The sequence below is a fragment of the Chloroflexota bacterium genome, from assembly GCA_016197225.1.
Taxonomy (GTDB): domain Bacteria; phylum Chloroflexota; class Anaerolineae; order Anaerolineales; family VGOW01; genus VGOW01.
Map to the genome: position 1 here is coordinate 57,672 of JACPWC010000126.1, position 52,827 is coordinate 110,498.

Here is a 52,827-nt window from a genome sequence, read left to right on the forward strand (position 1 = left end):
AGGCTTTCGGCGATCCACTGCACCGCCGAGCCGGTGACAAAGATGCCGCCGTCGAAGGCGTAGGCCGTCTGGTCGCCGAAGCGCCAGGCGACGGTGGTGAGCAGGCCGTTGTTCGAGAGGCGCATCTCGCCGCCGATGTTCATGAGCAGGAAACTGCCGGTGCCAAAGGTGCATTTCATCTCGCCGGGCTTGAAGCATGCTTGGCCGAACAACGCCGCCTGCTGGTCAACAAGCAGAGCGTGCAATGGCAAAGGTTTGCCGACGCCAAAATCAAGATCGCCTGCGTGCCCCGCCGAGGGGACTACTTTGGGCAAGATGGATCGGTTAGCGCCGAAGAGCGAAAGCAGATCGTCATCCCAGTCAAAACGATTGGCGTCGAACAACAGGGTGCGTGAGGCGGTGGAGGGATCGGTGAGGTGCAATTTGCCGCCGCTGAGATTCCAAATCACCCAGGTCTCGGTGGTGCCAAAGCGGGCGCGGCCACTTTGCACAGCGTCGCGCAAGGCCGGGTCTTGTTCCAGGGCATAACGCAATTTGGGCGCAGAAAAATAACTGTCGAGGAGCAGGCCGGTCTTGCGGCGCAGGGCGTTGTGATCAACCTGACTGGCGATGGCTTCGCATACCGAGACGCCGCGCTTGTCCTGCCAGACGATGGCCGGGGTGAGGGGCTGGCCGGTGTCGGCGTCCCAGACGACGAATGTTTCGCCCTGGTTGTCAAAGCCGACGGCGGCAATTTCGTATTTTTCAATCAGTGGCGCGACGGCTTCGCGCACCGTCCTCACAATATCGTCCGGCTCTTGTTCCACCCAGCCCGGTTGCGGGAAGCGGGCGGGCAATTGCACCGAGTTCTTGGCGACGAGGCGGCCAGTGTCAGAAGCGACGAGGACGGCGGTGGTTTGGGTGGTGCCCTGGTCAATGCCGAGAAGGTGGGGCATGGAATAAAAAGAGGATTGGAGAATCAGAGAATTGGTTGACGCCAATCCTCAATTCTCCAATCCTCTAATTGCTCACAAAGCGCGCGACAGACGGAGGGCAATCAGTCAGCCGCGCTATCTTTATACTTGGCTTCAATATCCGAGATCATCTTCTGGCGTTGCTCGATCTTATCGCCCATCGGCACACCCTCAAAGCGGTTGCGTTCAAGGGCATACCACAAAATGACCATGACTACGATCATGCCAACTGTGAGATAGAACACCTTCTCGTTAGGCGGGAAGAAACCGGTAATGGCCAGCACAATGCCGCCCAACACGGCAATCACCGCATTGGGTTTAGACCATGCTCCAAGGTTGAAAGGCCCTTTCTCTTTCCAGGTTTTGCCTTCGGCAAGGAAGCCGGCCGCGATTGGCATCACGTATGATAGATAGAGGAACACGGCGCAACCTGTAGCCAATACAAAGAAGGCGTTGCCGTAGAGTGTGGAAACCCAAGCTAATACGATGCTGGTCCAAATCGCATAGGTGGGTGTGCGATATTGCGTGCTCACATGTGAGAGGACATTTGAGAAGGGCAGGCCGCCGTCGCGGGCAAAGGCAAACATCATGCGGGAGCAAGAGGTCAGGCCGGCCAAAGCACACAGGTAGTTGGAAACCGTCAAGCCAATGCTAAGGATAATCCGTAGCCAACCCGGCATTTTAGAGGCGTCATACAAGTAGAACCATGAATTGCCGCCTGTGGCCGCGCCCTCAGCTATGTTAGGCATCACCAGCACGAATGTGGAAACCATTACAAATCCAAAGATCCATGACCACAAAACAGCTGACCACATACCCTTTGGCACGTTGACCTGCGCGTCGCGCGTCTCCTCTGAGGTATGCGCCGACGCATCAAAGCCGGTGATGGTATATAACACAAACAGCAAGCCGAGCAGGAAGGCAAAGACACTTGCTTCTGTGCGCACCGGGAAATAAGAGCCGCCGGCTGGGCCTGTGTAGTTTGTGAATGCGAAGAGGCGTGAGAAATCCAACGACACAGGTGAGTAAATCAGCAGGGTGCCCGTCAACAGGATGGCGACCACAAAGATCAGGTAACCGCTGAAATCCGTCAATATGGTAGTGAGTTTGATGCCATAGTGATTTAACAGCGCCTGTGAAATCAGTATGCCGGCGATAAAAATCGTCTGCCACATGTCAATGACAAAGCCGGGAGTGATAGTAAGCACCCAACTCGAAAAATCCAGGTTGGGAAACATCGGCGTCAAAATCAACGGTTTAAGGAACAGAGCATAGACGCCCCAGTCAACCGACGAAACCACAAAGATTAAGCCTAACAGGTTGAACCACGCCGTTGCCCATCCCCATGCTTTTCCGCCCAGAATGGACCCCCAATGATATAGGCCGCCGGCGGTTGGGTAAGCGGAGGCAATTTGCCCCATCCCGAAGGCGACAATCATGGCAACGGCGCCTCCGAAGAGCCAGCCTATAGAAACGGAAAAACCGCCGCCGGCGCTCAAGGCAGCAGGAAAGGCTGTGATGCCGCCCGCCAGAATACAGATGATCGAGAAGGAAATCGCGAAATTCGAGAACAGGCTCATCCGGCGAGCCAGTTCCTGGGCATAGCCCATCTTATGCAAATGTTTCTTATCGTCCTCAAGGTGTGTTTGACCCGACATGTAACAATTCTCCTCTCAAGATTAGTAATTTGGTTTACACGCAATCGCGTGAGCTACCCAGCCCCCAAAAAAACAGCGCCGTTCGGCCCGCCAAAGAGCGGGGAACAGGCGCTGTGTCAGGTGGCGGCCTTTGTCCCGGCGCAAGGCGCCGAAGAGGCCGCAAAACATACCCGGCACCAGAATGGCCGGGAACCAATAAAAGATAAATGTCCCATTATTGCCATTAATAACCCCACGCTTGGGGAATAGTGACGGCAGAAGAAAACAAGGCCCTAATGATAGAAAATCAACGTCTTCACGCTCAACGGCACTACCCGCCCGTCCATCATCGGCGCACCCACGTCAATGTAGTCGCCCTCCTGCAGGCCCACCTGGTCAATCACCAGCAGGGGCCGGTCGGGGGCCATGGCCTTCACCGTCTGGCCCAGCGCCTGGGCGTAATCGTGCTCAATAATAGCCACCAGCGGGCGGCCTTCAGGCAGAGTCCGGGCGAACTCGGCCAGGCCGGTGGCAAGCTGGAGAAGCAGGGAATAATTTAGCGATTGATCCAGTTCGAGGGCGACGGCAAAATTGTCCGTAGCCGGATTCACGTCCCAGCGGCGAACGGCGTCGGCAATGGAGGCCGCCATTTGTAGGGGCGGCATCCCGGTGTTCATCACCGGCCTGATCACCGGCAGGTTCTTCATCGGCAAAATCTCGCGCTCGGCCCAGATCGTCGAACCGGACAGGGTGACGGTTTGCGAACTTGCGCCCAGCACGGTAGCCCTCAGCGTCTCTGCCGGTTTGACCGTCTCGTACGTTTTGATCACCGGGTGCTCGCGCAGCGACTCGGCCAACAGCGGCCCCACGTCGTCGTGGAGGGTGGCGTCGTCAACCGAGCGAATCGAAATCGGGCTGTAAAAGTAATGGCCGATGCCGCCCGACAGCATGAGCACCGTGCCTTTGCCGGAGACGGGCGCGGGCGGGGTGAGATACAGCTTTTGGGCCAGAGGCGACCCCGTTCCTTCGATCAGCTCGACAGTGAGATCGGCCATGCGGTCGGTGAAGCGTTTCAAGTCGGCCAGCGACGGCGCACTCCCCGTGACCAATCTCAAACCACAGTCTTCCAGAATGTGCTTTGCCGGTTCGGCGATGTGCCGCACCCGGCCCGTGCTGTGCTCAACTTCCAGGATGCGCCCGCCGTAGTTCATGGCCGCCGCCGCCACCAGCGCCCCGGCGTTGAACAGGGCCGAGTTGGCGCTCCCGCCGCCAATATCAATGCTGATTACTTTGCAGAAGTGTCGTTTGGAATAATCGGTTGCGCCCGCGCCGCGCCCGGCGATAAGCGACTCCAGATGCGGCCCGGCCACTGTCACCACAAACTCGCCGGCCAGCCCGCCCAGCCCGCGCAAAATTTCGTCGGCGTTCTTCTTCTTGGCCGTCTCGCCGGTGATGATGACGGCGCCGGTTTCGATCTGTTTTGGGTCAACGCCTGCCGCCGCATACTCGCGCTTCACCAGGTCGGTCAGGCGGACTACATCAATCGTCTCGCGGTCGGCCAGTGGAGTAAAAGTAATTGGGGATTGGTAGATGACGGATTTGTCGGTGATGCCGATGCGTGGAATCTGGCCGGGGCGCGAGGTGTCGGCGAGGATGAGGCGCGAGAAGACGAGTTGCGTCGTCGTCGTGCCAACGTCAATGCCAACGCTGAGGACGGAACGGGAGTCGGGCATGGTTCAGAGATTGGAGATTAGAGAATTGGAGATTGGAGGCAATCTCCAATTCTCTAATCTCTGTTTTTCAGCGCCTGAAGCGCCGCTTCAACTCCGGCGCGCGAGACGACGTAGTAGGCAATGGGCGCTTTCTGGCGCACTTCGGAGATGCCGGGCGCAGGCTCGGCGGCCTGTTGAACCCAGCCCTGGTCGTCGGGTGACTTGAGCAAGTCCAGCGCCAGTTTTTCCAGTTCAGCCAGCGGCAGTTCCACCAGTTTCTTCACCGCCGTTTCGGTCGGCGAATCGGCAGAGGCGGCTGAGGGGATGGGCGCGGCGGCTGAAACCGTAGTGGAAGTCTCCTTCCGGGCTTTGGCCCTGGCGATCAAATCCACGTATCCCACCCCGCCCAGTTCAAGCACAAAAAGGCCCAGGTTAATCCGCGCCACTTCCGGCGGCACCTGCGGATCAATCAACTCTTGCAAGTCTTTGAGGCGCGCCTCTTCCGCTTCCGCAGCCAGGTTGGTGCGAGTTTTGAGGGTGTAAAGAGCCAACTGATACAGTTCCTGAATCGTCGGATACTGCTCGATCAGCCGGTTGGCGACGACCTGGCGAAAGGTGAAAATCTCCTTGTCAATCTCCTGCCGGCAAAAGTTTTGAAACTGGTCATACAGCCAGCCGAGGTTCAGGGCAATGTCGGAGCCGCCTTCGCCGCCAAACTGCTTGACCAGCGTGAACTTGGTGCGAATTAACGCCGGGAAGCCCACGCCGACGCTGATCGCCAGGAGAAACGGATCGGTGTCGGGCATGTAGGCCCGGACGGCGACGTAGGCCAGCGCCGCCACCGCCGTGTTGAGCAGGATCAAATACATGCCCCAGCGCGCAATAATGGCCTCCCGCCACAAATCCTTGTACGACGCTAACTCGGTCACGCCTACGCCCGCGCCCAGAACGGCGGCGCTGGCCAGAGGCCACAAGAGCGCCAACAGCGCCCGGCCCTGCTCCTGAATCAGAAGCACGAGCGCCACCGGTTGCGGATCCAACCGCTCCAGCGGAAAGGCGAAAAAAATCGCCGCCGTTCCGAGGAGGATTCCCCAGAACGCCGACGCAAAACTGAATCGAAACGGCTGACGAAGGTTACGGACTTCCATCATCACTCACTCACTTTTAGGTGACTGTCACTGGCTCCGAGCGCCCAGAATCTTGCGGTCTTACAGCCAGTGACAGTCACCTTATCACTGCTACTTGCGCTTAATTTGCTTGAACTGGCTCATCGTCCGTTGGGCATTGGCCAGCACCAGCGCCCCATCCACGCTGTCTGGGTCGTCGCGGATGACCACGTAACCCCACTCGGCCATCTGGTTGAGCATGCTCCACGTCTCCTTGGGCGAAAGCCCCGTCTCTGCCGAGAGGCGGCTGGGGCTGGCGGCGCCGGCCTTTTCGATCCAGGCCAGCATCTTCTTTTGGGCATCGTTGAGTTCTTTAGGTTCCATCTGGCTTGCCTCTCCCTTCATTGACGATTATATAGCAAAACAGCTATCGCAAACTGCGGGAGAGCCAGCATTCTTTTCCAGCGCCAGGGCTGGCGAATGAGGCGGTGCAGCCACTCCAGCCCAAGCTTCTGCATCCAGCGCGGCGCGCGCTCGGCCACGCCGGCGACGAAGTCGAATGCCCCGCCCACGCCCATCATCACCGGCACGCGCAAGCGGTCGCGGTTGCGGGCGATCCACTTGTCTTGCGCCGGAGCGCCGTAAGCCACCAACAACACGTCGGGCCGCGCGGCGCGGATGCGGGCGGTAATGGCTTCCTCTTCTTTTGAATCAGGCGACCCGGCCCACGTTCCGGCGACGATCAAGTTGGGATGACGTGATTTGAGAATGGATGCAGTTTGATCGGCCACGCCCTCCGCCGCTCCCAACAAAAACAGCCGCCACCCATGTTTGGCCGCCTCTGTTGCAATGGCCGGAACCAGGTCCGACCCGGCCACCCGCTCGCGCAGAGGCTCGCCCAACACTTTAGACGCCCACAGCAGTCCAACGCCGTCCGGCAAACACAAATCGGCGTCGCGCAAAATCGTCATGAACTCCGAGTCAGCCCGGGCCGCCATCACGAACTCCGGGTTGGCCGTGCAAAGCTGGTGCGGCTGGCGGCTAGTGACGAAGTCAGCAATGAGACTCAGCGTCTCGGCTTGAGTAACGTTGTGAACGGGAACGGAGAGGATGTTTACGGTCGCTGGCATAATTTGGTCAACGGACGCTTCGCGAGCGGATTGAACGGAACAACAAAAAAACAATCTGTTGAATACGTTCAATCCGTTGACCCTTTCCCTGATTCTTCAATTACCTTCAACGTCTGCTCTGCCGCGCGCTTCCACGAGAAGCGGGCCAGGTTGCGGAAGCCGTTCATCGTCATCGTCCGGCGCAACTCAGAGTCGGCCACAACTTGGCGGATGGCTTCGGCCAGAGCTTGAGTGTCGCGGGCCGGGATGATAAGGGCGGCATCCCCGGCCACTTCGGGCAGTGAGCCGCCGTCGGAGCAGATGACGGGCGTGCCGCAGGCCATCGCTTCCAGCACGGTGAAACCGAAGCCTTCATATAAAGAAGGCGCAACGTAGGCCGTGGCCGACGAGTACAAGGCGGCCAACTCGTCGTCGGCCACGTAATCCAAAAACATCACGCCTCTGGCCTTGCCCTTCTCGTAAATTGAATCGGCCAGCCAACCGCGCCGCCCGGCCAGCACCAGAGCGATTTGCGAAGGGTCGTAAGCGTCAATCAACCGCTCCAGATTCTTGCGCGGTTGGATCGTGCCAACGTGAAGCAGAAAGTTTTGGGTGAGGTTGTATTTTTCGAGGACAGGACTGCGACGCGAAGGATGACGAACAGGCTTGAGCGAGTCGTCGTAGCCGGGGTAGACGACGGCGATTTTTTCGGGCGGGGTGTAATAGTGTTCGACGAGGTCGCGTTTGGTAGCTTCGCTGTCGGCGATTAAGGCCGAGGCGTAGCGGGCGCTGAAGCGCGTTGACCAGTCGAGGTAGAGCCGCTGGCCGGGCGGGTGAGCGTCGGGGAAGCGCAGGTAGCCCAGGTCGTGAACGGTGACGACCGACGGGCAGGGATGGTAGAGAGGCAGAACATGGGCCGGGATGAAGAGGCGGTTTGGCCTGGATCGGCGCAGTTCATTGGAGAGGCCGAGGTGAGTCCACAGGCGTCGTTGATGGATGATTACGTTAGTGACTCGATGGTTGGGCAGTTCGCGCCAGCGGGTTAGGTGGTTGGGCGGCGGCTCGTCACGAAAATAGAGCCGCCACTCGTGGGGCGAGTCCAGGTTGAGCAGGGCGCGAGTGATGGCCAGCGAGTAGGCTTCGGTGCCGGTGCGGCGGGCGGCCGTCGCCCGGCTGGCGTCAACGCCGATGATCATTTAGACGTTACTGCGGCGCGACAAACTGTTCACCAGCACCAGCAGGCCGGCCAGGATGAGAGCCACCGGCCAGTATTGCACGGCCTGACGCACCAGGGCCGAGTCGAACAGCCCCAGAACCGGGGCCAGAAAGACAAAACCGACCACCAGAGCGATGACAGCCGGGACGAGCAGGCCGCGCCGCGACGGGTCAACGATCCATTGAACAAGGAAAGCAACGCCGCCGATGAGAACGAACACAGGCCAGTATTGCTCCATTTGCCCCCAGCCGAGATAGCCGAGGGTGAAGGCGAAAAAGAAAGCGCCGGCCAGCGTGGCGGCCACGCCCATAAACACCTGCCCCGAGTCTTGCCTGCCGCCGGCGAAGTATCGTACCAGGAGGTTCAGGCCAAAGAGGAACGGAATGGCCGGCCAGAGCGCAGTCAGGTCGGGCAGTTGGACGCCAAGATTCTGCGCCAACAGCCACCCGCCAAGCGCCACCAGAATGAGGCCGACGAGAATTGGGGAGCGAGTTTTATACATGGAGACCCTCCGTTGAGATGATAGATCGCAATGATGACTATTCTTCCAAGACCGCAACAATGGCCTCGATGGAGATTGGCCCGACGCGCAAAATTTCCGGCGGCTCAACTGTGCAATCCAATACGGTTGAAGGCATGCCGCCCGGACACGGGCCGCCGTCAATCAACAACTCAATCCGGCCATTGAGGTCGGCCAGCACAGCGGGCGCGTGCAAGTGGCTGTTCATGCCAGAGAGGTTGGCGCTGGTGACGGCCAGCGGACCGGCGAGCGTGAGCAGAGCACGGGCAACCGCATGGTTGGGCAGGCGCACGCCGATCGTTGGATAGGCCGAGACGATTTCCGGCACGGTTGATAATTTGGGGACGACGATGGTGAGCGCGCCCGGCCAGAAGGCTTCAGCCAGTTTTTTTGCGGAGGGTGTGACCCTGGCCGCCACTTTGCTCACATCCCCGGTTTGGCCGACGAGGACGGGGATAGCCTTTTCTGGCGGTCGCCCTTTCGCCTCGTAGAGCCGAGCCACCGCGTCGGCGTCGAACACAATCGCCCCAATACCGTACACAGTGTCGGTCGGGAAGGCCACGACACCGCCGCGTTTCAAAACTTCGAGGGCGTGAGGCAGGGTGTCGGGAGAGTCGGCGGAGAGAACTTCGGTCTTCATGCCAGTGATCAGTGAACAGTGATCAGTCAGACTGATCACTGCTCACTGATGACTTATCTTCAAGATACTTCTCCAACGCCACCGCCGCTCCATCTTCACTCAACGGCGGCGCGACCCAGTCGGCGGCGGCGCGGGCGGCGGGGCTACAGTTGCCCATCGCCACGCCCACACCCGCCCACTTCAACATCTCGGCGTCGTTGTCGTTGTCGCCCACCGCCAGCACTTCTTCACGAGAAATGTTCAGATGCGCCGCCAGCCATTCGAGGCCGGTCGCCTTGCTCATGCCGCGCGGCAGGCCCTCGACCAGAATCGGGTGCGAGGGTACGACGGTGATCGCGGCCAGCGTCTTGTCGAAGCTGGCTCTGAGTTCGGCGGCCAGGGCGTCGCGCTCGGCGGTGTCGTGCAAAGAGAGGATAAACTTATGTGGCGTTTCTGGCAAGTCGGTGAGGAAATTGTCCACCCGCTTCCAGTTGGACACTTTGAGCAAGTTGAACAGCGCTTCAGGATGGTTGGACTCGCGGGGCAGGTAGATCATGTCCGGGCTTTCGAACTGCAAGTTCCAGCCGCGCTCTTCGGCCAGCCGGACGATGATAGGCACTACGGCGGGGTCGAGCCGGGTTTCGTGCAAAACCTTGTGGGCGCGGTAGTCGTAGACGATGCCGCCCTGAAAGCAGATGAGGGGCGCGGTGAGGCCGAGTTCGGCGGCGAACTGGTCGGTGGGCGAAGGGCCGCGCCCGGTGGCCAGGGTGACGACCACGCCCTGCGCCTGAGCGCGGGCAATGGCGGCTTTGACGCGCGGGCCAAGTGTGAGATCGTGGCCGACGAGCGTGCCGTCGAGGTCGAAGGCGGCGAGACGAATCACGAAATTCACAATTCTCAATTAGAGATTGGAGACAGTATACAACAGCTACGGTTGCCACTGAGGCGAGAGGTTGTCTCCGGCGTTAATGGTCAACTGGGCGTGTTGATATGTGTCGTAAACGTTGACGATGTAAATGTTGGCTTGGTCGTCTGCTTTTGAGTTGTAGGCCAGCCACTGGCCGTCGGGCGACAAGCTGAGCGCACTGCCTTCCATCATTTCCGCGTCAAGCAACACTTCTCTGCGGTCCGATCCATCATCGTTCACCACGTAGACTTTCAGTTTGGGGGCGTTGAAATTGCTGGCAACGTAAAGCATGAAATCGCCTGTTGGCAGCCAGAGGATAGCTGTAGGATAACTGCTCGTAAAACTGATCAGAGATTGCCCGCCCGTGCCGTCCGGGTTAACGATCGCCAGCCTGTCTCCCGCATAACAAGTTAACTTGCTGTCTGGCGACCAGGTGTAGTTGTAGCAAGAGTTGCTCGTGAAACGGTTCAAGCTGAACGGCGTTTCCTCGGGCCGGCCCAGGTAGAGTTGTGACTCTTGCAAAGGGCCGGCCATTATTAAAGCAACGTAGTTGCCGTCGGGCGACCAACTCGGTTGCCACACATAAGTATCCTTGTTCTGATAAAGGGTTGTGGCGCCGGAGCCATTGGCCCGAATCAGATCAAGCGAGCCGGGGCGGGGTTGCTGGCCAACCTGCCAGACTCTGCCTCTCAGCGCCAGAATCCGTTCCCCATCCGGCGACCACGACAAAGGATAGCTGTAAGCTGTGTTCGTGCCTTTAGTCTTCGTGAGTTGCTTTAAGTTTGAGCCATCGGCGTTCATCGCGTAAATTTCCAGCCAGCCGGTGCGGGTGGAGAAGAAGGCAAGGCGCGAGCCGTCGGGCGACCAGAGCGGCGCGTAATCCTCAGCCGGGTTATCAGTCAGATTAATGGGGAAGGCGTTACCTGCATCCACAACGTAGATTTCAGAGTTGCCATCTCGATTAGACTCGAAAGCAATGAGGCCGGCGGGCTGGGTGATGGCGGGAGTTGTTGGCGTTGGAGACGGGATAGTGGTTTCAGCAGGATGATCGCTAGTGGCGGTGAGGGTGGGCGCAGGTTTGGCGGTCTTGACCGGGAGTGGCGTTGCTGTCGGTTGCAGTGTTGGCGCTGGGTCTCGCCCCTTGAACGCGCCGCCGATGTACATGACGAAGACGACCAGCCCGCCGAGGAGGACGACTTCGATGAGGGTAAATACTTTCTGACTCATGGCATTTGCTTTGGCCTCGGTTGCCATTGCGGCGAGAAGTTATAACTGGTGTCGCTGGTTAACTGGCGATATTGGCTGGGCTCATAAATGTTGACTATGTAAATATCGGCGAGATCGCCTTTCACCAGGCTATAAGCGATCCACTGCCCATCCGGCGACCAGCTTGGGATGATATTGAAGGCTGTTTCTGATTCGCGGACATCAATGATTTTTAGATTCTCTGAGCCATTGGCGTTAATGGCAAAGAGTCTTCGAGTGGGGTTCTGATCACTCTGTGGAATGAACATGGTGGCGAGAAAGAGAAGGTGTTGCCCGTCGGGTGACCAAGCGACGCCCTCAACAAAGCCGTCGCCGGACAAGCCGGTTGGCCTTGTCTTGGCTTCTGACCCGTCAGGATTCATAGTAACACTCTCTCGATCTCCGAAGCAGGTAATTTTGCTGTCCGGCGACCAAATATATTTGTCGCATGGGTTGCCCTGGAAATAGTTCAAGCCGAAAGGCGCCTCTCCGACCTCTCCAACGTGGACTCTTAGCGCCGAAGAGGAAGAATCACTTCCGGTGACGGCAATGTATTTGCCATCAGGCGACCAGCTTGCCTGCAAAATATAAAACTCGGTACTGCTGTACAGGGTCTTGACGCCGGAACCGTCAGACCGAATCAGGTCTAGCGAACTCAACACATATCGCTGGCCGGGCCGGGCCTCGTGTCTCACGATCACAATCTGCCTGCCATCCGGCGACCAGGAAACAAAAGGATAGTAGCCAGTCTTCGTGTCCTGGGTGTCTTGGGTGTGGGTGAGTTGGATAACCTCAGCGCCGTCGGCGTTCATCACGTAGATTTCCGGCTCGCCGCTTCGATCAGAGGTGAAGGCCAGGCGCGAACCGTCAGGCGACCAGGCAATCAATCCATCAGACTCCGGGTTATTCGTCAGGTTGGTTTGAATACCTGTCTCGACATCCACCACGTAAATCTCAGGGTTGCCGTCCCGGAAAGAGTCGAAAGCGATGAGGCCGATGGGTTGAGTGAGGGCGGGCGGTGCGGGCGTGACAGAAGGAACAGGAGTGATGTTGAGTGTTGCGGTTGGCGCGAGTTGGGTAGGGGCGGGTTGTGGCGTCGGCACCGCGTCCGGCGCTTTGAACGCGCCGCCGATGTACATGACGAAGACGACCAGCCCGCCGAGCACAACGACTTCGATGAAGGTGAAGAGTTTCTGATTCATAACTGTAGGAGCAAGTTAGCGCTTGCCCCTACAGGATTATACAGCGGCGAATCATTGTCGAGCGGCGCGAGCGGAGCGAGTCAAGGGGCGCTCCGCTTAGGGTGCTTGCCAGGGTTTAGGAGAGTCAGGCCGCGACGGCCTGGGAATGAGTCACGGGTTGAGGGTTGGTGGCGGCGATGAACCCGGCGAACATGATCGCCGCGCCGAGCAGTTCGCTCACATACAGCCAGTCGCCCAGTCCAAACTTGATGAACACTCCAGCCATCGCCGGCATCAGCGCCCCGGCGGCGATCAACGCGTTGCCGATCACGCGATGAGGCAGGACGCGCTTGCGGGCGAAGAGATAGGCCGACCAGGCCGCGCCGCCGATGAGGCCGATGGAGCCGTAGATATTCAAGATGACGGTGAGGAACCGGGTGAGGCCGTCTCTGGTCATCAACTCTTTGTACTGCGCCGAGACCGGAACGTGCGGGTTGAACGCCGCGCCGTCCACATGCGAGCCAAAGACGCTGATGATGGCGAAGATGGAGACAGCGGTGAGCAGGGCGGTGAGCATGTCGGCCACGCCGCGCCGCCGAACCAGCAGATGCACCGTGCCCTGCCCCAGCCAGGCGGCAGTGAGCATGGCTCCGCTGAGATACCAGACGCGCAGGGCAACCTCGCTCCAGCCGAGCGCGAGGTACGACTCGGTGAACGTGCCCGCCGCATACAAAATCAGGCCGACGCCCCACAACAACAGGTGGATGCCACGACGTTGAGCGTAGCGTTGAAACACGGCCGCGGCGAACACAAGCGTGACGAGGGTTGAGAGGAAGGGAAGGTATTTGAGGATGGTCATGTTCAGCTCTGTTGCCTCAAACGTCAAACGCAACACGTAAATAATTTACGGCTTACGTTTTACGTTCGGTTTCATGGGCCTCGACGAGGGCTACCAGAATTTCGTTGGTGAAGTGAGATGTCAATTGGTGAAGCTCGGCCAGCGATTGCGGCGGACGATTGCCGGCGGCTTCGACCATTTGCAGAACACTTTCAGTGAGAAAGGCGCGAAAGTATAGAAAGGCGCGCACACTTTCAGCAAGTGAAAGCTTGCCGGCTTTGCCCAGGCGGTAATAATCGGCGCCCATTTGCCGGGCTTCAATTAGAAGCGGCTCACGCTCGCCGTTTTGGGCGCCGGCAAGATACCGTCTCAGAAGGTCAAGCAGTTTATGGCTGGCTTCTCGATGCGCCGCCCGCGCCGTCTCAGATAGTTTTGCATACCAGGGCAGTTGGCTTAAGTGGCCGTCGCTCATTTCCATCCGCGCCCGGCCCAGGGCCGACTGGATGACGAGCGACGCGCCGGGCGGCGGCCCCTTGCGCTGATGGACGGCCCATTGCTCCAGGTCGGGCCGTCGAAAACGGCGGTGCCCCCCGCTCGTCCTCTGCGACGGCAGTTCGCCCTTGTCGGCCCAGGTGCGCACACTGGACGGGTGAACGCCCAGCAGATGCGCCGCCTCGGATAGATTCAACCATTCGCGGTCAGGAATATCGGCCATAAAGTTGGGTGAATCTTATCGCCGTGTGAGATTTTGTCAATTTACAAATGTCATATAAGGTGGAGTATACTCGTCAGGGGCTTTACGACAGCCAAACTGTCCAGGTAAACAGATGGCAACTATTTCTAGACAGGAAATTATAGAGGCGCTTTCACAGTATGGCAGTAACAATTGAGCAAATTGCTCAGGCCGCGCTTGATGGCGAGAGCCTTCTCCTCAGAAGTTTGACTCAAGATTTTCTCCAACAGAAACTCCGTTTGAGCGAGTATCCATTGCCTAAAACCGAAGACCGGCGCTTGCTAGCGGCGGCGGCGGCGCTCATTGAATTGTTTGCTATGCGCCTGCAACAAAATCCGCCGGATTGGACTAAGGATGTTGAGCCTCTGCCTGAACCTGTCTTCTTGGTCAAAGCCGCAACGACGATGAAACGGTTGCGTGCTCTTTGCGAAACTCAATCGCCAGAACCGCTCCGCAAACGCGGCTTCTATGCGCCGCCAAATTTCCTGGAATTTGCTTGAGCCTATGGCAAACTCAGCCGATCAACTTCTACCCACTGTTCCACAATGAGATCACTATTTTGATGTGGCAGATGCAATTATCAACAAAGCCCATTCCAAACAAATGCATAGCAAAACCAGAGGTGCAAGTGATGCTGACGGGATTATGAGATTCGTTGCCGCCTCCCTCTTTTGCCGATCTTCGATTTGCTCGACAGTTTTCCACAACCATTTGATATGCACGGGAACGTTTCTTGGAGATTCGTGCCTGTGCGGATTGAAAACACTCCGGTAGTCGCGCCACGCCCTCAAATATGTACTAGCTGACGCAAGACAGGTTATCGGCAACATTAATGTTGCAGCGGCCAAAAACTGATGCAATGCCGTCACAACATCTTTCGTTTCGAGTAACACGATAACTAACATTGCTAATGACAAGCCGCCGCCAAATAAAATCATAAGTTTGGTAAAGCCGAGCCACGTTTTGTGTTCCTCAGAATTTCTGTCCATTGGTCGCTCTCTGATCACAACAAACTCAACGGATCCACTTCCACCCGCCAATCCTTCAGCGCCAGCCCAGCCACCAGCGGCGCAGGGTTCGGGCCGCGCAAAACGATCTGCCAGCGATATTCGCCGGCGATGCGGTCGAAGAAGCACGGAGCCGGGCCGATCAGGGCTGTGCTTTGCGCCTCGGCGCGCTTCATTTGCGCGCGAACGATGGCGGCGACTCGTTGGGCCTCGGTTTCGGCGCGGTCAGGTTTGGGGTGACGGTAGGTGAGGCGCACGAGGCGGCCAAACGGGGGATAGCCGTGTTCACGGCGATAGGCCGTCTCTTTTTCATAGAAGCCGGCGAAGTCATGGGCGGCGGCGGCCTGCACCGCGTAATGCTCCGGTTGATACGATTGAATGATGACGCGCCCGCCCAGCATCGAGCGCCCGGCCCGCCCGGCCACCTGAGTCAGAACTTGAAAGACACGCTCGGCGGCGCGGTAGTCGGGCAGGTTGAGGCCCACATCGGCAGAGACGACGCCCACCAGAGTCACCAGCGGCAAGTCGAGTCCTTTGGCGATCATTTGCGTGCCGATCAACACCTCGGCCTGGTGTTCGCGGAAGTGATGCAGGATGATCTCGTGCGCGCCGCGAGTCTTGGTCGTGTCGCGATCCCAGCGGAGCGCGCGCACTTCGGGAAACAACGCCCGCAGTTCGGCCTCCACCCGCTCAGTGCCCGCGCCAAAATATTTCACCCGCTTGCTCTTGCAGTTCGGGCAGGCGTTGGGCTGGCGACGGGTCACGCCGCAGTGATGGCACTGCAACTGCGCCTCGTCGCCGTGAAAGGTGAGCGGCATGCCGCACTTCGAGCAAACGAGCGCCTGGCCGCAGTCACGGCAAAACACATACGTGGCCGAGCCGCGCCGGTTGAGAAACAGAATCGCCTGCTCGCCGCGCTCCAGTGTCTCGAGCAAGGCCGCCTCCAGCGCCCGACTGAAGATTGAACGATTTCCCGCCCGAAGTTCCTGCCGCATATCTACCAGAGTCGTTTGCGGCAGATCAATGTATTGCGCCACGTCGTTGTCAGTCGAAATGGGCCGGTAATGCGACTCCAGGTTGAGCCGACTCTGTTGGGCGGCGATGTACTCGCCATGCGCCATGATTCGTTGCGGCAGTTCAAGTAGACGATAGTCGCCGCGTTGCGCTTTAGCAAAAGAGACGATGTCGGGCGTGGCCGAGCCGAGAATGCAAATCGCGCCCAGGCGGCGCGCATATTCAACAGCGGCGTCGCGGGCGTGGTAGCTGGGCGTGATCGGCGGGTCTTGCTGATAGGCTTCGTCGTGCTCTTCGTCCAACACAATCAGGCCGATGTTTGGCAGGGGCGCAAACAGGGCCGAGCGCGGGCCGATGATGACCTCAATCGCGCCTGCCCGCGCCCGCCGCCAGGTGTCGTAACGCTCGCCCTCGGTGAGGCCGGAGTGGATGACGCCGACTCTGCCGGGGAAGCGCGAGGCGAATCGTTGAACGGTTTGTGGCGTGAGGGCGATTTCCGGGACAAGGATGATGGCCTGACGGCCTCCTTCTAAGGTTGAGCCGACAGCCCGAAGATAAATTTCGGTCTTGCCCGACCCGGTGATGCCGTGAAGCAGAAACGGAGGTTGCGAGACGGACGCCCCGGCGGAGGTCAAGGCAAAGGCGGCCTCCACTGCCTCCCACGCTTCTTCTTGATCAGCAGTGAGAGCCGGTGGCTCGGTCGGCACAAAAATCTTGTCGGCCAGAGGGTCGCGCAACAATTCTTCTTCGCCCAAGTCAATCAGATCGCGCTCGGCCAACTCTTTGAGAGTGGCAAGTGTTGTGTCCGTTTCGGCATAAACCCAACTGACCGACACCGGCTTGTTTTGTTTGGCAAGATAGTCGAGCACGGCGGCGCGCTTGCTGGGCTTGCGCAGGCTGTCGGTTTGTTTGGCGAGTTGCGCGCCCGTGAGCTTGAGAACGATGCGCGGCGGGTTGACCGAGTAGCGAAGCATGTCCTGCTGGTCGAGCGCCTTGATCACTTCGAGCGGAATGGTCGGCAGTTCGGCCAGCGGCACGGCACGGCCTTCACACAAAGCTCGAAGCGCAGAGGCGGCCTCGGGTTGATGGGCTTCGTGTTTGGCGATCCATTTTTGCATCACCTCAACCGGATAAGTCGGGGCGATGACGGGTTCGGGTTGGGTGATCTCGATCCAGCCGCGCTCGACGAGCAGTCCCAGGTCGGCTTCGGTGGATTGAGTCACGCGCAGAAAATCCGGCAGGGCGGGCTGGCCAGGCCAGAGGCTGAAGAGGTAGTCGAGTAGGTCGGCGTGGCGCGGGCTGTGGCGGAGGCGAAACTTGGCGCTGGCGACTTCGGCGGGCGGGACGAGGAGGCGGGCGGTGCGAATGTTTTTGGGCCGCACCGAGGGCGGCTGAAGCACGGGCCGCTTTTTGATCGCGCCGCGCTTGACGAGCGTGGTTGCGGCGGCCCGCCAGTTTCGTTTGGGCAGGGCGCGGTCGAGTTGCTTGCCACGCAGTGGGCCGCGCCCCTCGAGCAGTTGCAGGATGCGAAATTGGGCGTCGGTCTCGGCGTCGAATTTTACGTCGGCCAGTTCGTATTCAGTGTCGCCCTGCTTGGCCAGGCCGGGCGGGAGCATGAGAGCCAGGCAGTCGGCCAGCGGCGCAAGATAGTGGCGGCTGAGGTAGTAGCCGAGGTCGAGTTGGTGGCGGGTGAGGACGGGTTGCTCGTCGAGCAGGGCCTCGACCGGCTTGAAGTCGCTCACGCCCTGCGGCGCATCTTCGTCGAGAGTGACGACGATGCCCTGCACGCGCTGTTGCCCAAACGACACTTCCACCAGATGCCCGGCGGCGAGTTTGTCCGCCAACTCATCCGGAATGCTGTAGTGAAAGGTGGAGCTTAGAGGGAGACCGAGGGGGAGGACTTCGGCGAACATGCGAGTAGAGGTAGCGCTGAATTCACGGCAAGAACTCATCTAAATCATAGTTGCCGCTGTTGAACTCGACCAATTTTGCCCATTCAACGGCGCCTGTTGAGTCGCAGAAACGGTCAATGAATTGTTTCGTAAACAGGTTTATCACCCGGCTTCGTTCGCCAATGAAGTTTTCGTTATGCTCTTTTGCCCGGTAACCTATTGGCTCTATGATGTCCGTGTACAAGTCCTTGTTCTCGCTAATCAGATACCAGAAGTTCTGACCGACAACTTTCAAGTAGCCCCGGATGTAACTTGTCTTGGTCTTACCATAGCAGATACCCAAGACGGGCTGAACATTCGCGCTGCGCTTCAACTGCTTGACTCTGGCAACCGCTTTTTTCAAATCCTGTTCAAGTTTGGTCTGCTGTGAACTGTTGCCCCAATTGGGGCCTGACTTGATCGAGACAACGTAGTGAACTTTTGGCCTTCGCCCCATTTTTAGAACGTGACTTTGCCGTTGGGTAGGATGCGCGTCTCTCAGCAATGTTAGGCAACCGAATTTGCTGATCGGCCGTGCGCTTTTTCGCCAATTCGATGTACTCTTTGCTAATGTCGATACCAACAAAGTTTCTGCCGTGCTGAATGGCCGCGAGCGCCGTTGTTCCAGAACCCATGAAAGGGTCTAATACGACATCCCCCGATTTGGTGAAGAGCTTGATAAACCAGGCGGGCAACTCCACCGGGAAGGCGGCGCTGTGATTACGATTCGAGCATTCGGTCGCCAGGTGAATAACGTTGGTCGGGTAAACCATACTGCGGCCAAGCCAGTTAGACACATTCTTGCCAAAGCCGCTCCCAACTTTCGACTCATCCCGACTCTTATCGGTTTCGCTCAGGTTGGTTAAACGGTCTTTTGCCCAATCGCCAACCGGTACCATCACCGCTTCCTGGTGCATATGAAATTTCTTGTCTTTATTGAACTGAATGAGCCGTTCCCAATTGTCTCTAAAGCGGTTAGGCCATTTGCCTGGGTATGAGTTCTTTTTATGCCACATGAACTCTTCAGTCCAAAGCCATCCTTGCTCACGCATCTTCATAATCAGCTCAAGCACGTAGGTATGCCTCTCGCCACCTACAACACGCTCTTTGATGTTCAGGATGAAAGTCCCAGCAGGCTTTAGTACGCGCATGAACTGGCCGGCTTTGGGCAGGAACCAGTCAACATATTCATCGGGGCCTACGCCACCATAGGTCTTCTTTCTCTGATCAGCGTAAGGCGGCGAGGTGAAAATCAAGTCAATGCAATTGTCGGGTAATTGTTGTAAAACTTTCTCACAGTCGCCATGAAGAAACCTGTTTATGAATTCCATTTCTATCTCCACTAGTTGCCAGAACGTTTATTCTAAACACAAGTATATTGCAAGCCAAAGTGACGGTCAACTATACTGCCCACGGGCACTAATTGCGGTTTTGCCGCTCGCCCCGATTCGGCGAATTTGCGGCAGAATCCGGCGAAATCTGGCATTTTGATGCGTCCGAAAAAAGCGCAGTTTATGCCCACACAATGTATTTGATTTGACGGGGGATGACAGGCATCAGTTAGACTCCTGTTGGTAATTGTACTGCAAACAGAGCGTTGAACCGCGAAGGCGCGAAGGGGATTCGGAGATTCTCTGTCAACGAATGCTAAACGAATAAACGAATGACACACTGCGAATGCTTTGATGGCAGAGTCGTTCCAAACAGCCCTAATTTAGCAACTCGCGCTATGCGCTCACCTGGCCTGTCATTCCGAGCCGCGTTTTTTGGCGGCGAGGAATCTCTACTTTGGGCCAGAGACTCCTCGCTTCGCTCGGAGTGACATGAAAAGGTACGTAAGATGAGTTAGTAACGAAGCCAAGCTTTATCACCCTCAATGTGCAACAAAAACTTGTCAATGGAGTTGCGGCTGTTAGTATTCACTAAACACAAGCCCAGAGCTTCTATCTGTTCGTAAATGCCTTCCCAGGCATCCCAGTCTTCGATGTTCATTAAGCGTAGTTCTTCTACAAATAGAGGGTGGACATCTTCGAAGGCGGCAGTAGGCACAAACAAGCACATCACCCATGGAAAGTCGAGATCGTAAACTTCGAGCCTGCCAAGCAGAGAATCTTTGCGTTTGAGTTCCAGCGTCTTTGGAGAATTAAGGGCAGACGTTTCCATCTCAAGAATCCATCTTCCTCCCCAACCTCTCCAACCGATGCTTCACCTCTTTCCAAGCTTCGTCGCGTTGCCAACCTTTACGCCAGTGGCTCAGGCAAAGTAAGGCGCGGCTGGCCCACTCTTTGGCCTGAGCCATGTCACGCGCCTCGGCGTCCCACTCGTAGTATTTTGCCAACTCAATGCACGGCGTCGGGTCGTCGGGCGCAAGCTCGGCCCAGCTTTGCCAGAGCGCTGTTGCCTCGGCCCGGCGGTCGGCGCGTTTGAGGAAGGTTGCGAAACGTTCGTAAGCGACGAGGGCTTGAGCATCTGGCAAAGGCCGGTCGAGGGCGGCGCGATAGGCCGCTTCGGCTTGCTTGCTCTCGCCGGCGTCGTCGTGCCACATTGCCAGCCGCAAACAGTCTTCGCCGGAGCGGCGCTTGTTCAGCGGGTCGGCAAAGGTTTCGAGAATGTGAGTCGCCAGTGTCACCATGCTCAGGATGTCTTCGGCGTTGTGGTAGATCACCCGCAACATCTCGCTCGCGTCGCCGGTGTGCAGGTAGTTCACGTACATCTGCGGAATCAGAGCGCCCGGCACGTCGTCCTCGGTGCGCGCCAGGCCCAGCACTGCGCCCTCCAGCGTGCCGAGCGAGCAGTTCTCGTAGCGACCGCGCCACAAACGACGGGCGGGGTGCAGAAGATCGAGATTGGGGAATGAGGCCAGATCGAAGCGGCGGCGATTCAGGGTGAACCGGCTCTGGACGATGGGCACGTCGAACGAACGGCCATTGTAAGTGACCAGGCCAACGCGGCCTACGAGCGAGTCGGCTACCCCGGCCAGCATGGCTTTTTCTTCCTTCGGCTCGCGCAGAAAGTATTGTCGCAGAATAAATTGATCCGCCTGGATCAGACCAACCCCGATCAGAAAAGCCAGCGTGCCGGCGCCGCCGGCGAGGCCGGTGGTCTCGATGTCAAAGAAAGCCAAACCGGAAAGGTCAGCGTCGTGAAGTTCTTTGCGCTTGCTCAGGCGGGCGGCGGTGCCCGAGTCGCATTCGAGCAGTTCGGCCAACGCCCGCGTGCCGTGTTGATGATCGAGCGGGTAAGTTTTTTCGACGACGAAGCACGGGCCGAGAGTCGTTTCAACTTCGTGGCCGGGGAGGTCGTGGCGGGCCGGGCGCGGCTGAGGCGGCCTGGGCTTGAGGCCGTCGCGTCCTTGCTTCACGCCGAGCCGCCGCAATCGTTCGCGCAGGTCGCCGGTGCTCATGGTGGGCAGGTGATGGGTGAGAAGTAATAGGCTTGCGAGTCGGTTTGACCGTCGGCAGAGTCCACGCGCACGGTGTGCACCAGAGTCGCCCCGCACGAGGTCAGGGCGTCAACCGGGTTGCCCTTCTGCTTGAGGCCTTCGTCGTAAAACGTGAACGGCGGCTTGCCGCCACTGAATTCTATCTTAATTTTGGCGATGGCCCCGTTCGGGCGCGTGTCATCTTTAATGACTTGCTCAAGGAAGATGTTGGTGATGTTGAGCGGAGGCAACGGCGTGGCGGTGGCAAAGACGACGGGCCGAGTCGCTGTCGGTGTGGGCGTGTCGGTGATGAGGGCGGTCGGCGTCGGGGAAGCCGTCACTGATAAGTCCGGCTGGGTGGGTGTCGCAGTAGCGGGCAGTGATGCGTTAGGAGTCGCGGTCGCCGGACCGCCGCCGATGGGCGCAAACGTGGCGGTGGGCGTGGAAGTCGGGCGAGGCGTGGCGGTGGGTTGCGGCCCAAAGCCGGGGAAGTTGCAGGCCAGGGCGGCGAGTAATAACGTCAGAGGCAAGAGCAAGCGGCGCATCCGGTCAAGGGCCTGCGATTGAAAATCGCGGCAACAAAAGCACGAAGTCCGCCTGCGCGGACTGATAGCCTGCGAAGGCAGGCTTCGCGTTTTGTAGGCGCGGTTTCCCCACAGGGGTGCTGTACGTAACCACCGGTTACAACAGTTCGTCAATCGCCTTCAAAATATCCTCGGCGGAAGCAAAACGTTCGCTCTGGTCACGGCCAAGCAGGCGCAGAAGGAACTGCTCAAGCTCTGCCGAAAGATTGGGGCGGAAGACGCGGGGCGAGAGCGGCGTGCCCTGCAATTGCTGGGCGATGATCAACTCTTCCATTTCGGCGGTGAAGGGGTGCGTGCCCACCAGCGCTTCGTAGAGCAGGACGCCCAGGGCAAAATGATCGGAGCCGGGCGTGGCCGCCTCGCCGCGTAACTGCTCCGAAGCGCGGTAGGCCGAGGGCAGAACGCCGACGGGCGGGAAGAGCGGCGCGCGCGAGATTCGGGCGTGGCCGTTGTTGAAGACGAAACACTCCGGGCGCAATTCGCCATGAACCACGCCGTGCCGGTGAGCGTGATCGAGCGCATCCACCATTTCGCGCATCCAGAGCAGGCCAGGCTGCGGTTGAAGACGACTGCCATTGGCCCTCAGCCACTCGCCCCAGGTGTCGCCGGTCGGGCGCTCGCCCACAAAGGCGATCAGCTTCCCGTTCTCGATCAACTCCCGGCCCCGGATAAGGCGGGGGTGGGTAAGCTGGCACCAGCGTTTGGCCGACTCGGCAAACGACTGCCTCTGTTTCAGGTTAATCTCCAAACCCATCACCTGAATGACCAGCGGCGTTTCGTCGCGAAGTTTGGAGGCGGAGTAGATTGCGCCGAAGTCGTCGGCGGCGATGGTGTCGGCCAGATGGTAGCCGGCCAGGGTTTGCTCGTGCAGGTGCAGGTGGGCCGGGCCGACAAGGGCGGCGATGGCGTGCGAGCGGCGGCGGAAGATGGGGCCAATCTCGCGCGTTTCAGAATTTTCCAGGGCGCGGCGGACAAAGGCCGCCGGGGCCACGAACGCCACCCGCGACCCGGACACGTGGCGGGCGGCTTCCAGCATGGCCTTCACGCCCACCGGGTCAATGGCGGCCAGCAGAGTCAAATCAATAATGACCCGGTTGCCCGGCGCTTTGGCGATGAAACGTTTGAGATGGGCTTCGGCCTGACTTGCGGTTTCCAGGCCAAGCCTGCCGGCGAAGGCCGTGAGCCAGATGTCGGCTTCACAGTCTTCCAATATTTCCAGCTTGAGCGGCGGGCCGAGGAAGAGTTCCAGGCCCTCGGCGCCGACGATGATCTCGACCGAGCCGGGCGATGGAATCAAATCGGCGTAGCGGCGGGCCGACTCGGCGATGTTGTAAACCTGATCGTCGTTGTCGGTGGGGTCGTAGTGGGTGGTGATGAGCTTCTTCACCCGCGCCCGCTCGGCGATGTCCACCCCGATCATGGCCGATGAGTGGCCCCAGTCGGCTTTGGAGATTAACACGTCGCGCAGAGAATACTGGCAGTCGAAAGCCAGGGCGTCGGCGTTGGCGTAGAACTCGACGAAGCGGCTGAGGTTGGCCTCGTCCAGTTGCTTGTATTCGCCGTCGGAGGCAAAGACGAAGACGCTTTCACCGTCGTCGAAGCGGTAGGCGTAAGCCGTGCCGGGGTGATAAAGGGCCAGGCTGGTGACACACACCCGCCCGATCTGCACCATCTCACCTTCTTTAAGTTGAACGAAGGACATGTCGGCCCGCATTTGACCGGGCGAGATGGGGAAGTAGGCGGGGGCGGTCTGTTGATGTTGCAAATACTGGCGCGGGTCGTTGTTGACGGCGTAGAAGATGAGTTTGTTGCCGGGGACGTAAGCCGGGTTGAAAAAGGGAAAGCCCTGGAGGTGATCCCAGTGGGCGTGGGTGAGGAAGATGTTAGCCGTGCCCTGCCCCCGGCCAAATTCGTGAGCCATGAGCGAGAGGCCGAGCGGCCTCATGCCGGAGCCGCTGTCAATGATGATGGTCTCGTCGCCGCTGTTGATTTCGACGCAAGTGGTGTTGCCGCCGACCACGCTTCGGGTGGAAGGCGGCAGGGTGGCAATGAAAGCTCGCACCTCAGCCGGGTCGGACAGGTCAATTCCGCCCGCGGCGCTCAGGGCGCGGAAGAGCTTTTCTTGCAGTTGTTCCGTGGAGAGCGGCGTGGGAACAGACCCGCGCACGCCCCAAAATTTCACGCGCACAAAATCCCTCCGGTTTGTCGAGGGAGTGTAGCATGGAGACTAGTTTAGTGCGAGGGGGCCACTCGTCATAAGGCCATTACAATGTGCTTGCGATGAGTTTGGAGGTGGTAACGAAATATTAAGCCGCAGGCCAGGTTGCCCGATCGGCCTACGAATTGGCGATCTTTTTAGCCAGCGACTTGCGCCAGGCCGCCGAAAGCTCGGCCACGGCCAGCACGCGCTGAAGACTCTCCGGGTCGGTTCGTTGATGGTACATGACTTGGTTGGCGAACGTTACCGTCACTCCCGCCGGGTGGCGGCTCACCCGCTCAAACGGGTCGCCCGCTCTCACCAGTCCTTCCTCCAACACTCGCAAATAAAATCCGCTGAAGCTGTTTTCGTGGATGAGGCCCGGCAGGTCTTTACTGCCGCGCTTGCCGGCCAGCTTGGAACACGGCTGGCGCGGCTGGCTGATCTGCGCCAGCGCCTCGCCGACTCGGAAAGTGTCGCCGAGGCAAACCTCCGACTCGCGCAGGCCGACGATGGTCAGGTTCTCGCTGAACGCGCCGGGTTCGAGCTTCTCGCCCAGCGTCGCTTCCCAGAATAAGTAATGGTCAAACGAATAGACGCACACGGCCTTGTCGGGGCCGCCGTGATTTTTGCGATCAGCCTGACGGTCGCCGTCGAAGTTGGTGAAGCGGAGCATGGCCGAGGCTACAGGTGTCTTGTGTCCGGCGGTGAGCACTTCCTTGCCGCCATAGGTTTGAGTTTGAGGCGCGCCGATGTTGAGGGAGATGATGTGCATGGAATTTGCCAGTGGGGCGGGTTACCGCGCCCTACAAACGGGTTTTGATGTATTGCGCTGTCCTGTAAGCAATGGCCTGAATGGTGATCATCGGGTTGACGCCGGACGAGGTGGGAAAGGCGCTGGCGTCGGCCACGAAGAGGTTGGGCGCTTCCCAACTCTGGCCGGTGTGGTCAACCACCGAGTAGGCGCGCTCGCCGCCCATCCGGCAAGTGCCCATTTGGTGAGCCGAGAACAGGCCAAGCTTGTTGAGGGTTGTCCCGGCTCCCCTGACGCGCCGCAAATAATTTTCGAGCGCATCCGAGTCGCCGTTGGGCCGGAACTCGGGCAGGCCGGAGTGCAGAGTGCCGATTTCAACTGCGCCTGCGGCGGCGGCGATCCTCAGCCCGGCCTCGATTCCGGCTTGTAGATGTTTGGCATCAAGGGACGAAAGATGATAGCGCAGCCGCGGCCTGCCGCTGGAATCTACGGTGACGCGGCCACTGCCTTTGTCGCGGGTGAGGACGATGAAGGCCGCCTGGTTCGCCAGTCGCGACATGAGCGTTTTGTAGTGGCGGGCCGACAGCCAGGGCAGGGCAAAACCCAGCAGGCCGGGGTGCGCCGGCGGCGTCTCGATTTTGACTCCGTAGTGTTCGCCGTCTTGATTCCCCAACTGGTCTGAATAAACGCTCATCATCACCCCGCGCCACGTTTCAACCAGCGACTCGAACTCGCCGCGAATAGCTGTCGTCGGGTGAAGCCGCAGGTTGAGGCCGATGTTTGGATTCGGGATACTGCTTCTCAACAACAAGGCCGGCGAATGAATCGCGCCGGCGGCGGCGACGACGATTCTGGCCTTGACGGTGAGCGAAAATTTCCCGACTGTGGCGGCGACCCCGACGGCTTTGCCGTTTTCGGTCAGCACTTTATCAGCGTGGCAGTCCGTCACGATCTCTGCGCCCGCGTCCGCCGCATCCTGCAACCACGTCTTCAACACGCTTTGCTTGGCCCCGGTGGGGCAACCGAAGCCGCACCAGCCGCACGCCGGAGGCGAGCCGCAACCGTTCACGTTGCGCGGGATCGGGCCGACGTGATAGCCAAGTTTTTGGCAGCCGTCGAAGAGCGCCTGGTTCTGCGGGTTGGGCTGCGACTCGTCTGTGTCCACGTGTTCGCGAGCGCACACAATGTCGAGCGCCTGTTGAAATTCGGGGCCGGTGAAACCGGTGAGGTGATATTGGGTTTCCCATTCGTCGAGAACGTAATCAGGCGTGCGGAACGACGCGGCCCAGTTGATGGTGGCGCCGCCACCCAGGGTTGAACCGGCCAGCACCACCAGTCCGATGTCTTCGGTGGTCAGGTTGCCGGCCTTCTCGTACATGCGCTCGAAGGCTTCGTACTCGCGCCCGGTGAAGTCAGTCTCGGCGTGGTAGCCGCCCTTCTCCAGGACGATGACGTGATGCCCGGCCTGCGCCAGCACGCCGGCGACCACCCCGCCGCCCGCGCCCGAGCCGACGATGACTACGTCGCAGTTGAGCGTTGTATCTTGAGTGACGGGGCGCGGTTGGATGGGCTTTGGTTTGTTTGAGGCGCCGAAGCCCGGAGGCGGCCCGGGGTAGTGGATGGCGGCCCAGTTAGGGTTGCTGCCGTTTTCGTCCAGCACCGAGAAGTACAAGCTGTGCGCGAGTCGTTTGACTCCTTGAAAACCTTGCCGGAGCAAACCGATGGGCGAGACGGCCCAGCTTTGCAAAACTTTTTCGCGGGCTTCGAACGGCAAATCGGCGAAGCGGCGGAAGTGGCCGGTGAGGGGGCCGGCGCTGAGGGGCGCGTTGAGCAGATCGAGCAGCTGCCTGAATTGCTTTTGCGATTCGGGCGTGGCATAATCGCGGAGGGTGGCGGCGAGGCGGCGGGCGATGTCGAGGTCGGCGGCGGAGCGTTTGAAATAGGCGGCCACGTTTTCGTCGGCTCCGGGCGGCGGGTCGAGCGACGGCAGAAGCGTGTCGCACAGCGCCTTGAGCGTTTCAAATTGCGGGTCGGTGAGGAAGTGAGTCATAGGAAAATCCCAAATTCCAAAATCCCAATGAAGAGATTCTACCGCGCATTTGGAAGAGAAGATGGTGTAAACTTCCGGCACTGAATCCACCACACAGACTCGAAGGCACAAAGGATCACCAAGAAAAACTTTGTGACTCTTCGGGTCTTGGTGTCTTCGTGGTGAAGGGGTTTTACTGATAAGGAGCGCTTTTATGGCGGTAACTGAAATTCACACAGGACATCAGCACGGCCAGGCCGACGCGGCCATGACTTCGGCGGAAGGGATTCGGGCGCTGAAAATTTCGCTGGCCGGTTTGCTGGCGACGGCCATCTTTCAAGGGGTCATCGCCGTTGCCGGGGGAAGCGCCGGCCTGCTGGCCGACACCATCCACAACTTCGCCGACGCCTTCACCGCCGTGCCGCTGTGGATCGCCTTCTCGCTGGCGCGGCGGGCGGCGAATAGGCGCTTCACTTACGGTTACGGTCGGGCCGAAGATTTGGCTGGCCTCGTCGTGTTGTTATTTGTTATTTTCAGCGCCGCCGCCGCCGGCTACGAGTCGTATCGCAAATTGATCAACCCGGAGAGGCCGACGCTGATCGGCTGGAGCATTGTGGCGGCGGTGGTGGGGATGATTGGCAATGAGATGGTGGCCCGTTACAAAATCAGAGTGGGCAAAAAGATTGGCAGTGCCTCGTTGGTGGCCGAGGGCCATCACTCGCGGATTGACAGCCTGACATCGCTGGCCGCCGGGGCCGGGCTGGTCGGCGTTCTTCTCGGCTTCCCGCTGGCCGACCCGATTGCGGGCTTCATTATCACCTTTGCTATTCTCGGAATTTTGCTCGAAGTGGGGCGCGAGATTTTGAGCCGCCTGATGGATGCGATGGAGCCGGAGACGATTGACAAGATCGAACGCATCGCGGCGAGCGTGAAGGGCGTTCAGGAGGTGCACGACGTTCGCGCCCGCTGGCTGGGCCACAACATCACGGTTGAATTACATATCTGTATTGACGGCGGCAAGTCGCTGGTTGAGGCGCACGCGATTTGCGAAGAAGCGCGGCACGAACTGTTGGAACACGTGCCGCGACTCTCAGAGGTGATCGTTCACGCCGACCCGGTGGAGAGCTTTCCGAATGAGCATCACCCGGAGAGGCATCATCACGGCAATTGAGAATTAGCTTATTTGCGCCCTGCCAACTTCCAAAGTTCCTTCACCACCCGCTCCTGCATCTGTTCATCCGCAGTATAACCCGCCGCCGCGTTGGTGAAAACATCTGAGAGGTTGTTCGCGTATTTGCGGTATTCCCGCAAAGCTTTTTCGCATATCTTCGAATCAACCGGGATCGCCACCTGTCCGTTGATTCCATCTTCCGATAGTTGCAGAGCAAACTCCACCCGCTCCAGTGATCCCAACGGAATAAACTGCCCGCCAAACTGCAGCGCGTGAGGGTTGAACATATCATTCGACGTTGACTTGGCTTTGCCTTGAGGCAAAGTCGCCGTTTCAGTCTTGGCCTTCGACGGAACGAAGTCGGCCAGTGTCTTCGCTACCGGCTTTTCGTTGAACGTCTCCCAAATTTCTTCAGCCAGTGATCCCGGTGAGGGCCGCCCGCGCCGGGCGGAAGCCGCTCGGAATTTTTGCATCTTCTTTTCGGTAGTGCGGATTTCGCGGTAGAGCTTTGTCATCTCCCCGTACAGTTCGGCGCGCAAGGCTTTGCGCTCTCTTGCGCTGGCAATGCCCAGCAGTTCCAGCACCGCGTCGTCCAGTTCTTGCCGATCCTCCTGGGCAAGTTCACCTGACCACTCATCGCCTGTGCCGTCTACATCAACCAGAGTCACAATATCGCGTTTGCTGATTGCGTTTAGCGCAGAACGAAGACGTTTGATAGTCAACGGATGGGCCTGTTCTGGATCAGGGACAAGCATCATTTTGGCGTCGAGAACTTCGGTATCCAAACTGCCTTCGCGCCCTACGTATCTGCCAAACAAACTTTTTGTGAGAGCAACTACTGTTGAGTTAAGAACCGCGCACAAGATTTCGGGCTTGATTCCTTGATTGGGGAACAAATCATACATCCTGCAGTTTGAAATCAAGTCTTGGGGATTCAGGAAAGCCAGATGACGATATTGATGCGCCTTTGACCAGAGAACCGGCGCTCGTTCTTTTGACGTAACGTCGTACCACAAGCGCCCCGATTGCACGCGCCCCTGCACGGTTTTTGTCTGATCGTAACCTTCTCGTTCTCCCCACCCAATGTATCGAAGGGTATAAGTGCTTTTGAGCTTGCGCTTGGGATCGTCTACAAGAAGCACGCAACGATTCAGCAATTCCGGCAAGACTTTTACGGCATTAAGCTCCATGATGCTATGGACTTCTGGCTGAAGATACTTTGCTTCTATGAGATGCGCCGATCCGTCACCTGCACGCACAACGCGCAACTTTTTTGTTTCGGTTGGCGTAATTCCATAGATTTTCTTGAATTCGCCTGCCTCGGCTAGTCTCGCCAACTCTTCGTCTGTGATGTCTTCTGGATAAAAGAAATCATCGGCACCACTCTTGAGTCCGTACTTAATACGACAAATCTCTCCTAGCGGCGTCAGCCTCCCCTTCGCCCGGTCGCGCAATTTGAAGAAAATTTCCGGCGCGCGCAGGAAGATGCCCCACTTGTAGCCAACGTAATCGTCAGGGTGAGCGTGATACTCGGCTGGCTCCTCCTTCAGCGTATGTTGGTTGGCCCCGTTCTCGCCGTTTTCATCTTCCTCGTCGTCGCTCATCTCAATTGCCAACTGCCCCAGCTTGTAAAGTTCGCCCTGTTGAACACAGCGAATGCGCCAATTCTCGGTCGTCTCGTTAGTCGTTAACCCTTCAACATGATCCCGCAACTGCTCAAGAAAGCGGCGGCGAGAGTCGTCATCCTCGTTGCCGTTGAGAATGTCGGAGAGTTCACGCTGGATTTTGACGAAGTGAACGATGTTGGCGGCGCGTTTGGCCGGGTCGGCCTGTTTGCGAAGGATGGTGGCCGCCGTGGTGACCCTGGCCCCGGTGAACCAGGGTTCACTGGCCGACTCGAAGATGGCGATGATCTCAAAGTTGTCGAGCAAATACTTTTGCAAGCGGAAACCATAACCCGTGTCGAGCCAGGTGGAACTGGTGAGCAGGCCGAGGTAGCCGCCGTCTTCGAGAAATGAAGCCGCATGCGGAAAAAAATAAACGTGGATGTCAGAGCGCCCCGACAACGCCGCGCCGGGCGCTTCTTTTTTGGCGATCTCGTCTTGCAGGTGTCGCTTGTATTCGGAGCCGTAATACTCGGTGATCTTCTCCTGTCGCACGTAAGGCGGGTTGCCAACCACCGCATCCACTTTGCCCATGGCCTCCATGGTAATCTGTCCGCCGTTGCTTCCGAACGGAACATTGAAGGGTGTGTCGTTGCGGCGGACTTTGAAGAAGTCGCGGCGGGCGACGAGCGGATAATTGGCCTCGTCAATCAAATCGCGAGTAACAAGGTTGATTGTGGTCAGATGGACAGGGTAAGCCGAAACGTCGAAGCCATATAACTGGCGAATAAGATCGCGGTGATGAAGTTGACCATTGGACAAAGCTCGCTTACGAGCGTAGGCGCGAACAAGGAATGTGCCGCCGCCACAAGCCGGATCCAACACTCGCGCTTCCGGCTTACGGATGCAGAAGGTGTTGATCAAATCCACCACTTCGCTTCGGGTGTAGTGTTGGCCGTATTTATGGCGTTCTTCAGTCGAGAGCAGGCGCTCAAATATCTGGCCGATAAATTCATGATTGATTTGAGTGAAGTCAAAGGCGTCGGTCTGCTCACTCAACTCGCGCCAGCTATCCACAGCCTCGTCGCTGAGATAGGGCAAACTGTCGCCAAAGTTGCCTTTGAAAACCGTCTCGTAGTCGCCAGTGACCTCAATGGCTTGCCGGAATAGCTCGGCCAGATGCTTGCCAAGTTCAATACCGGTGGTAACCGACTTCGGCATCCGTAACGCGCGCAGTTTGGCAAAGCGGCGGCGGAGGGCCTTGTAGAAAACGATCTTGTTTGCCAGCACGTAACAACTGAACTTGGCGGCGCGTTCCAGATTGTCGCGCAAAATGCCTTCTTCGTTCGATAGCACCCAGCCCTGCTCGTCGCGCATCCACCTGTCGAGTTCGCGGCGGACATCGCGGTTGCGCTCATAATAGTGATTGAGGGCGGCAAGGGTCTGGGCGACAGGCTGTTCAAGGCTGGCCTCATAGACAAAGATAAACTTCTCGTCCAGCGGCAACAACAACATGGGCCGTTCGCCAGAGAGCAAGGCGGCGAACCGCGCCAGAAATTCAAGCAGGAAAGCGTCTATCTGCGATTGCACACGAGGGTGTTGCGTTTCATCACTGTTGCGAATGGGCGATGGCAGAACGTTGTACTGTTCGACTGCCCTTTCGGTAATGGGCTTGCCATGTTCAAAAGTATTCCACAACACAAAGCGGTTAATGTTCCAGGTGAAGTTGTAATTTACGCCGATGGCATCGGCTTTTCGGTGAGCGTCCTCGACCACGCCCTGTTGAAATGGCGTCCGCCCCTCGGGATTGTCGGGCATCTTGACTTCGCCCGTGAGCACTGGCTTGCCATTCCTGTCGTAGAGAGTCAAATCGCGGCGTTTGACACTGCCTTTGGCCCTTGCTTCAGCCCGCACTTCTGAAAATGGCAAATTGCCATGTTCGCGCAGAAGCAGATTGATGCGTGAAGCGATGTCGGCAGTAAATTCCCATTCGGTGACTTGTGGCATTTTGACAAACCCTAACTGTCGAGATAATGGTTCACAGTATAGCCAGATGTAATAGCAGTTGCAAGCAAGGTTTGCTTTAGCCAGCAAAAAACTCTATCAGACTTTTTTACTTCAACATTCCTACCAACAGAGGAGCCAGCGCCCCCTGATGCGGCCCGTTCGGCATCCCTAGATACCGAGCGCCTCTGAATTCGCCAACAGTATCAACCTTTGCGTGCACACTAATGTCACAACTCCATATTGACAAACCTATTAACTCGTCGTATTATTTTCCCCGTAACTAGAAACTTGTAGATTAGTTTGATGATATGTCAGTCCGCAACGCCCTTTTAGGGCTTTTAGCACAGAGACCTCGGCACGGCTACGAGCTTCATGCGGCCTTTGAGGCGGTAGTTGGCGGCGAGCAGAACTGGGACGTGAAGCCGGCTCAAATTTACACCACTCTCGCCCGGCTTGAGGAAGGCGGCCTGGTGGCCGAAGAGGGGATAGAACAAGGCGGCGGCCCGGAGAAGCGCATCTACGTGATCACGGCTGAGGGCCGGGTGGCGCTGTCCCGGTGGTTTGCCTCCGGCGTCGAGCTTGGGCATCAGCGTGACGAGTTCTTCATCAAACTGCTCCTGGCAATTGCCACCAGCGAGGCCAACCCGCGAAGCGTCATCCAGACTCAGCGGAGCAAGCTGTATCAGGAATTGCACAACCTGACCGCTCAACGCAACAAAACCGACTCGAAGCGGGCGCTGGCGCAAGTGCTCCTGCTCGACAAAGCCATCATGCACCTCGAGGCCGACTTGCGCTGGCTGGACATGGTGGAAGCTCGCCTCGAGGACGTAAAACGCCAACCCTTGCCTGAGCCGGAAGTGAAGCCAAGAGGACGGCCAAAAAAATCAGAGAATTAGAGGAATAGAGAATTCTCCTATTCTCTATTCCTCCAATCTCCATATTGAGGAGACTTACATGGACATCATTCAAACAGTTGACCTGACCAAAACCTACGGCAAAGGGGAAGCCGCCGTGAACGCCCTCGACCGGGTCAACGTCAACATCCACCCCGGCGAGTTCGTGGCCGTCATGGGGCCGAGCGGTTGCGGCAAGTCCACCCTCCTGCACCTCATCGGCGGCCTCGACCGCGTTACCTCGGGCCGGGTGCTGATTGACGGCGACGACCTCTCGAAGCTCGGCGACTCGAAGCTCACCGAACTGCGCCGCCGCAAAATCGGATTCGTCTTTCAATTCTTCAATTTGATTCCGGTGCTAGACGCAACCGAGAACGCCGCTTTGCCGCTCACCCTCGACAGCGTTAAACCGGCTGAGGCCAAAGCGAAAGCCGCCGACTGGCTGAAGAAGATCGGGCTGGGCAACCGCCTCGGCAACCGTCCCGATCAACTCTCCGGCGGCCAGCAACAACGCGTCGCCCTCGCCCGCGCCCTCGTCGCCGAACCGAAGCTCGTCCTGGCCGACGAGCCGACGGGCAACCTCGACACTAAGGCCTCGGACGAGATCGCCGTTCTGCTTCGTCAGGTGGCCGACGACTGGGGCCGCACCGTGCTCATGGTCACCCACGACCCGCGCATCGCCGCCTACGCCGACCGCATCATCTTCCTCAAAGACGGCACCGTCGTGGACGAGACGCGCCTCAGCTCCAACGGCGACAGCGCCGAAGCCAAGCTGGTGCGGGAGAAAGTGGAAGCTCTATAGAAAATCCCAAATTCCAAAAACCCAACCTCCAAACTTCGCGCTTTGGGATTTTGGAAGTTGGAAATTGGGATTTCCGCAAAGCCGCTATGAACATTCAACTCACCCTCGCCGCCCGTTACCTCTGGGGCCGCAAACTGCGAACCACCCTCACCACCCTCGCCGTCGTCTTCGGCGTGGTGGTGCTCTTCGGCATGAACATCCTGCTCCCCTCGATGTTGCAATCGTTTCAGGCCAACATCCTGGCCGCCTCCAATCAGGTGGACGTGACCATCTCTCACAAAACGGGCGAGGCCTTTTCGCCCGACCTGTTGGATAAAGTTGCCAGGGTGGAAGGCGTTGTGGCTTCTACCGGCCTGCTCAATCGCCCGGTGAACCTGCCCGCCGAATTTTATGATAACGATCCGAACACGCCCGACGCCGTTTCCACGTTGTCGCTGGTGGGCCTCGACCCCGACACCGCCCGCACCGTCCGCAATTATTCGGTGGACGAGGGCCGCTTCCTGGAAAACGGCGACAAGGATGCGGCGGTGATTGCGAAGACTCTGGCCGACGCGCTTGGCCTGAAATTGGGCGATACGCTAACTCTGCCCAGCACGCAAGGCACGGCGGCGCTGACCATCGTCGGCATCCGCCCGGCCCGCACAATCCCCGGTAACGAAGAAGTGCTGGTCACGCTGGCCGAAGCCCAGCGGTTACTCAATCAATCGAGTCAAATCAACATCATCGAAGCCAACTTTGCGCCGGGCGACGAAGCCAAACGCAAAGAGATTCTGTCTAACATTGAAGCGGCTTTGGGCGACAACTTCCAGTTTGGGGCGCTCTCCTCGGGCACCGAGCTTTTTGCCAGTTTGAAGATTGGGCAGGTTGTGATCAGCCTGTTCGGTTTTGCCGCCCTGGTCATGGGCGGCTTTATCATCTTCAACACCTTCCGCACCATCGTGTTGGAACGCCGCCGCGACATCGCCATGCTGCGTTCGGTGGGCGCGAGCCGTAACACCATCCTCGGCTTCATCCTCGCCGAAGGCTTTTTGCAGGGCGTGCTTGGCACAGCCATTGGCGTCTTGCTGGGCTATCTCTTGGGCGTGGGCAGCCTCAGCGGCATGTCGGGCATGATGGAACGCTTTATCCACATTAAACTGGGTGGCCCGGTGATTTCGCCCGGCCTCATTGTCACGACCATCCTGTTGGGCATAGGCACGCCGATAGCGGCCGGTCTCTTCCCGGCGCTTGCCGCCAGCAACGTGGCTCCGCTCGAAGCCCTGCGCCCGACCCCGTTGGAGGTGGAGGAGCGGGCGATGGGGCGCGGCGGCATCATCGGCGTGGTGTTGATTGTGCTGGCCGTGCTGGGATTGTTTTCGGGCCAGACGGGTCTGGCCGGGCTGGGGTTGTTGCTGTTCCTCATCGGCCTCATCCTCATCGCGCCGGTGCTGGTTAAGCCCATTGCCCGCTTCTTTAGCGCGTTAATGGCAGTGGCGTTTGCGCGTGACGGCATCGGCTCACTCGCTCAGGGCAATCTCACCCGCCAGCCCACCCGCGCCGCCGTCACCACCAGCGTCACCATGATTGCCCTGGCTATCATCGTCAGCGTGGGCGGCATGGTGGCCAGCATCCGCGGCAGTTTTCTGGATATCGTGAAGCGCAGTCTGGGCAGTGATTACTTGCTCATCCCGCCCGCTATCGCCGTGTGGGGCAACAACGTCGGTGCCGACAACTCACTGGCCGACCAATTGCGCGCCGTAGACGGCGTGGGTGTGGTCGGCACCACCCGGTTTGCGGCGGCGGCGGCTAATGACTCGGCGGTGTCGCTGTTGGGCATTGACCCGGTGGAATTTCCGCAAGTGGCTAATCTGGTGTTCGACTCAGGTGAGGCGCAGACCGCCTACGCCGAAATGGGTTCCGGGCGCGCCCTCATCATCAACGCCATCATGGCCGCCAACCTGCGCCTCAAAGTGGGCGACACGGTCGCGTTGACGACGCCCGAAGGCATGCTGGACTATCGCGTGGCCGCCGTCGCCTCCGACTACTTCAACGCCAAAATCATCACCGCCTACATCTCGCAAGCCAATCTCGAACAGGACTTTCACAAGACCGAGGATGTCTTCATTCAATTCAACCTGGCCCCCGGCGCTGACCGGGCGGCGGTCGAACCCAGGTTGAGGGCCATTGTGGCCGAGTATCCGCAGTTTCGCTTTGTGTCCGGGCAGGCGTATTACGAAGAGAACGCTTTGATTTTTGAGCAAGTCTTCACCGGCTTATACGTATTATTCCTCGTGCTGGCCATTCCGTCGCTCATCGCCATCCTCAACACGTTGGCGATTGGGGTGCTGGAGCGCACGCGCGAAATTGGAATGTTGCGGGCGGTGGGCGCTACCCAAAGCCAAGTCCGAAGGATGGTGCTGGCCGAGGCCGTTTTGCTCTCGGCAATTGGCACGGCCTTCGGCCTGCTGGCCGGAGTCTATCTGAGTTACGTGATGGTGACGGCGATGCAGGCGGCGGGCTTCCCGTTCCTGTCCTATGCCTTCCCCTTGTATGGCATTCTTTCGGCGGTTGCCATCGGCCTCATCTTTGGCGTAGTCGCCGCTCTCATCCCGGCGCGGCAGGCGGCAAAGCTGGAGATTGTGCAGGCGTTGCGGTACGAATAAAAAACCCAAAAACCCAATTTCCAAAACCCCAAAGCGGGCGGCCTTTATGGTTTAGCCCGCTTTGGTTTTTCCAGAGGCGACGGCGCCTTTTGAAAATTCGGGCTCTACCGGGTTTGGCGTGAAAAGACATTTTGGACGCGGACGCTTTGCGCGCTGATTTTCGCGGATAAAAAAGAAAATCCGCGTTCATCTGCGTAAATCCGCGTCCTATTTCCCGTTAAAGTCGGGAGACCCAAAATTCGTAGACCGGGATGTCGATTCCGACGACTCTCCTGCGTCGGTATAACAAAGGGACAGAAAAACTGCCCGACATTCAAAAGGAGATCAAGCCATGCAATACCTGATTCTTATCTACAGCGACGAGAAGGCCGACGCCAGCGCGACGAAGGAAGAAATGGATGCCTGGATGGGTGAATACTGGGCCTATACTGAGGCCATACAAAAGTCCGGCGCATACAAGGGCGGCGAGGCCCTGCAACCCACCGCTACCGCCACCACCGTTCGGGTGAAAGACGGCAAGAAGGTCACCACTCACGGCCCGTTCGCCGAAACCAAAGAGCAACTCGGCGGCTACTACCTGATTGATTGCAAGAACCTCGACGAGGCTATTGACTGGGCGGCCAAATGTCCCGGCGCGCGCGTCGGCTCCATCGAAGTCCGCCCGATCATGGACTTCAGCCAGGCGCAGTAGACCTCTTGTCCCTTCCAGGCAGACCTGTGAGGTCTTGAAGACCTCACAGGTCTGCCCAACTCCAATTTCCCTTGCCCAAAATTAGTGCTATCATGACCCACAGCGTCGTGCTGGCTGAGGAGGATCACCCATGAAATCTTTCAGCGTCACCACCAACATCAAAGCTTCGCCCGAAACCGTCTGGAAGATTCTGACCGACGCCTCGCGCTGGCTGGAGTGGAACACGACGGTGGACAAAATCGAAGGCAAGATCGTCCCCGGTGAAAAGGTCACCGTGTGGGTGAAGATCAACCCCGGTCGCGCCTTCCCGCTCAAGGTCACCGAGTTTACTCCGCCTCAGCGGATGGTGTGGGCCGACGGCATGCCATTCGGTTTGTTCAGAGGCGCGCGCACCTACACCCTGACCAAGCAGGCCGACGGGAGTGTGGACTTCGCCATGCGCGAAGATTACACCGGGCTGATGGCCCCGATGATCACCGGCTCGATCCCCGACCTGCAACCCGCCTTCGACGAGTTCGCCGCCGCCCTGAAAAAACGGGCCGAGAGCGAAAAGTAAAAGAACATTTTTGGAGGCAACCATGGCCACAAAAACAAAAGCCGCAACAAAGGCGAAGCCGTCCGCCAGGAAAGCCGCGCCCAAGCCAAAGGCGAAAGCAAAAGCAAGCGGCGGCAAAGGGCAGGGCACGCGAGAGAAACCCTGGCAGTTGAAAACCGCGAGCGGCAGTTCCGAGTTCCAGATGTATCGCGACGAAGCGGCAGACCCGCCGGCCCTCGTCTGCGTCGTGGGCAAGACGGAACTGCGCTATCACCTGCGTTGCCTCGAAGACCTGCGCGCCATGCTCAAGGCGCGCGGCGACTGGATGCCGCTGGGCGGCGCGGACGAGCAGAAACCGGCGGCGGAAGGAACCGTTGAAGCCTGGGGGCGCTCGCCGAAGAATCCGGTTGGCGGCTGGTACGGCCTGAAGAAAGGCCTGCGGGGTCGCTTCGGCGTGTACGTGCCGCCGCTCATGGAAGCGCTTGGGCTGGCCGAGGTCGAGCACAACCCCAAGAATAATCGCATGCGGGCGCTGTAGCGGGGCGGCGTTGTAGCCTCTGACTGACACCACGCCTCAATTCCTCGAACGCGTTCACAGGCAGGAATACGGTCAACTCCTCGCCACTCTCATCGGCTGGCTGGGTGACTTTGAGTTGGCCGAGGAAGCTTTGCAGGACGCCTTCCTCTCGGCGCTGGAGCACTGGTCACGCGACGGCGCGCCCCACAAGCCCGGCGCGTGGCTCACCACCGTCGCCCGCCGCAAAGCCGTTGATCGCCTGCGGCGGAATCGCTCAGCCCCGGTTGAGCCGGGACAACTTGAAGACCTGCCGCCGGATCAGTTGACCGTCTCCGAGAACTTCGACGACCTCGAAGAGATTCCCGACGAACGTCTCAAACTAATCTTCACCTGTTGCCACCCGGCCCTGCCGGTGGAGCAACAGATCGCCCTCACCCTGCAAACGCTGGGCGGCCTGACCACCGCCGAGATCGCCGCCGCCTTTCTCCTCCCCGTGCCCACCCTGGCCCAACGGTTGGTGCGAGCCAAACGCAAAATTAAAAACGCCGGCATCCCCTACTACGTCCCGCCTGCTCACTTATTGGCTGAACGGCTCGACTCCGTCCTCACCGTCCTCTATTTGATCTTCACCGAAGGGTATGCCGCCACTGGCGGTGAGGCCTTGATCCGGCACGAGCTGTGCGACGACGCCATCCGCCTGGGCCGTGTGCTTGAGCTACTGATCCGGCAAACGCACACCGACGTGCCGCCCGCGCAACACGCCGAAGTGTTGGGCCTGCTGGCGCTGATGTTGCTCCAGCACTCGCGCCGCGCGGCGCGGGTGGGGACGCGCGGCGAATTAATTTTGCTCGGCGATCAGGATCGTTCGTTGTGGGACAAGCGCAACATTCAAGAGGGGTTGGCGCTGGTGGACAAGGCGTTTGAGATGCGACAGGTCGGGCCGTATCAAATTCAGGCCGCCATTGCCGCCCTGCACGCTCGCGCCCCAACGGCTGAAGCCACGAACTGGCGGCGCATCACTGCGCTCTATGGTGAACTGCGACGCTTCATTGACACCCCCATCATTCGCCTCAATCAGGCCGTCGCCATTTCTATGGCCTCCAACCCGCAAGACGGCCTGCTCCTGCTCGAACCGCTCGCCGACGCGTTGAGCGCCTACGCGCCCTATCACCTCGCCCGGGCCGACATGTTTCGCCGCCTGGGTCAGCCTGACTCGGCGCGTGAAGCCTATCGTCTCGCGTTAGACCTCACCCAGAATCAAGTCGAGCGCGAGTTCATTCTTGGACGGATTGCAGTGTTGTAAAAAGATAGGCCGCGAATTTCGCCAATGAACGCGAATTGGTTTTGAAAATTAGCGTCAATTCGCGCAATTCGCGGCGGAAGGTTTATCAAGCGCCCGCTTCGTTGAACTCCGGCGCATATTTCACCACGCCGTGAAGCAAAAAGATAGGCCGCGAATTTCGCCAATGAACGCGAATTGGTTTTGAAAATTAGCGTCAATTCGCGTAATTCGCGGCGGAAGGTTTATCAAGCGCCCGCTTCGTTGAACTCCGGCGCATATTTCACCACGCCGTGAAGCAAAAAGATAGGCCGCGAATTTCGCCAATGAAACCGGCGTTGGCTGGGTCAAGCGTCACCGGCGAGAACAGGGCGTGGCCCACCACTTCCCCTTCAGTGACGGCCACCAATGAGATCACCGCCTTGCCCGCCGCCCGAAGCGAATCCACCAGCCGGGCCTCGTTCGGGCGATTGTCAAAGGCTTGCACGTTCAAACGATGAATAGCCGGAATCTCGCCGGCGGTTTCAGGATGGATTTCAATCATGACTATCGCCCCTCAAGAGTCGAACCCCAGCCCTAGCCCGTCCAACATCCGCAACCACCAATTGCGGCGGCCATGATTGCGATCCGCTTGATCCAGCGACCAGCGAGTCAGGTTGATGCCAATGGATCGGATCGGCTCCGGCGGGAAGGGTGTGGGCTGGGTGCGCACCATTTCGAGCGCCGTCCGCTCGGTGTCGCGCCCGTCGAGCAGGTCGAGCATCACCTGCGCCCCAAAGCGCGACGCGCCCACGCCCAGCCCGGTGTAGCCCAGGGCGTAGGCCAGCCGCCCGCGATAGGCCGTGCCCCAGAAGGGGCTGAACCGGCTGCAAGTGTCAATGGCCCCGCCCCAGGCGTGGGTGAAGCGCAACCCCTCAAGCTGGGGAAAGGTTTGGAAGAGGTGCTCGGCCAGCCGCCCGAACGATTCCGTATCGCGCTCCAGGTGCGGCCCGAACCCGTTGTTCCAATAATAGACCGCGTCGTAGCCGCCCCAGACGATTCGCCCGTCAGCCGTCATCTGCGAATAGTGGAACTGGTTGCCCGCGTCGCTCAACCCCTCCCGGCCCTGCCAGCCGATTGTTGCGCGTTGCGCGGCAGAGAGCGGCTCGGTGGCCAGCACGTAGTCGTAAACCGGAACCACGTAATACGAAAGCCGCTTCAACAGCGGCGGGAAGGCGTTGGTCGCCAGCGCCACTCGCGCCGTTTGGATGCATCCATGCGGAGTCTGCACGACGACGCGCTTGTCGTCTTCGAGCAAACCCACAGCCGGCGTGTGCTCAAACAAGCGCACGCCAGATGCCAGACAGGCCTGCCGCAAACCCCAGGCCAGGCGCGCCGGGTTGACCATCGCGACTCCCGATGCGGTGTACAGCGCCCCGAGAAAGAGCGGCGAGTTGACTCGGGCCCGAGTTTGCTCGCCGTCCAACCATTCAAGTTTTTCGCCGTAGGGCGCGGTCAGCGCCGGGGCCGGGCGCATGTCGTTCACCTGGTAAGGTTCGGTGGCGGCGACCAACTCGCCCGAACGCACGAAGTCGCAGTCGAGGCCGAGGCGGATCACCGTCGTTTCAATTGCTTCGAGATTGGCCTGACCCAAAGCGATGAGGGTCGCCAGTTCTTTCGGCCAACGGGCGTAGCCGTTTTGGAAACCGTGTGTCAACGAGGCGGCGACGAAGCCGCCGTTGCGGCCGGTTGCGCCGTCGGCGGTTTCCCCGGCCTCCAACAGCACGACGTCGCGCGCCGGGTCAGCCTCCTTTGCTAGCAGGGCCGTCCACAAGCCGGTGAAGCCGGCGCCGACGACGACCAGATCGGCCTTCGTGTCCTGGGTCAGCGGAGCGGCCGGCTCCGGGCGTCTGGGATCGTCGAGCCAGAACGGGGTGAAGGCGGCCTCGGCCAGCGCGGTCAGCGTTTTGGGGCGGGGAGTTTGGGCAAAAGGCATGAAGGCCGCTCTACTTCCGGCCCGCGTCGGCGAAAGCGGCGGTGACTCCCAGCCCGATGTAGACACTGCCGGCAATATAACGCTCGGCCCGCAGGAAGTTGCGGTTGCCTTTGAGCCACTGCCCCGCAGTCCCGGCCAACAAGGCATACATCCCGTCGCTGAAAATTGCCATCACCACAAAGATGCAACCCAGTGCGAACATCTGCGGCGCGATCGGCCCCCGGGTGCTGTCGGCGAACTGCGGCAGGAAGGCGAAGAAGAACAAGGCGGTCTTGGGGTTGAGGACGGCGACGAGCACGCCCTGCGAAAAGGTGCGGCGGTGACTCTGCGCCTCGACGGTTGGGACAGCCCCGGCCTCTTCGCGCGAGAGCAGTTTGCGAATGCCCAGATAGATGAGATAGGCCGCGCCGAGGTATTTGACGACGGCAAAGGCTGTGGCTGATGAGAGCAATATCGCCGACAGGCCGAACGTGGCCGCCAGCACGTGAAAGAAGTTGCCGATTTCGACGCTCAACACCGAAACCAGCCCGGCCAGGCGGCCCTGGTCAACACTACGGGCAATGATGTACAACACCGCCGGGCCGGGGGTGAGGAGGAGGATTAATGAGGCGATGAGGAAGAGGGGAAGCTTTGCAGGTTCTAGCATGTCTGTCTCCAAGTGCCATATGATACCGCAACCTGACTGACAACGGATTGCCTTCGGCGAAACGGATAAGCGGGTGAAAACGGAATGGCACCCTTCAACTGCGTAAGCTCTATACTCAACACGGTCATGTTTTGCGCTTTTTGGCAACGGATTATGTAGCCGCTTCGCGTGTAACGGATGTTTGCGCCGCCTTGTCCGCTACATCCGTTACCACATCCGTTGCCAATGGGAACGAGTAAAGCACAGCTTGTGCCCGCGTCCAGTATATTCAGATTGGAGTAGAATACCCATCATCTCTCGCGCGAGGCCGTGTCCATGCCCAACCCAACCACCGACGTTCTGCTCGTCACTGCCACCAACGTTGAAACCCGCGCCGTCTTTCAGGCCTTTCGCGAGGCGACCGGGCGCGACCCGCAACCGCAGGCGCTGGGCGACAAGACCTATCACGACCTCGGCGTGGTGAACGACACGCGCGTGTCGCTCGTGCAATCTGAAATGGGCGCGGCGAGTTTGGGCGCGACTCTCCAGACGGTGCAAAAAGGACTCGAGGCCCTCAAGCCGGGCGCGGTGGTGATGGTGGGCATCGCCTTTGGCGTGAACGAGGCCAAACAGAAGATGGGCGACATTCTGGTGGCCAAACAATTGACGCTGTACGAGCCGGGACGGGTGGGCGCGACCGAGACCCTGCCGCGCGGTACGCGCGCCGACTGCTCACCGCGATTGCTCGACCGTTGCCGGAGCGCCGAACTGTATTGGGACGGCCCCGCCGTGCGCTTTGGCTTGATCCTCTCCGGCGAAAAATTGGTGGACAACCTGGAGTTCCGGCAGGCACTGTTGAAGCACGAACCCGAAGCGATTGGCGGCGAGATGGAAGGCGCGGGCCTGTACGTAGCCTGTCAGGATGCGCGCGTGGACTGGATTCTGGTGAAGGCCATTTGCGATTGGGGTGACGGCCACAAAGCCGATGACAAAGCCAAACGACAAGCAGAGGCCGCCCGCAACGCCGCCCAGTTTGTTCTGCACACCTTACAGAAGGTGGGGTTGAAGTTGGAACGGCCCGCCGCGCCGCCGTCAGCCGACGCTGGAGAGACGACGATTCAAATGGGCGGCGTGCAACTGGAGAAAGACGCCCAGGTGACAATCGGCGCTGGCGACATGGCAGGCCGGGACAACATCAAAATCGAAACGCACTACCACGGCGCAGACCTGTCAGGTTTCCAAAACCCGACAGGTCTCAAATCCTCCTTCCCCTCCCAACCTTACTTCTTTGGCCGCGAGAAGGAACTGGCCAGCATTGCCGAAGCCATCGCGCCCGAGGCCCGCACCTGGGGCGCGCTGATTGACGGCCCGGGCGGCATTGGCAAAACCGCGCTGGCGATTCGCGCCGGGCACCTTGCCCCCGCCGCGCACTTCGCCCGCAAAATCTTCCTCTCGGCCAAGATCCGCCAGCTCACCCCGGCTGGCGAGGAGAAGCTGGAAGACTTCATGCTCCCCAACTACCTGGACTTGCTGAAAGAACTGGCGATGGAGTTGGGCGAGGCCGACATTGCCAGGAGCGACCCCAACGAACGGGCCAACGCCGTCCGTCGCGCCCTGGCCGGGGCGCATGCCCTGATCGTGATTGACAATTTGGAGACCTTTGGCGAAGGTGAACAGGCACGGGTCTTTCAGTTTTTGGCGCGCCTGCCGGAGGGCAACAAGGCCCTGGTCACCAGCCGCCGCCGTCGCCCCGAGGTGGACGCCCGCGCCATCCGCCTCGACCGGCTGGAGCAGGCCGACGCGCTGGCCCTGCTGGCCGAACTGGCCCAGAACAACAAGCTCCTCGCCCGCGCAAGCGAGGCCGAACGGCAAATGCTCTACGAGCTTACCCACGGCAACCCCCTGCTGTTGCAGTGGGCGGCCGGGCAGTTGGGGCGCGGGCAGTGCCGCACCGTGGCTCAGGCCTGCGACTTCCTCAAAGCCGCGCCGCTCGCTTCTGAAAACGACCCGCTGGAATACATCTTTGGCGACCTGGTGGAGACCTTTACCGAGAGCGAGACCAAAGTGCTGGCCGCCCTGACGCACTTCACCCAGCCCGCCGAACTGACCTGGATTGCCGACATGGCCGGCCTTCCCCAACCCGCCGCCCAAACCGCCCTCGAAGACCTCACCGACCGCTCCATCCTAATCTCCACTAATCTCCAATCCTCTAATTCTCCACGCGAAGCGTCTAATCTCCGACCCTCCAATCTCTTTTTCCTCCCTCCCCTCGCCGCCCTCTTCCTCAAACGCAAACGCCCGGAGGCCGTGCGACAGACCGGCGACCGCCTGACCGACCAGATATTTGCGCTGGCGCTGGAGAACGGCTACGAAAAATACGACCGCTTCCCGGCGCTGGAGGCCGCGTGGCCGCGCCTGAGCGCCGCCCTGCCGCTGTTTTTGCAAGGCGAGAACGACCGCCTGCAAACGCTGTGCGACGCGTTTCAGAAATTCTTACAATTTTCCGGGCTGTGGGATGAACAACTGGCGCTGAGCGAACAGGCCGAGGCCAAAGCAGAGGCCGCCAAAGACTGGCGCAAGGCGGGCTGGCGCGCCTACGACGCGGGCTGGGTGTGCAACCTGCGCGGCCAGGGGGCCGAGGTCTTGCGCTGGGCGGCGCGGGCCGAGGGCCACTGGCAAACCGCATCTTCGACCGGAGCGCGGGAGCGGGCCCTCGCCATCCACCTGCGTGGCATCGGCCACCAGTTGAACAAAGACTATGCCGCCGCCATCGCCGCCTTCCGCGAGTCGCTGGAGTTAACGCGCACTCTGCAGGCGGAGAGCGAGGATGTGACGATTGACCTCACCGCCCTCGCTTGGGCCGAGCACGCGTTGGGCGACTACGCCGCCGCCGAGCGCGACTACACCGAGGCCCTGCGAATAGCGCGGAAAGTCAATTACCAGGAAGGTGTGGTCAGTTTCACCGGCAACCTCGCCGAACTTGCCAATGATCGCCAGCAATGGCCGGAGGCCGAACGACTGGCACGGGAGGCGTTGCCGCTGGCCGAGAAACTGGGGCAACAGGAGTTGGTTGGCGTGGATTGCCATCGCCTCGCCCTCGCCCTGCTCCGGCAGGGCAACGCCGCCGAGGCCCTGCCCCACGCCCGGCGCGCAGTGGAGATTTATACGAAGTTGCGCTACCGGGAATTGGACGAGGCTCGACAGGTGTTGGCGGAGTGCGAGGCGGCGGTGGCTGGCCCGGCGTGAGGCGGCAGTGAAGTCCAGCAACCCGTTGACAGAAACTCAGCCCCACCCATGCTAACCCTCTCCAAAACCTGGCAAACCACCTACCCCGGCGCCTCACAAGGGCTTCTGGTCATGTACGGCCTGGCCAACCCGGAGCAGCACGCCGAACTGGAGCGCCGCAAAGCCGAGTTGGAGGCCGGGTTACGCGCGCGCTATGCCGGTTACGACCGGGCGGCCTTCAACGCCCTGCCCGTCATCCGAGCCTACAACGCCTACTACGGGCGCTTCAAAAAAAGTTATCACGTTCAATTGCAATTGGAGTCGGTCGTCCTCAAGGGCAAGTCCCTGCCGTGCGCCGCCGCCCTGGTCGAGTGCATGTTCATGGCCGAACTCAAGAACGGATTGCTCACCGCCGGTCACGACCTCGATACCCTGCGCCAGCCCCTGAGGCTGGGCGTGGCCCAGGGCGACGAGGCTTATACCCTGCTGAACGGCAAAGACGAAACTCTGAAGGCGGGCGACATCTTCATGGCCGATGCCGAAGGCGTGACTTCCAGCATCATTTATGGCCCCGACCGGCGCACGCGCATCACCCCCGCCACCCGAAACGCTCTTTTCACCGTCTACGCCCCGCCAGGCATTGACCACGCCGCCGTGCAAGCGCACCTCGAAGACATTCAAATGGACGTCCGGCTGATTGCGCCCGGGGCCACGACGGAGTTGTTGACGGTCTACGCCGCAACTTGAACTTTTTGTCCCTACCCGGCGTCTATCAACTGCGTGACGATAGCCAATCGCAGAGGTAGCCTCAACATGAAAATCAACCATCTCGCTACGGTCATTCTGGTTGTATTTTTTGCCGCCTGTGGCTCCGGCCCGGCCTCTGCGCCGACTCCGGCTTCGGAAGCGACCGGTGTTGTGGCGGGCGCTACCGAGTTGAAGTATCAAGTGCTGGCCCAATTCCCAAACCTGTTCTTTTGCGATCCTGACTATTACCCGATAGCCCGGGCCGATGAGGCCGACCTCGCCCGCCAGCACTTCCCCGAACTTCAGGCCAATATCGAAGAGTTCAATGCCATCCTTGCCCATCACAACCTGAGCGGCGCGACAAATTTCACCGACGAGCAAAAGTTGCTCATTTACCGCGAACACAAGAAACTGGGCGCCATCTTGTTCAACCTGTCAGGGGACGGTTATGAGTTTCAACTGCAAATTTCAGACAACCAGCAGGAGGGGTTTATCGTCCAGGGGTTTATTGATAGCGCCGGAGGAATCACCGTTCACCAAAAGACGGCCTCCATCGCCGCCTGCCCTATCTGCCTCGCCGCCAACACGCGCATTGACACGCCGGCCGGGCCGGTAGCCGTGAGCGAATTGCGCGCCGGGATGACGGTTTGGACGGTAGACGCGGCTGGCAGGCGAGTGGCGGCTCCCATTCTTGAAGTTGTGCGGGTCGCGGTTCCATCTACTCATCGGGTGGTTCACCTCCAATTGAGTGATGGCCGCGAATTGTGGGCCTCACCCGGCCACCCGACGGCTGACGGGCGCGAGTTAGGCGATCTTCAAGGCGGCGACCGGCTCGACGGTGGCGCCGTCACTTTTATCGAGCGTATTCCCTACGACCAGGCCGCCACCTATGACTTGTTGCCGGCAGGCGCTACCGGCGCTTACTGGGCGAACGGCATTCTGATAGGCAGTACGCTGTCCAAGTGACCATACGGTTTCACGGGGTTTGGGGTTTTGTTTTAGCAGGCATGATAGAGAACTTGGGTCTCCCGGCTTGAGCGTGAATTGGGACGCAGATTTTGTTTTTTATCAGCGAAAATCAGCGCGCAGAGCGTCTGCGTCCCAAAACTTTTTTTCACGTTAAATCTGGTAGAGCCAGAACTTGCCTACCCGTTCCCCCTCAACCGCGGATCGAGCGTGTCGCGCAAGCCATCGCCGATAAAATTGAAGGCGGTGACTGTCAGGAGAATAGACAGGCCGGGGAAGAGGGAGAGCCAGGGCTGGGTGCTGATAAACTTCCGGCCCTCGCTGATCATGACCCCCCACTCCGGCGTGGGCGGCTGCGCCCCAAAGCCAATGAAACTCAGGCCCGCCGCCGAGAGGATGGCCCCGCCCATGTCGAAGCTGGCTTGCACCAGGATCGGCGCCAGGCTGTTTGGCAGGAGATGACGCCAGATGATACGCCCCGGCGAAGCGCCGAGCGCGCGGGTGGCCTCCACAAATTCGCGCTCTCGCAAGGACAGCACCTGGCCACGCGCCAGCCGGGCATACACCGGCCAGGTCACCACCGCAATCGCAATCATGGCGTTGTTCAGGCTGGGGCCGAGCGCCCCGGCAATTGCCATTGCCAGGATGAGCGCGGGGAATGCCAGGAAGACATCGGTCACTCGCATCAAGGCCTCGTCCACCAGCCCGCGTTGGTAGCCAGCCACCAACCCCACCAACGTTCCAAACGTCCCGGCAGAGCCGACCACCACCAAACCAATCGTCAGCGAAATGCGTGTTCCGAAAAGAATGCGACTCAACACGTCCCGGCCCAATTGATCGGTGCCGAGCCAATGGGTCGAGGATGGCGGCTTGAGGCGAAATGACAGGTCTTGTTCGAGCGGGTCGGCGGGCGCTAACACCGGGGCCAGCAATCCGCTCAGGGCAAAGAAGAGCATTAGCGCCAGACCGGCCACAGTCAACGGACTGCGCAGGAATGCTGGCCGCCGCCGAACCGGGGCGGTCGTTTCAAGCGAGGACAATACGCTTGTCTCTGAAGGTTCAGCCATGTTGGATGCGCGGGTCGAGCCAGTGATAGCCCAGGTCTACCAGCAAGTTTGCCAGCGGATAGATCACGGCGGCTAATAGTGTTACGCCCATCACCGCCGGGAAGTCGAGGCTGATGGCTGAGGCCGTCGCGTAACGGCCTAACCCCGGCCAACTGAAGATGGTCTCCGTCAGTACCGCGCCGGAGAGAAGACTGCCGAACGTCACGCCGATAATGGTCAGGGTGGGGATCAGCGCATTGCGCAACCCGTGCCGCAGGATGACGGCCCGCTGGCGCAACCCTTTGGCCCGGGCGACCAGCATGTAATCCTGACGCATGACTTCCAACATGCTCGACCGCATCATGCGGGCGATGACCGCCGTCGAAAAATAGCCGAGGGTGAAGGCCGGCAGGAGCAAGTGATGCAGACTGCTTTGGAGGGCAGCCACGTTGCCGGTGAGCAGACTGTCCACGACGTACAGCCCGGTGATCGAATGCGGCGGGTCGAGGAATTGATCGAGGCGGGCCCCGCTGGGCAGCCAGTCGAGCCGGCTGTAGAAGAGGCTGATGAGCATCAACCCCAGCCAGAAGATCGGCAGGGAGCCGCCGACGAGCGAGAACACGCGCACGAAGTGATCGGGCAGGCGGTTGCGGGCGACGGCCGAGATCATGCCAGCCGGGAGGCCGATGAACAACGACACGATCAATGCGGCAAACGACAGTTCAAACGTCGCCGGCAAAAAATCGCGCAGGTCGTCGGCCACCGGCCGCCGGGTGCGGATGCTCCGGCCCAGATCGCCGTGGAGCAGGCCGGTCATGTAAATCACATATTGCTCGGCCAGCGGCTTGTCGAGTCCGTACTCGGCCCGGAAGGCGGCGATTTGGTCGTCGGTGGCGTGGTCGCCCAGGGCCGCCGCGACCGGGTCGGCGGGCACGACGTGGGAGATGGCGAAGGTGATGATGGACACGCCGACCATCACGAACACGATGCCAACCAACCGGCGGATAAAATAAGTAAGCAGGCGCATCAAAGTTGTCAGGCCCTAAGGGTCTCGCGAAGCGGACCCTTAGGGTCTGAGGAAAACTGAAGGAAAACAGACGACGCGCCAATCTGTCGGGAAACAGAATCGGCGCGTCGCTGTGATCTAAAGTGACAAGCCTCGTGTTCCTTTACTTGCCAATTGTCCAGAAATCGGTGTAGCCCATCGGGTTCCAGGCAAAACCCGTGACGTTCGCCCGGATGCCGAACAACTGAGTGGGCTGATAGAGAACGGCATACGGGCCGTTGTGAAGCACGTAATCGGTGATTTCCTTGTAGGCCGCCGCGCGTTCAGCCGGGTCTGTGATCAGCGCCGCGGCGCGGGTCTTCTCGGCGATCGGGTCATCCCAGGCATTGCGGAAGGCAATGGAATGGGCGTTGATGTCAGTCCACGGCCCGGCGTTCGCATCGGGATCGGGGAAGTCTGGCCCCCACAGGACGAGCACCAATTGTCCTTTCTGCGCCCGATACGACCCGAGCAGTTCGGCGAAGGCGACTTGCTTGATATCCACCTTGACTCCGATCTTGTCCCAGTCCGATTGCAGTTTGGCGGCCAGGTCGGCCCAGGCGATGCCGCCCGGCCCGGCCCCGGTGGGAACCAGCATTTCTATCGAGAAGCCGTTCTCCTGCCCGGCTTCCTTCAACAGGGCTTTGGCCTTGTCTACATCCTGTTGGAACGGAGCGTCGGAGTTGTAGCCGAGAAGGCCGGCGGGCACGAGCGTCTGCACCTTCTTGCCGTTGCCCGACAGCAGGCCGTTGATGATGCCGTCGTAGTCAATGGCGGCGCGCAACGCCTCGCGAACTTTGACGTCGTCGAGCGGTTTGACGGTGGCGTTCATGCCCACGTAGAAGAGCAACAGGCTGTCGCCGGTCGTCGTCGCTACGCCCTCCGCGCCCGAAACTGCCGCGATTTGTTCGGGCGTGAGGTTCTGCACCAGGTCGGCGTCGCCGGCTTCCAACTCAGCCTGCTGGTTGGCCGACTCCGGCACGTGTTTGACCAGCACCGACGACAACAGGGGCGGCGTGCCGCCGTAATTGGGATTGGCGTTCAGCAGGACTTCGACATCTTTCTCCCAGTGAGCGACCATGTAGGGGCCGCTGCCGGCCGAGTGGTCAAGCAACCAGTTGGAGCCAAAGTCGCCGTCGGCCTCGTGCGCCTTCACCTCTTTGGAATCCACGATGCCGCCGATGGTGAAGGTCAGGATCGAGAGGAAGGCCTGCGGGCTGGCCGTCTTGGGCATGGTGACGACGACGGTCTTGGCATCGGCGGCCTGGATGCTGTCGGTTGTCAGTTGCGCAATATCAATGAAGAGGAACGCCGGGGATTTGTTCAACGAGATCACGCGCTGGAAGGAATACACTACGTCGTCGGCGGTGATCGGGTTGCCGCTGGCGAACTTGGCCCCGTCGCGCAAGTGGAAGGTCACTTCCCAATTATCCCCCGCTTCCTTCACGTCCCAGGTCTCAGCCAGGCCGGGCTTCAGGTCGCTGAGGTCAGACCCCACAAACTGCACCAGGCCCTCGTAGACATTGTGGACGATCAGCACGCCGCTGAACTCGTAAGCCACCGCCGGGTCGAGGGTGATCAAGTCGTCAATGTTGGAATCGTAGACGAGGGTGTTGGCCGCGCCGAGCGGCGCGGCGGTGGGAACCTCGGTCGGCACGGCAGTCGGCGGCGGGGCCGATGCCGGGGCCGAGGTGGCCTGCGGCGCGGCGGTGGGCGTGGTGGCCGCCTGACCGCAGGCGGCCAGAGTCACCAGGGTGGCAATAATTAGTAGTCTCCATAGGTTGTGGTAATGCTTGTTCATTTTCTCCTCCTGAGAAGAAATGGGGCGCGCCGGGTTGCGGCGCTATTTAGGTATGAAGATGGCGTGTCACCGTTGGATGGCGGCATTATAGGGGGGCAGAACAGCGATGTCAATTCAATCGGGCGGAGAGTGGCGGTGGTGATTCATGCCGTCCCTGCCCGCAACCAGGCCACAATTTCCTTCAGCGATTCGTAAGCCGCTACCCTGGCTTCATCCGTCCCGATTGCCTCAGCCTTCGCAACGTGACTCTCCATCTGTTGCAGAACAACCGGCCCCATCGCCAGCAAAGCATCTGCGCCGGAGGCCGCGTACTTCACCAGCACGTAGCGAACGAGACAAGGAACAGGGATGCCGGTGCTCTCGCTCAACACTTCCAGCGTTGGCAATGGGTCGGCGACGGTGTAAAGCGCAACTTCGGCTTTGAAGTTGGCGTGGCGGTCGTTTTCGGCCCAGGAGTCGGTGTAGGGGTAAAGTTCCATTTGAGCCGCTCTCTAAAAACTCGGGCTCTACCGGATTTAGCGTGAAAGAAATTTGGGACGCAGACGCTTCGCGCGCTGATTTTCGCTGATAAAAAATAAAATCTGTGTTTATCCGCGCGCTTTGCGTCTGCGTCCCATTTCCCGTTAAAGCCGGGAGACCCAAAATTCGTCGCAGTTTGGCATTAAACAAAAGCGGGCACGGTCATTGCAACCCGCCCGCTTGCTTCTCTGCGCAATAGCTCTACAACAAGGGGTTCAAGATTTGCAGATGTTGCTCAATCATCAACTCATGTTGCATATCTTCTGAATATAGCACCGGCACGTCGAAGCAGGCGACCACCGAATTATCGGACATATACGGCTTCGCGTTTTAAAGGTTGAAAGCCTTTGACTCTCAGCGGATTAGCAAGAAGTTGATCGATCAGATTGACGCCTGAGGCTTGCGAGTCGTCAGCCAGCAAGATGACTCGCACCAGGCTCTTAAAATGCTCCTTATACTCCTGGGGAATTTCAATCATCCCGTTCTTAACTTTGGCCCGGAATTCCACGGCATTCATGATGCACCTCATATTCTTTGTGAAGTTCTGCGAGAGTTGTGGGCTTACCCCCGCTACACGATAGAATACCATATTTCTGAATATGATCCTCCATCTGCCGCAATACAATCGGCATCACCTTACTGGCGGCTTCACCGACAACTTCTATCAGGCGCACAACAGCCAGTGAGAACATGTCATCGCTGTCCAGGTTAGCGCGTTGGTGGCCTTCGCTAAACTGCACAGCTTTTTGTGCCGCATCGAGCATGTGCTGCAAGCGAATAATGTTACTCTTGTGCATAGAGCAACTTTGCTTCTTTGAGAACTTGCTCCCAGAAATATCTGCTCAGGCTTTTGGGCGTGTGCAAGTCAACGGCCCGGCCAAACATCGCCGCCAACTCGTCCTGCAAGGCGAAGAATGCCAGCCCCGGCACATGGCCCGGCTCGAATTCCACCAGCACGTCTATATCACTGTCTGGCTGGAAGTCGTCGCGAATGGCCGAGCCAAAGAGGGCCAGCCGGTTGATGTAGTTGCGACGGCAGAATTCGACCAATTTGCTGAGATCGAAGGGTAAAGCCATTATAAGTTGAGGCAATTATACGGCAAACGATGGCGGCAGGCCGCCCTGTTTTCGCCCGGCATCGGCGCGGCCCTGGGCAACACTGCGGGCGATGATGTACAGCACCGTCGGGCCAGGGGTGAGGAGGAGGATTAATGAGGCGATGAGGAAGTGGGGGAGTTTTGAAGGGTCGAGCATGAGGGCTTCAGATTGAGAAGGCCGTTTGAGAATCGGAACACGGGCGCTTTTTCGGCTTTGAGGTTGGCGTGGCGGTCGGTGGGTTCCCGGGTTTCGATGTAGGGATAGAAGAGGTTCATAGAAGTTGTCAGTTGAAGTTGCGCCGCAGTGTAGCATTAAACAAAAGCGGGCAAGATGTGATTCCCGCCCGCTCGGTTTCGTGTGAGAAATTCCAGACCGACGTCAGCAATGATATTATCTGAGTGAAAGTCGACCTGTATTAATCATCTCAACGATTTTTGCGAGCATGATTACTTGTACTACATGCGTGTCGCTATCACGGCGAAGTAGATGAGTAACGCCAGGATATCTCCGTTCATCAATGTTCTGGGACGTAATTTCCTCTAATGTATAACCCGCGAACGAGTCGACTACTTGGCCCCAACACGCGCAAATATCAATGTGGGAAAATGCCTTGCGAGTATCTCCTTCAGCTCTGTTTAACTCGCTAATCAAAGCATCCAAGTTATTCTTGTATTCTAGTGTCAAGTAGCGCGTGCTGAATTTGTTGCTGTCGCCCAAAATATAAGGGGAAACGCCAAGAGGATCCTTGTCAGCCGCGGAATACCGCAGACCGGATGTATTAATGTCGCAGTCATATCTAACCAAAGAATCATAGGTCTTAATTCTCCCGTTTCGAGTAAAATTTTAGGGTTAAAGTTGAATTAGGTGAGTTATGCTGGGGTATATGATACCCCAGCTCCCCATAACCTCGACCCGAATAGATGACA

Annotated in this window: 48 protein-coding genes (1 of these 48 cut by a window edge); 12 read left to right on the top strand and 36 right to left on the bottom strand. The window is 59.3% G+C overall.

Annotation, left to right across the window (positions count from 1 at the left end):
* The 14 genes from glpK to HYZ49_21360 all read right to left on the bottom strand — a co-directional run.
* Positions 1-935 carry the 5' portion of a glycerol kinase GlpK gene (gene glpK, locus HYZ49_21295; GenBank protein MBI3244822.1) on the bottom strand. 538 nt of this gene lie to the left of the window's left edge, so only the first 935 of its 1,473 coding nucleotides appear in the window; it begins with the start codon at positions 933-935; its stop codon lies off the left edge, out of view.
* 101 nt (positions 936-1,036) lie between these two features.
* A complete protein-coding gene (locus tag HYZ49_21300; protein ID MBI3244823.1) occupies positions 1,037-2,611 on the bottom strand; it encodes an amino acid permease in 1,575 nt (524 codons plus the stop codon).
* 272 nt (positions 2,612-2,883) lie between these two features.
* Complete coding sequence (locus HYZ49_21305; GenBank protein ID MBI3244824.1) at positions 2,884-4,323, bottom strand: ethanolamine ammonia-lyase reactivating factor EutA; 1,440 nt, start codon at positions 4,321-4,323, stop codon at positions 2,884-2,886.
* 53 nt (positions 4,324-4,376) lie between these two features.
* Entirely contained in the window at positions 4,377-5,453 is a 1,077-nt protein-coding gene (locus HYZ49_21310; GenBank protein ID MBI3244825.1) for a hypothetical protein, read from the bottom strand.
* Positions 5,454-5,540: 87 nt separating this feature from the next.
* A complete protein-coding gene (locus HYZ49_21315; GenBank protein MBI3244826.1) occupies positions 5,541-5,792 on the bottom strand; it encodes a hypothetical protein in 252 nt (83 codons plus the stop codon).
* A gap of 17 nt (positions 5,793-5,809) precedes the next feature.
* Positions 5,810-6,538, bottom strand: coding sequence for a WecB/TagA/CpsF family glycosyltransferase (locus HYZ49_21320; protein ID MBI3244827.1), 729 nt, complete (start codon positions 6,536-6,538; stop codon positions 5,810-5,812).
* A 68-nt stretch (positions 6,539-6,606) separates the two neighbouring features.
* The gene (locus HYZ49_21325) at positions 6,607-7,713 is read right to left on the bottom strand and encodes a glycosyltransferase family 4 protein (GenBank protein MBI3244828.1); all 1,107 of its coding nucleotides are present in this window, start codon (positions 7,711-7,713) and stop codon (positions 6,607-6,609) included.
* Positions 7,714-8,235 (bottom strand): hypothetical protein, encoded by a 522-nt coding sequence (locus HYZ49_21330; protein MBI3244829.1) that lies wholly within the window; start codon positions 8,233-8,235, stop codon positions 7,714-7,716.
* Between the two features lie 37 nt (positions 8,236-8,272).
* Positions 8,273-8,893, bottom strand: a complete 621-nt coding sequence (locus tag HYZ49_21335) for a threonylcarbamoyl-AMP synthase (GenBank protein MBI3244830.1) — start codon at positions 8,891-8,893, stop codon at positions 8,273-8,275.
* 22 nt (positions 8,894-8,915) lie between these two features.
* Positions 8,916-9,764, bottom strand: coding sequence for an HAD family phosphatase (locus HYZ49_21340; GenBank protein ID MBI3244831.1), 849 nt, complete (start codon positions 9,762-9,764; stop codon positions 8,916-8,918).
* 36 nt (positions 9,765-9,800) lie between these two features.
* Complete coding sequence (locus HYZ49_21345; protein ID MBI3244832.1) at positions 9,801-11,006, bottom strand: PD40 domain-containing protein; 1,206 nt, start codon at positions 11,004-11,006, stop codon at positions 9,801-9,803.
* Positions 11,003-12,226, bottom strand: coding sequence for a PD40 domain-containing protein (locus HYZ49_21350; GenBank protein ID MBI3244833.1), 1,224 nt, complete (start codon positions 12,224-12,226; stop codon positions 11,003-11,005). The genes HYZ49_21345 and HYZ49_21350 overlap by 4 nt, the downstream gene beginning before the upstream one ends.
* Before the next feature lie 124 nt (positions 12,227-12,350).
* Complete coding sequence (locus HYZ49_21355; GenBank protein MBI3244834.1) at positions 12,351-13,064, bottom strand: hypothetical protein; 714 nt, start codon at positions 13,062-13,064, stop codon at positions 12,351-12,353.
* A 52-nt stretch (positions 13,065-13,116) separates the two neighbouring features.
* Positions 13,117-13,758 (bottom strand): helix-turn-helix domain-containing protein, encoded by a 642-nt coding sequence (locus HYZ49_21360; protein MBI3244835.1) that lies wholly within the window; start codon positions 13,756-13,758, stop codon positions 13,117-13,119.
* Between the two features lie 158 nt (positions 13,759-13,916).
* On the opposite strand from HYZ49_21360, the gene HYZ49_21365 reads away from it, so the two are divergent.
* Positions 13,917-14,276: a hypothetical protein gene (locus HYZ49_21365; protein ID MBI3244836.1), complete on the top strand. Its 360-nt coding sequence runs from the start codon at positions 13,917-13,919 to the stop codon at positions 14,274-14,276.
* Between the two features lie 54 nt (positions 14,277-14,330).
* Here the strand turns inward: HYZ49_21365 and HYZ49_21370 are convergent, their stop codons facing one another.
* The 10 genes from HYZ49_21370 to HYZ49_21415 form a co-directional block, all read right to left on the bottom strand.
* The gene (locus tag HYZ49_21370) at positions 14,331-14,765 is read right to left on the bottom strand and encodes a hypothetical protein (GenBank protein MBI3244837.1); all 435 of its coding nucleotides are present in this window, start codon (positions 14,763-14,765) and stop codon (positions 14,331-14,333) included.
* Positions 14,766-14,779: 14 nt separating this feature from the next.
* Positions 14,780-17,710, bottom strand: a complete 2,931-nt coding sequence (priA, locus tag HYZ49_21375) for a primosomal protein N' (protein MBI3244838.1) — start codon at positions 17,708-17,710, stop codon at positions 14,780-14,782.
* Positions 17,711-17,732: 22 nt separating this feature from the next.
* Positions 17,733-18,185 carry a hypothetical protein gene (locus tag HYZ49_21380; protein MBI3244839.1) on the bottom strand — a complete coding sequence of 151 codons (453 nt, stop codon included), beginning with the start codon at positions 18,183-18,185 and terminating at the stop codon, positions 17,733-17,735.
* Positions 18,100-19,059, bottom strand: a complete 960-nt coding sequence (locus tag HYZ49_21385; protein MBI3244840.1) for a site-specific DNA-methyltransferase — start codon at positions 19,057-19,059, stop codon at positions 18,100-18,102. Before HYZ49_21385 ends, HYZ49_21380 begins: the two co-directional genes overlap by 86 nt.
* Positions 19,060-19,573: 514 nt before the next feature.
* Positions 19,574-19,891 carry a hypothetical protein gene (locus tag HYZ49_21390; protein ID MBI3244841.1) on the bottom strand — a complete coding sequence of 106 codons (318 nt, stop codon included), beginning with the start codon at positions 19,889-19,891 and terminating at the stop codon, positions 19,574-19,576.
* A gap of 1 nt (position 19,892) precedes the next feature.
* Positions 19,893-21,131 (bottom strand): ribonuclease H-like domain-containing protein, encoded by a 1,239-nt coding sequence (locus HYZ49_21395; protein MBI3244842.1) that lies wholly within the window; start codon positions 21,129-21,131, stop codon positions 19,893-19,895.
* A complete protein-coding gene (locus HYZ49_21400; protein ID MBI3244843.1) occupies positions 21,128-21,694 on the bottom strand; it encodes a hypothetical protein in 567 nt (188 codons plus the stop codon). Before HYZ49_21400 ends, HYZ49_21395 begins: the two co-directional genes overlap by 4 nt.
* Before the next feature lie 136 nt (positions 21,695-21,830).
* Complete coding sequence (locus tag HYZ49_21405) at positions 21,831-23,921, bottom strand: protein kinase (GenBank protein MBI3244844.1); 2,091 nt, start codon at positions 23,919-23,921, stop codon at positions 21,831-21,833.
* 148 nt (positions 23,922-24,069) lie between these two features.
* A complete protein-coding gene (locus HYZ49_21410) occupies positions 24,070-24,705 on the bottom strand; it encodes an MOSC domain-containing protein (GenBank protein ID MBI3244845.1) in 636 nt (211 codons plus the stop codon).
* Positions 24,706-24,736: 31 nt separating this feature from the next.
* Entirely contained in the window at positions 24,737-26,734 is a 1,998-nt protein-coding gene (locus HYZ49_21415; protein MBI3244846.1) for a GMC family oxidoreductase N-terminal domain-containing protein, read from the bottom strand.
* 193 nt (positions 26,735-26,927) lie between these two features.
* On the opposite strand from HYZ49_21415, the gene HYZ49_21420 reads away from it, so the two are divergent.
* Positions 26,928-27,884, top strand: a complete 957-nt coding sequence (locus tag HYZ49_21420; protein MBI3244847.1) for a cation transporter — start codon at positions 26,928-26,930, stop codon at positions 27,882-27,884.
* A gap of 8 nt (positions 27,885-27,892) precedes the next feature.
* Here the strand turns inward: HYZ49_21420 and HYZ49_21425 are convergent, their stop codons facing one another.
* On the bottom strand, positions 27,893-31,495 hold the full coding sequence (locus tag HYZ49_21425; protein ID MBI3244848.1) for an SAM-dependent DNA methyltransferase: 3,603 nt from the start codon (positions 31,493-31,495) through the stop codon (positions 27,893-27,895).
* Positions 31,496-31,803: 308 nt separating this feature from the next.
* Here HYZ49_21425 and HYZ49_21430 point away from each other — a divergent pair, with 308 nt between their 5' ends.
* The 7 genes from HYZ49_21430 (at position 31,804) to HYZ49_21460 (ending at position 38,878) form a co-directional block, all read left to right on the top strand.
* Positions 31,804-32,391, top strand: coding sequence for a PadR family transcriptional regulator (locus tag HYZ49_21430; protein MBI3244849.1), 588 nt, complete (start codon positions 31,804-31,806; stop codon positions 32,389-32,391).
* Positions 32,392-32,449: 58 nt separating this feature from the next.
* Entirely contained in the window at positions 32,450-33,190 is a 741-nt protein-coding gene (locus HYZ49_21435) for an ABC transporter ATP-binding protein (GenBank protein ID MBI3244850.1), read from the top strand.
* 86 nt (positions 33,191-33,276) lie between these two features.
* The gene (locus HYZ49_21440; protein MBI3244851.1) at positions 33,277-35,832 is read left to right on the top strand and encodes an ABC transporter permease; all 2,556 of its coding nucleotides are present in this window, start codon (positions 33,277-33,279) and stop codon (positions 35,830-35,832) included.
* 331 nt (positions 35,833-36,163) lie between these two features.
* Positions 36,164-36,523, top strand: coding sequence for a YciI family protein (locus tag HYZ49_21445; GenBank protein ID MBI3244852.1), 360 nt, complete (start codon positions 36,164-36,166; stop codon positions 36,521-36,523).
* A 130-nt stretch (positions 36,524-36,653) separates the two neighbouring features.
* Complete coding sequence (locus tag HYZ49_21450) at positions 36,654-37,079, top strand: SRPBCC domain-containing protein (protein ID MBI3244853.1); 426 nt, start codon at positions 36,654-36,656, stop codon at positions 37,077-37,079.
* Positions 37,080-37,227: 148 nt separating this feature from the next.
* Positions 37,228-37,596 carry a hypothetical protein gene (locus tag HYZ49_21455; protein ID MBI3244854.1) on the top strand — a complete coding sequence of 123 codons (369 nt, stop codon included), beginning with the start codon at positions 37,228-37,230 and terminating at the stop codon, positions 37,594-37,596.
* A gap of 19 nt (positions 37,597-37,615) precedes the next feature.
* Complete coding sequence (locus HYZ49_21460; GenBank protein MBI3244855.1) at positions 37,616-38,878, top strand: RNA polymerase sigma factor; 1,263 nt, start codon at positions 37,616-37,618, stop codon at positions 38,876-38,878.
* Positions 38,879-39,137: 259 nt separating this feature from the next.
* Here the strand turns inward: HYZ49_21460 and HYZ49_21465 are convergent, their stop codons facing one another.
* The 3 genes from HYZ49_21465 to HYZ49_21475 are packed head-to-tail and all read right to left on the bottom strand — an operon-like array spanning position 39,138 to position 41,475.
* On the bottom strand, positions 39,138-39,398 hold the full coding sequence (locus tag HYZ49_21465) for a hypothetical protein (protein MBI3244856.1): 261 nt from the start codon (positions 39,396-39,398) through the stop codon (positions 39,138-39,140).
* Between the two features lie 12 nt (positions 39,399-39,410).
* Positions 39,411-40,829, bottom strand: coding sequence for an FAD-dependent oxidoreductase (locus HYZ49_21470; protein ID MBI3244857.1), 1,419 nt, complete (start codon positions 40,827-40,829; stop codon positions 39,411-39,413).
* A 10-nt stretch (positions 40,830-40,839) separates the two neighbouring features.
* Positions 40,840-41,475, bottom strand: coding sequence for a LysE family translocator (locus HYZ49_21475; GenBank protein ID MBI3244858.1), 636 nt, complete (start codon positions 41,473-41,475; stop codon positions 40,840-40,842).
* Between the two features lie 315 nt (positions 41,476-41,790).
* Between HYZ49_21475 and HYZ49_21480 the strand changes: the two genes are divergently transcribed.
* The 3 genes from HYZ49_21480 (at position 41,791) to HYZ49_21490 (ending at position 46,392) form a co-directional block, all read left to right on the top strand.
* Positions 41,791-44,700 carry a tetratricopeptide repeat protein gene (locus tag HYZ49_21480; GenBank protein ID MBI3244859.1) on the top strand — a complete coding sequence of 970 codons (2,910 nt, stop codon included), beginning with the start codon at positions 41,791-41,793 and terminating at the stop codon, positions 44,698-44,700.
* 48 nt (positions 44,701-44,748) lie between these two features.
* The gene (locus HYZ49_21485; protein MBI3244860.1) at positions 44,749-45,426 is read left to right on the top strand and encodes a hypothetical protein; all 678 of its coding nucleotides are present in this window, start codon (positions 44,749-44,751) and stop codon (positions 45,424-45,426) included.
* A gap of 66 nt (positions 45,427-45,492) precedes the next feature.
* Positions 45,493-46,392 (top strand): Hint domain-containing protein, encoded by a 900-nt coding sequence (locus HYZ49_21490; GenBank protein MBI3244861.1) that lies wholly within the window; start codon positions 45,493-45,495, stop codon positions 46,390-46,392.
* A gap of 179 nt (positions 46,393-46,571) precedes the next feature.
* Here HYZ49_21490 and HYZ49_21495 read toward each other — a convergent pair whose 3' ends face one another.
* The 8 genes from HYZ49_21495 to HYZ49_21530 all read right to left on the bottom strand — a co-directional run bounded on the left by HYZ49_21495 (position 46,572) and on the right by HYZ49_21530 (position 52,057).
* Positions 46,572-47,459 (bottom strand): ABC transporter permease, encoded by an 888-nt coding sequence (locus tag HYZ49_21495; GenBank protein MBI3244862.1) that lies wholly within the window; start codon positions 47,457-47,459, stop codon positions 46,572-46,574.
* Positions 47,452-48,465, bottom strand: coding sequence for an ABC transporter permease (locus HYZ49_21500; GenBank protein MBI3244863.1), 1,014 nt, complete (start codon positions 48,463-48,465; stop codon positions 47,452-47,454). The genes HYZ49_21495 and HYZ49_21500 overlap by 8 nt, the downstream gene beginning before the upstream one ends.
* A 142-nt stretch (positions 48,466-48,607) precedes the next feature.
* On the bottom strand, positions 48,608-50,284 hold the full coding sequence (locus HYZ49_21505; GenBank protein MBI3244864.1) for an ABC transporter substrate-binding protein: 1,677 nt from the start codon (positions 50,282-50,284) through the stop codon (positions 48,608-48,610).
* 143 nt (positions 50,285-50,427) lie between these two features.
* Positions 50,428-50,763 carry a hypothetical protein gene (locus tag HYZ49_21510; protein MBI3244865.1) on the bottom strand — a complete coding sequence of 112 codons (336 nt, stop codon included), beginning with the start codon at positions 50,761-50,763 and terminating at the stop codon, positions 50,428-50,430.
* Between the two features lie 344 nt (positions 50,764-51,107).
* Entirely contained in the window at positions 51,108-51,332 is a 225-nt protein-coding gene (locus HYZ49_21515) for a hypothetical protein (protein ID MBI3244866.1), read from the bottom strand.
* Positions 51,289-51,600, bottom strand: coding sequence for a hypothetical protein (locus HYZ49_21520; protein MBI3244867.1), 312 nt, complete (start codon positions 51,598-51,600; stop codon positions 51,289-51,291). Before HYZ49_21520 ends, HYZ49_21515 begins: the two co-directional genes overlap by 44 nt.
* The gene (locus HYZ49_21525; GenBank protein MBI3244868.1) at positions 51,587-51,880 is read right to left on the bottom strand and encodes a nucleotidyltransferase family protein; all 294 of its coding nucleotides are present in this window, start codon (positions 51,878-51,880) and stop codon (positions 51,587-51,589) included. Before HYZ49_21525 ends, HYZ49_21520 begins: the two co-directional genes overlap by 14 nt.
* Positions 51,881-51,895: 15 nt before the next feature.
* On the bottom strand, positions 51,896-52,057 hold the full coding sequence (locus HYZ49_21530) for a hypothetical protein (GenBank protein ID MBI3244869.1): 162 nt from the start codon (positions 52,055-52,057) through the stop codon (positions 51,896-51,898).
* Positions 52,058-52,827 lie beyond the last annotated feature (770 nt).

Bases quoted from the DNA above. Each gene is read 5' to 3' on its own strand.
- HYZ49_21510 (MBI3244865.1), bottom strand. From the start codon at position 50,763: ATGGAACTTTACCCCTACACCGACTCCTGGGCCGAAAACGACCGCCAC.
- HYZ49_21525 (MBI3244868.1), bottom strand. From the start codon at position 51,880: ATGGCTTTACCCTTCGATCTCAGCAAATTGGTCGAATTCTGCCGTCGC.
- HYZ49_21505 (MBI3244864.1), bottom strand. From the start codon at position 50,284: ATGAACAAGCATTACCACAACCTATGGAGACTACTAATTATTGCCACC.
- HYZ49_21330 (MBI3244829.1), bottom strand. From the start codon at position 8,235: ATGTATAAAACTCGCTCCCCAATTCTCGTCGGCCTCATTCTGGTGGCG.
- HYZ49_21485 (MBI3244860.1), top strand. From the start codon at position 44,749: ATGCTAACCCTCTCCAAAACCTGGCAAACCACCTACCCCGGCGCCTCA.
- HYZ49_21440 (MBI3244851.1), top strand. From the start codon at position 33,277: ATGAACATTCAACTCACCCTCGCCGCCCGTTACCTCTGGGGCCGCAAA.
- HYZ49_21370 (MBI3244837.1), bottom strand. From the start codon at position 14,765: ATGGACAGAAATTCTGAGGAACACAAAACGTGGCTCGGCTTTACCAAA.
- HYZ49_21480 (MBI3244859.1), top strand. From the start codon at position 41,791: ATGCCCAACCCAACCACCGACGTTCTGCTCGTCACTGCCACCAACGTT.
- HYZ49_21355 (MBI3244834.1), bottom strand. From the start codon at position 13,064: ATGACCATCCTCAAATACCTTCCCTTCCTCTCAACCCTCGTCACGCTT.
- HYZ49_21420 (MBI3244847.1), top strand. From the start codon at position 26,928: ATGGCGGTAACTGAAATTCACACAGGACATCAGCACGGCCAGGCCGAC.
- HYZ49_21435 (MBI3244850.1), top strand. From the start codon at position 32,450: ATGGACATCATTCAAACAGTTGACCTGACCAAAACCTACGGCAAAGGG.
- HYZ49_21305 (MBI3244824.1), bottom strand. From the start codon at position 4,323: ATGCCCGACTCCCGTTCCGTCCTCAGCGTTGGCATTGACGTTGGCACG.
- HYZ49_21520 (MBI3244867.1), bottom strand. From the start codon at position 51,600: ATGCACAAGAGTAACATTATTCGCTTGCAGCACATGCTCGATGCGGCA.
- HYZ49_21365 (MBI3244836.1), top strand. From the start codon at position 13,917: ATGGCAGTAACAATTGAGCAAATTGCTCAGGCCGCGCTTGATGGCGAG.
- HYZ49_21470 (MBI3244857.1), bottom strand. From the start codon at position 40,829: ATGCCTTTTGCCCAAACTCCCCGCCCCAAAACGCTGACCGCGCTGGCC.
- HYZ49_21490 (MBI3244861.1), top strand. From the start codon at position 45,493: ATGAAAATCAACCATCTCGCTACGGTCATTCTGGTTGTATTTTTTGCC.
- HYZ49_21475 (MBI3244858.1), bottom strand. From the start codon at position 41,475: ATGCTAGAACCTGCAAAGCTTCCCCTCTTCCTCATCGCCTCATTAATC.
- HYZ49_21530 (MBI3244869.1), bottom strand. From the start codon at position 52,057: ATGCTCGACCCTTCAAAACTCCCCCACTTCCTCATCGCCTCATTAATC.
- HYZ49_21380 (MBI3244839.1), bottom strand. From the start codon at position 18,185: ATGGGGCGAAGGCCAAAAGTTCACTACGTTGTCTCGATCAAGTCAGGC.
- HYZ49_21395 (MBI3244842.1), bottom strand. From the start codon at position 21,131: ATGAGCACCGGCGACCTGCGCGAACGATTGCGGCGGCTCGGCGTGAAG.
- HYZ49_21325 (MBI3244828.1), bottom strand. From the start codon at position 7,713: ATGATCATCGGCGTTGACGCCAGCCGGGCGACGGCCGCCCGCCGCACC.
- HYZ49_21320 (MBI3244827.1), bottom strand. From the start codon at position 6,538: ATGCCAGCGACCGTAAACATCCTCTCCGTTCCCGTTCACAACGTTACT.
- HYZ49_21390 (MBI3244841.1), bottom strand. From the start codon at position 19,891: ATGGAAACGTCTGCCCTTAATTCTCCAAAGACGCTGGAACTCAAACGC.
- priA (MBI3244838.1), bottom strand. From the start codon at position 17,710: ATGTTCGCCGAAGTCCTCCCCCTCGGTCTCCCTCTAAGCTCCACCTTT.
- HYZ49_21415 (MBI3244846.1), bottom strand. From the start codon at position 26,734: ATGACTCACTTCCTCACCGACCCGCAATTTGAAACGCTCAAGGCGCTG.
- HYZ49_21385 (MBI3244840.1), bottom strand. From the start codon at position 19,059: ATGGAATTCATAAACAGGTTTCTTCATGGCGACTGTGAGAAAGTTTTA.
- HYZ49_21445 (MBI3244852.1), top strand. From the start codon at position 36,164: ATGCAATACCTGATTCTTATCTACAGCGACGAGAAGGCCGACGCCAGC.
- HYZ49_21315 (MBI3244826.1), bottom strand. From the start codon at position 5,792: ATGGAACCTAAAGAACTCAACGATGCCCAAAAGAAGATGCTGGCCTGG.
- HYZ49_21495 (MBI3244862.1), bottom strand. From the start codon at position 47,459: ATGGCTGAACCTTCAGAGACAAGCGTATTGTCCTCGCTTGAAACGACC.
- HYZ49_21345 (MBI3244832.1), bottom strand. From the start codon at position 11,006: ATGAGTCAGAAAGTATTTACCCTCATCGAAGTCGTCCTCCTCGGCGGG.
- HYZ49_21450 (MBI3244853.1), top strand. From the start codon at position 36,654: ATGAAATCTTTCAGCGTCACCACCAACATCAAAGCTTCGCCCGAAACC.
- HYZ49_21515 (MBI3244866.1), bottom strand. From the start codon at position 51,332: ATGAGGTGCATCATGAATGCCGTGGAATTCCGGGCCAAAGTTAAGAAC.
- HYZ49_21360 (MBI3244835.1), bottom strand. From the start codon at position 13,758: ATGGCCGATATTCCTGACCGCGAATGGTTGAATCTATCCGAGGCGGCG.
- HYZ49_21350 (MBI3244833.1), bottom strand. From the start codon at position 12,226: ATGAATCAGAAACTCTTCACCTTCATCGAAGTCGTTGTGCTCGGCGGG.
- HYZ49_21400 (MBI3244843.1), bottom strand. From the start codon at position 21,694: ATGCGCCGCTTGCTCTTGCCTCTGACGTTATTACTCGCCGCCCTGGCC.
- HYZ49_21310 (MBI3244825.1), bottom strand. From the start codon at position 5,453: ATGATGGAAGTCCGTAACCTTCGTCAGCCGTTTCGATTCAGTTTTGCG.
- HYZ49_21425 (MBI3244848.1), bottom strand. From the start codon at position 31,495: ATGCCACAAGTCACCGAATGGGAATTTACTGCCGACATCGCTTCACGC.
- HYZ49_21430 (MBI3244849.1), top strand. From the start codon at position 31,804: ATGTCAGTCCGCAACGCCCTTTTAGGGCTTTTAGCACAGAGACCTCGG.
- HYZ49_21300 (MBI3244823.1), bottom strand. From the start codon at position 2,611: ATGTCGGGTCAAACACACCTTGAGGACGATAAGAAACATTTGCATAAG.
- HYZ49_21465 (MBI3244856.1), bottom strand. From the start codon at position 39,398: ATGATTGAAATCCATCCTGAAACCGCCGGCGAGATTCCGGCTATTCAT.
- HYZ49_21410 (MBI3244845.1), bottom strand. From the start codon at position 24,705: ATGCACATCATCTCCCTCAACATCGGCGCGCCTCAAACTCAAACCTAT.
- HYZ49_21500 (MBI3244863.1), bottom strand. From the start codon at position 48,465: ATGCGCCTGCTTACTTATTTTATCCGCCGGTTGGTTGGCATCGTGTTC.
- HYZ49_21335 (MBI3244830.1), bottom strand. From the start codon at position 8,893: ATGAAGACCGAAGTTCTCTCCGCCGACTCTCCCGACACCCTGCCTCAC.